Genomic DNA, 53,613 nt, shown 5'->3' with positions numbered 1-53,613 from the left:
CTGGGCGGCCAGTCCAGCTGGTTCACCGCCACCATGGCCTGGATCTACCTTGCCGCACGCATCCTCTACATTCCGGCCTATGCCCTCGGCTGGACGCCATGGCGCTCGGTCATCTGGATGGCCGGCTTCACCGCAACCGTGGCACTTCTTCTCGCCGCCCTCGTCTGACCCCCGCGCCTTTCATTCTGGCCCAAATATCCGCGGGGGGCACGGGGGGCAGACAGCCCCCCGCCGCTCCTCCTGGCGACCGGCCAGACGGCGCACCTGAACCGGAGACCACAATGGCTACATTCGACGTCATCATCATCGGCGCGGGTCCGGGCGGCTATGTCTCGGCCATCCGTTGCGCGCAGCTCGGGCTGAAGACCGCCGTGGTCGAAGGGCGCGACACGCTGGGAGGCACCTGCCTCAACGTGGGCTGCATCCCCTCGAAGGCGCTGCTTCATGCCACACACCAGTTGCACGAAGTCCACGAGAACTTCGAGAAGATGGGCCTGATGGGCGGCCATCCCACCGTGGATTGGGGGAAGATGCTGGCCTACAAGGATGACGTCGTCGGCGGCAACACCAAGGGCATCGAGTTTCTGCTGAAAAAAAACAAGGTGACCTGGCTGAAAGGCTGGGGCACGATCCCCGCGCCGGGCAAGGTTCAGGTCGGAGATGAGGTTCACGAGGCAAAGTCGATCGTGATCGCCACCGGATCGGAACCTGCAAGCCTGCCCGGCGTCGAGGTGGACGAGACGGTGATCGTCACCTCGACCGGCGCCTTGGCGATGCAGAAGATCCCCGAAAGCCTGATCGTGATCGGCGCGGGCGTGATCGGGCTTGAACTCGGCTCGGTCTATGCCCGGCTGGGCGCCAAAGTGACGGTCGTGGAATACATGTATGCGATCCTGCCCGGCATGGATGCCGAGGTGGTCAAGACCACGCAGCGCATCCTTGCGAAACAGGGGCTGACCTTCGTGCTGGGCGCCGCGGTGCAGGGCGCCAGCGTCAAGGACGGCCGCGCCACCGTGACCTGGGCCGCGAAGAAGGACGGCAAGGAAACCAGCCTGACCGCCGATGCGGTTCTGGTCGCCACCGGGCGCAAACCCTATACTGCGGGCCTGGGTCTTGAGGCGCTCGGGGTCGAGTTGTTGCCGCGCGGCATGGTAAAGATCGACGATCACTTCCGCACCAGCGTGCCGGGGATCTATGCCATCGGCGATGCCGTGCCGGGCATGATGCTGGCCCACAAGGCCGAGGACGAAGGCATGGCCGTGGCCGAGGTTCTGGCCGGCAAGCATGGCCATGTGAACTACGATGTGATCCCCGGCGTGATCTACACCACACCGGAAGTGGCCAGCGTCGGCCGCACCGAAGAGTCGCTGAAAAAGGAAGGTCGCCCCTACAAGGTCGGCAAGTTCCCTTTCATGGGCAATGCGCGGGCGAAAGCCGTGTTCCAGGCCGAGGGCTTCGTCAAGCTTCTGGCTGACAAGGAAACCGACCGCATTCTTGGCTGCCACATCATCGGTCCGGCGGCGGGCGACCTGATCCACGAGGTCTGCGTCGCGATGGAGTTCGGCGCCTCGGCGCAGGATCTGGCGCTGACCTGCCACGCCCACCCGACATGGTCGGAAGCGGTGCGCGAAGCGGCGCTGGCCTGCGGCGACGGGGCGATCCACGCCTGAGACGACACTGGCGGGGCCTGCCCGCTGCGCCCGATCCACCAAGGCCGGCCCCCGCGGGCCGGCCTTGTCCATTCCGACGCCATCCGATCTGCCAGACCTGTCCGGCCAGCCAAACAGAGACGCCCGGCCCCGGGGGGCCGGGCGTCACGCCCATTGCCTCGCCTTTCGCCCATGGGCGAAAGGCTCAGGTGGTCCCGACCACATCGGCCAAGAGAGCCGGGACACGAGGGATGCTATTGGGCGGCAAGGGCGCTGCGGTCCACCAGCCCCACGATATCCATCATGATCCGGTTCAGTTCGAAATCCTTGGGCGTATAGACGGCGGCCACGCCCATGGCGCGAAGCTGATCGGCGTCCTCGTCGGGGATGATCCCGCCGACGACCAGCGGCACGTCGACGCCGGCCTTGCGCATATGCTCCATCACCTCGGCGATCAGCGGCATGTGCGAGCCCGACAGGATCGACAGGCCGATGACATGGGCGCGGTCCTCGACCGCCTTGGCGACGATCTCGGAGGGTGTCAGGCGGATGCCGTCGTAGGTGATGTCCATGCCGCAATCGCGGGCGCGGGCGGCGATCTGTTCGGCGCCGTTGGAATGACCGTCAAGGCCCGGCTTGCCGACAAGGAACTTCAGCGGCCGGCCAAGGCGGGCCGAGACCGCCTGCACCGCCTCGCGGATCGGCTCCAGCCCTTCGGTGCGGTTCGACGGTGCCCGCGAGACGCCGGTGGGGCCGCGGAATTCGCCAAAGGCGCGGCGCAGTTCGGCGGCCCATTCGCCGGTGGTGGCGCCAGCCTTCGCCGCGGCGATCGAGGCCGGCATGACGTTTTCGCCCGAGGTTGCGGCGCGGCGCAGTTCGGCCAGTGCGGCGCTGACGGCGGCCGCGTCACGGGTGGCACGCCAGGCGTTCAGCCGTTCGATCTGGTCACGCTCAGCTTCGGGGTCGGCCACCATGATCGCGCCGTCGCCCGTGGTCAGCGGCGAGGGCGCGCCCGTGGTCCAGCGGTTCACGCCCACCACCACCGTCTCGCCCGACTCGACGCGGGCGATCCGCTCGGCATTGGCTTCGACCAGTCGGGCTTTCATGTAGTCGATGGCGTCGATCGCGCCGCCCATCGCATCGATATGGGTCAGTTCCTCGCGGGCGCCGGCTTTCAGCGCCTCGACCTTGCGATCGATGGCGGGGTTGCCGTCGAACAGGTCGTCATATTCCAGCAGGTCCGATTCATAGGCCAGGATCTGCTGCATCCGAAGCGACCATTGCTGATCCCACGGCCGCGGCAGGCCAAGCGCCTCGTTCCAGGCGGGCAGCTGGACCGCCCGGGCGCGGGCCTTTTTCGACAGCGTCACGGCCAGCATTTCGATCAGGATGCGGTAGACGTTGTTTTCCGGTTGCTGTTCGGTCAGCCCCAGCGAGTTCACCTGCACACCATAGCGGAAGCGGCGGTATTTTTCCTCGGTGATGCCATAGCGGTCACGGCAGATCTCGTCCCACAGATCGACGAAGGCGCGCATCTTGCACAGTTCGGTGACGAAACGGATGCCGGCGTTCACAAAGAACGAGATGCGGCCCACCATCGCGGGGAAATCCGCGGCGGGCACCTTGGCGCGCAGGTCGTCCAGCACCGCGATGCCGGTTGCCAGCGCGAAGGCCAGTTCCTGTTCCGGCGTCGCCCCCGCCTCTTGCAGGTGGTACGAACACACGTTCATCGGGTTCCACTTTGGCAAGTGGGTCTGCGTATAGGCCGCAACGTCGGTGATCATCCGCAGGGACGGCCGCGGCGGGCAGATATAGGTGCCGCGGCTGAGGTATTCCTTCATCAGGTCGTTCTGCACCGTGCCTTGCAACTTCGAGACATCCGCGCCCTGTTCCTCTGCCACCGCGATATACAGCGCCAGCAGCCACGGCGCCGTTGCGTTGATCGTCATCGAGGTGTTCATCTGTTCCAGCGGGATCTGGTCGAACAGCGCCCGCATGTCGCCCAGATGGCAGACCGGCACGCCGACCTTGCCCACCTCGCCGCGCGCCAGTTCGTGGTCGCTGTCATAGCCGGTCTGGGTCGGCAGGTCGAAGGCCACCGACAGGCCGGTCTGACCCTTGGCCAGGTTGGTGCGATAGAGCGCGTTTGATGCCCTGGCCGTCGAATGGCCGGCATAGGTCCGGAACAGCCAGGGGCTATCCTTCTGGGTCATGGCGAGGCTCCTTCGTTGGGTCGGGCAATTAAGTTGCGGTTGGGTGTGGATACGCGAAATATAATGTCACTGTCAATTCGCTGCGGTGCGGAATTCCGCCGACGGAATGGCGATGCTTGATCGGGGTGATGGCTTCCCCTAGCGTGACCAGCGACGCCTGTGGCCGCCAGCCATTTATTGATATCTTTGAGGCTTGAACCTTGGTTTTCGGTTTGTGACCTTTGTTTCGATCCTGATGCGTGGTCGTCTTCTGCAACGGGATCTTCCGGTTGAGACGGCGCGACTGCTCGCGACGGTTCTGCTTGTTGCGTACCATGTCATCGGCTCGACGCCCGAGGCGGGATTGCAGATCGATTACCCGCATCCTGCGCGGCTGTTCGCGGACTTTTTCCGCGATCTGCGGATGCCGCTTTTTGCCTTCATCGCCGGGCTGGTGTTCGCGCTGAAGCCGCTTGGGGCCGGCGATCTTCCGCGCTTCGCGTTGGGCAAGATCCGCCGGCTTGTGGTGCCGGGGGCGGTCGCCATCGCGTTAAGCGTTGTCGCCGCAAAGATCGTGCCGGCTGGTGTGCCTGACCTGCGGTGGTGGGAATATGCCGTGTTCCCGATCCTGCACTATTGGTTCCTTATGTCGATTCTGGTGATCTTCCTTGTCTATGCGCCTCTGGATGCGCTGTCGCGAGGGGGGGCTGCGCTGCCGGCATTCATCCTGGCCACCGCCTTTGGCCTGTGGGGGCCGAAACCATCGACTGATGTTTTCTCGGTGATCGGCGCGATCTATCTGGCACCCTATTTCCTGTTTGGGGTGGTGTTTTGCCGATACGCCCCTGCGCTGGCGCGGGTTGCCTTGCCTGCGGTGTTGCTTGCGGCGCTGGCGGTTGTCGTGGGGTCTGCGCTGTCGATCGGCCGGTATATGGATCTGGGGGCCTTTTCCGACGACCGGCAGGATCTGCAAAGCCTTGCGCTCGGGCTGGGGGGCTGTGTCGTGGCGATGCTTGCGCTGCCGCGACTGACGCTGATCGACCGTTTCGGCGCCTATTCCTTCACGATCTATCTTTACCACGTCTTCGCGACCTCGTTGACGCGCCGGGTTCTGACCCAGGTCGGCGTGGACGATCCCGCGATTCAGATCCCGCTGGGGCTGATGGCCGGTCTTGCGCTGCCGGTGCTGCTGCATGTCTTGGCCGCGCGAAGCCCGGTCAGCGCGGCGCTGGTTCTGGGGGTGCGGCGCGGGGCGGCGTCTCGCGGGCGCGCGCGAGAGTTCCGGCGCCGGGATGCCTGACGCTGCGGCGCGGCGGACATAAAATTACAAAACAGGCGTCAAACGTATTGCAATCTTGCGAATACGAACGTATCTCAACGCATCGAACCGTCGCGATTCTGCACTGCGGCACCCTGCGGACCCCAAGGAGGCGAACATGGCCCTCGACGTTCAAAGCGACATCGTCGCCTACGATGCTCCCCAGAAGGATCTTTACGAGATCGGCGAAATGCCTCCGATGGGTTATGTGCCGAAACAGATGTATGCGTGGGCGATTCGTCGCGAACGCCATGGCGAGCCTGACAAGGCGATGCAGGTCGAAGTGGTCGAAACCCCGACCATCGACAGCCACGAGGTTCTGGTGCTCGTGATGGCGGCCGGCGTGAACTACAACGGCATCTGGGCCGGGCTTGGCGTTCCGGTCTCGCCCTTCGACGGGCACAAGCAGCCCTATCACATCGCAGGGTCGGACGCGGCGGGCATCGTCTGGGCCGTCGGTGACAAGGTGAAACGCTGGAAGGTCGGCGACGAGGTGGTGATCCACTGCAATCAGGACGACGGCGACGACGAGGAATGCAACGGCGGCGACCCGATGTATTCGCCCAGCCAGCGGATCTGGGGCTATGAGACGCCCGACGGCAGCTTTGCCCAGTTCACCCGCGTGCAGGCCCAGCAGCTGATGAAGCGGCCGAAGCATCTGACCTGGGAGGAAAGCGCCTGCTACACGCTGACGCTGGCCACCGCCTATCGGATGCTGTTCGGCCACAAGCCGCATGACCTGAAGCCGGGGCAGAACGTGCTGGTCTGGGGCGCCTCGGGTGGCCTCGGTTCCTATGCGATCCAGCTGATCAACACCGCGGGCGCGAATGCGATCGGCGTGATCTCGGAAGAGGACAAGCGCGATTTCGTCATGGGCCTTGGCGCCAAGGGCGTCATCAACCGCAAGGACTTCAAGTGCTGGGGGCAGTTGCCCAAGGTCAACTCGCCGGAATACAACGAGTGGCTGAAGGAAGCGCGCAAGTTCGGCAAGGCGATCTGGGACATCACCGGCAAGGGCGTGAACGTCGACATGGTGTTCGAACATCCGGGCGAGGCGACCTTCCCGGTTTCCTCGCTGGTGGTGAAAAAGGGCGGGATGGTGGTGATCTGCGCCGGCACCACAGGCTTCAACTGCACCTTCGACGTGCGCTACATGTGGATGCACCAGAAGCGCCTGCAAGGCAGCCACTTTGCCAACCTGAAGCAGGCGTCGGGCGCCAACCAGCTGATGATCGAGCGGCGGATCGACCCCTGCATGTCCGAGGTCTTCCCTTGGGCCGACATCCCGGCCGCGCATATGAAGATGTACAGGAACCAGCACAAGCCGGGCAACATGGCCGTGCTGGTGCAGGCGCCGCGCACCGGCCTGCGCACCTTCGCCGATGTGCTTGACGCCCGCCCGAAGGGCTAAGCCCTGACATCCGAATGTGGCTCCGCACCCCGCGCGGGTGCGGAGCTTTTTTGCCCGCCCTGTGCGGAAAGCATGGTTGACACGACCGCGCCTGCCGAGTTCGCCTTACGGTAGAAAGACCTTGGTCTGAAAGGCGATTCCGGCGCCATGCCGCCATGACACATGACTGGATTCTTGACGTTCTCAGCGATCTGCGCAGCTATGCCGCGCGGAATGCCCTGTCCACGCTTGCCGCCGGGCTGGACGAGACGATCCGGCTGGCGCGGGCTGAACTGGGCGCCTGCCCGGACCATCCGCCCGAGCCCGAGGACGCCCCGCCCGCCCGCCGCAACTGATCGCCGGCGCTGGCCTTGGCCCGCCGCTGCCGCTATGGTCGCGCGATGCAAGTTCTTGCCTTCTCCGACGATCAGGCCGAGGCCTATGACCGCGTGGCCGATCAGCTGCGCGGCATGGGTGTGGATCTGGCCAGCAACACGCTGGGCACCGCGGTCGAGGGCAAGTCGTCGGTGCTGGCTGTGGTCGGCAAGGCCGGGTCGGGCAAGACGATGCTGCTGGCCTCGCTGACCAAGGCGCTGGTTGACGCGGGCGTCGAGGTCGTCTCGGGCGACTGGGAGGGCCGCAAGCGCAAGGAGCGGCGGACGCTGGCCGTTCTGGCGCCGACCAACAAGGCGGCCAGCGTGCTGCGGATGAGGGGCGTTCCGGCCACCACCATCCACCGCATCCTGTATTCCCCGGTCTATGATCCACAATATGAACGCATCGCTGAATGGCTGGCCGGCAATGGCAAGCGCCCCGAGGTCGAGGGCCTGACCGAACTGGCGCTGGACCGGGCCAAGGCGTTCTACGATCAGGTTGCCTCGATCCCCGGTGCGCTGGCGGCGGCGGGGCTGCGTGGGTCCGATTTCATCAAGGGCTGGAAGCGGCGGGACGAGCCGCTGGATGTGGGATTTGTCGATGAGGCGTCGATGCTGGACGAACGCCAGTTCGACGACCTGCGCGAGATCTTTCCGACGCTGGTGCTGTTTGGCGACCCGGCGCAGCTTGCCCCGGTGGGCCAGTCCGGCAAGATGGTGTTCGAGACGCTGGGCGAGGCGCGGACCCTGACGCTGTCCCGCATCCACCGGCAGGCCGAAGACAACCCGATCCTTGATCTGGCCCATGCGCTGGCCGATCCCGACCTTGGCTTCGAGGCGTTCGAGGCGATGGTGGAACGCGCCGCGCGCCATGATGACCGGGTGCAGGTGGCGCAACGGGTGGATGCCGATCTGATGGCGCGCTCGCCCGCGCTGGTCTGGCGCAACCAGACCCGCATCCGACTGATCACCGCCTTTCGCGCCGCTCAGGGCGCCCCCGAGACCGAGCTTTTGCCCGGCGAGCCGCTGATCTGCGACGGGATCGAACTGCCGCTGAAGCATCGCAAGAAGCGGATCGATCTTGAGGCGCGCGGTCTGATCAAGGGCGCGCAGGTGATCTATCTTGGCCCCGGCAGCCGCGACGGCTTTGCCAGGCTGCATGTGGTGGGGGCGGAAGATCCGCAGGTCTCGGCGGCCTCGATCATCAAGATCGAGAAACCGGGCGAAGAGGAACCCTTCATTCCCGCGGCGGCGCGGATGGGGGCGGCCTTTCTGCATGGCGCGGCGGTGACGATCCACAAGGCGCAAGGTTCGCAGTGGGAGGTGGTTCAGGTCTTTGCCCCCGACCTTTGGGCCGCAGCACAGGCCGGCCGGACCGAGGCCGGCGTGCCGCTGTGGAAGCGGCTGGCCTATGTTGCGATCACCCGCGCCGAAAAGCGGCTGATCTGGGTGGTGCGCAACCGTCTGGCGCTGCCGCAAAAGCCGCTGTCGGTCGAGGATCTGCCCCGCGTGGCGCCGCGGCTGAACCTTCAGCCCGACGGGTAGCGGCCCGCCGGCGAGGGCGTGACTTCGTCGGGGCAGGGGGCTAAAGTCTGGGAAAGTTTCAAGGGAGCAAGCACATGCGCTGCGTTTTCGTCCAGTTCCGCTGCGTGCCCGGCAAGACCTACGAGGTTGCCGATGCGATCTATGATCGCGAGGTGGTGTCGGAATTGTATTCCACCTCGGGCGATTTCGACCTGATGGCCAAGATTTATGTGCCGGCGGATCAGGATGTCGGCCGGTTCCTGTCGGACAAGCTGTTCGATATCCCGGGCATTCAGCGGACGCTGACAACCATGACCTTCAAGGCGTTCTGACGACGGCGCTAGGCCTCCGCGGGCCGGCGGATCTCGGCCGCGGCCTGCAACACCAGCGGGCGAAAGCCGGGTGTTCCGGCATCGATCAGCGCGAACAGTTGCCGGCGCATCCGCGGTTCCCAGAAGTCGTTGATATGGGCGGCGGTTCCGGCTGCACCTTCGGTGACGGGCTTTGATTCGAAGAAGATGGCGATCTGGTTCGCCATGTAGATCAGCTTCTCAGGCGACATCGGTGGCCTCGTCCGGCAGGATGCGGTGGGGATGGGTAAAGACCTCGCAGCGGTCGCCGCGGGCAAGAGCAATCAGGGTGATGCCGGCGGCATCCGCCATGTGAACCGCATGGGCGGTGGGCGCCGACACCGCGATCAGCACCGGCGCGCCCATCCGCGCGCATTTCTGCACCATGTCGATCGACACCCGCGATGTCAGCACAACCGCCCCTGCCGTCGCCGGCCGGCTGGCCCGAACCAGCGCCCCGGCCAGCTTGTCCAGCGCATTGTGCCGGCCCACATCTTCGCGCGCCATGACGATTCCGGCCCTTGTCCAGAAACCCGCGGCATGAACCGCCCGCGTCGCATCGTGCAGCGGCTGATGTGCCATCAGCGCCCGCACCGCGCCCGCCGCCTGCGCGACTGACAGGCGCAGTGCGCTGTGGGGCACCCGCGGCGGATCGCGCAGCGCCTCGTCCAGACTGTCAAGCCCGCACAATCCGCAACCGACCGGCCCGGCCATCCGGCGCCTGCGCGCGGCCAGACGGTCGCCGGCGGGGCGGGTCAGCCAGATCTGAAGATCGATCCCTCGCGGCGTCTCGACCGCGGTCACGCTTTCGATTTCATCCGGCCGGGCAAAGCCTTCGGTCAGGGCAAAGCCGGTGGCAAAATCCTCAAGATCCGAGGGGCTTGCCATCATCACCGCCTGCGTCGTGCCGTTGAAGGTCAGCGCGATGGCGGTTTCTTCGGGCAAGCATCGGGTGCCGGCTTCCGCCAGGCCGGGCGACAGCGCAAGACTGGGAAGCAGGCGCCGCGTCTCCATCATTCGGCCGCGGGCAGGATGCGGCGGGCAAGCGTGGCTTGCGCCGCGTAATCTTCCTGCCAATCCGAAGGACCGTTCGACAATGCGACCTGCACCGCCGTCACCTTGTATTCCGGGCAGTTGGTGGCCCAGTCCGAGAAGTCGGTGGTGATGACATTGGCCTGCGTCTGCGGATGGTGGAAGGTGGTATAGACCACCCCCGGCGAGACCCTTTCGGTCAGTGTCGCCCGAAGCGTCGTTTCCCCCGCGCGCGAGGCAAGGCGCACCCAGTCGCCCTGTTTCACGCCGCGCAGCTCGGCGTCGTGGGGGTGGATCTCCAGCACATCCTCGGGGTGCCAGACCACGTTGGCGGTGCGGCGGGTCTGCGCGCCGACGTTGTATTGGCTCAGGATGCGCCCTGTGGTCAGCAGCAGCGGAAAGCGTGGCCCGGTCTTTTCATCGGTCGCCACATATTCGGTGCGGATGAATTTTCCACGCCCGCGCATGAAGCCATCGGTGTGCATCAGCGGAGTGCCCAACGGATGCGCGTCGTTGCAGGGCCACTGGACCGAGCCTTCGCGGTCAAGCAGGTCATAGCTGACGCCGGCGAAGGATGGTGTGGTGGCGGCGATCTCGGCCATGATCTGCGATGGATGATCATAGGACCAGCCGGCGCCCATCGCATTGGCCAGCATCTGGGTGATCTGCCAGTCCGCGAAACCGTTTTTCGGCGCCATCACGCGACGGACGCGGTTGATCCGCCGCTCGGCATTGGTGAAGGTGCCGTCCTTTTCCAGAAACGACGAGCCCGGCAGGAAGACATGGGCGTAATTCGCGGTCTCGTTCAGGAACAGATCGTGGACAATGACGCAGTCCATCGCCGCAAGGCCCGCCGCCACATGTTTCGTGTCGGGGTCGGATTGCAGGATGTCCTCGCCCTGACAGTAAAGGCCCTTGAAGCTGCCTTCGACTGCGGCATCCAGCATGTTGGGGATGCGCAGGCCGGGTTCGGGGTCGATCTTCACGCCCCAGAGCGATTCGAACATCTCTCGGGCGGAGTCGTTTTTCACATGGCGATAGCCGGGCAGTTCGTGCGGGAACGATCCCATGTCGCAAGAACCCTGCACGTTGTTCTGCCCCCGCAGCGGGTTGACCCCCACGCCGGGCCGGCCGATGTTTCCCGTCAGCATCGCAAGATTGGCGATGCCGATCACCGTGGTCGAACCCTGACTGTGTTCGGTCACGCCAAGACCGTAATAGATCGCGCCATTCCCGCCCCCGGCATAAAGCCGGGCGGCGGCGCGGATCTCGGCAGCCGGCACGCCGGTCAGTGCCTCAACCGCTTCGGGGGCGTGGCGCGGGTCTGACACGAACTCGGCATAGTCCTGGAACTCGTCCCAGTCGCAGCGTTCGCGGATGAATTTTTCATTCATCAGCCCTTCGGTCACGATCACATGCGCCAGCGCAGTCACCACGGCCACATTGGTGCCCGGCCGCAGCGCAAGGTGATGCGCGGCCCGGACATGCGGGCTTTGCACCAGATCGATCCGGCGCGGGTCGATCACGATCAGCTTTGCGCCCTTGCGCAGCCGTTTCTTCAGCCGGCTGGCAAAGACGGGGTGGCCGTCGGTCGGGTTCGCGCCGATCACCACCACCACGTCCGCCTGTTCGACCGAATCGAAATCCTGCGTCCCGGCCGAGGTGCCGAAGGTCTGCCCCAGCCCATAGCCGGTGGGCGAGTGGCAGACCCGCGCGCAGGTGTCGGTGTTGTTGTTGCCAAACACCGCGCGGGTCAGTTTCTGGACCAGATAGGTTTCCTCATTCGTGCAGCGCGACGAGGTGATGACGCCGATCGACTGCCGGCCGTGCTTGTCCTGAATCGCGCGCAGACGGCGGGCGGCAAAGTCAAGTGCCTGTTCCCAAGTGGTTTCCTGCCATGGATCATGGATCGTTTCGCGCACCATCGGCTTCAGGATGCGGTCCTTGTGCGCGGCATAGCCATAGGCGAAGCGCCCCTTGACGCAGGAATGGCCGCGGTTGGCCTTGCCGCTTTTCCACGGCACCATGCGAACCACCTCATCCCCGCGCATCTCGGCCTTGAACGAGCAGCCGACGCCGCAATAGGCGCAGGTGGTGATGATCGACCGATCAGGGGTGCCGATCTCGATCACCGACTTTTCCTGAAGCGTGCCGGTGGGGCAGGCCTGCACGCAGGCGCCACAGCTGACGCAGTCCGAACTCAGGAAGGTATCGCTGGCCATGCCGGCCGATACGCGGCTGTCAAAGCCGCGGCCCTCGATGGTCAGGGCGAAGGTGCCTTGCACCTCCTCGCAGGCGCGGACGCAGCGCGAACAGACGATGCATTTCGCGGGATCATAGGTGAAATAGGGGTTCGTCTCGTCCTTCGGCATCCATTGCGGATTCAGGTCTCCGCCGGTGCGGCGAGGTTCGAAATGATTTTCCACCGAATGATAGCGCACATCGCGCAGCCCCACGGCGCCGGCCATGTCCTGCAATTCGCAATCGCCATTGGCGGCGCAGGTCAGGCAGTCCAGCGGATGGTCCGAGATGTAAAGCTCCATCACGCCGCGGCGCAGTTGTTTGAGCTTTGCGGTCTGGGTCCGGACCTTCATCCCCGGCGCCACCGGCGTGGTGCAGGAGGCCGGAGTGCCGGCGCGCCCCTCGATCTCTACCAGACACAGCCGGCACGACCCGAAGGCGTCCAGCATGTCGGTCGCGCAGAGTTTCGGAACCGAGATCCCCGCCTCGGCGGCGGCGCGCATCACAGAGGTGCCGGTCGGAACCGTGACTTCGAACCCGTCCACCTCCAGCGTGACCATGGCCGCAGCCTTGACGGCAGGGGTGCCGAAGTCGCGGTCGTCGGGAATGATAAAGTCTTTCATTCGGCGGCCTCGTGCAGGGGGACGAAATCTTCGGGGAAGTGGGTCAGCGCACTCATCACCGGGTAGGGGGTGAAACCGCCAAGCGCGCAAAGCGATCCCGATTTCATCGTGGCGCAGAGATCCCTGAGAAGCGGAATGGCAGCCGCATCGCCGCGGGCGATGCGGTCCACCGTTTCCATCCCCCGCACCGCGCCAATACGGCAGGGTGTGCATTTCCCGCAGCTTTCGATGGCGCAGAATTCCATCGCAAAGCGGGCCTGTTTCAGCATGTCCGCGCTGTCGTCGAACACCACGATGCCGGCGTGACCCACCAGCCCCTCGGCGCCGGCGAATTCCTCGTAGCAGAACGGGGTGTCGAACAGCGCACGGGGAAAATAGGCGCCCAGCGGCCCGCCGACCTGCACCGCCTTGACCGGGCGGCCGGTTGCGGTGCCGCCGGCGATGTCATCGACGATCTGGCCCAGGCTCATGCCGAAGGCGATCTCGAACAGGCCGCCGCGGCGCACGTTTCCGGCGATCTGAAGCGGGATCGTCCCGCGCGAGCGGCCCAGCCCGAAGTCGCGATAATAGGCGGCGCCCTTGTCAAAAATCACCGGGATCGACGCCAGCGAGATCACGTTGTTCACCACCGTGGGCTTTCCGAAAAACCCTTCCAGTGCCGGCAGCGGCGGCTTGGCGCGCACCACGCCACGCTTGCCTTCCAGCGAATTCAGCAGCGAGGTTTCTTCGCCGCAGACATAGGCGCCGGCGCCCACGCGGATGTCCATGTCGAAGGCGCGGCCCGACCCCATCACCGATGGCCCCAGCAACCCGGCGTCACGGGCGATCCGCACCGCCTCGGCCATCACCTGCACGGCATCGGGATATTCCGACCGCATATAGACATAGCCGCGCGTCGCCCCCGTCGCGAGACCGGCGATGGTCATGCCTTCGATCAGGGTGAAGGGGTCGCCCTCCATGATCATCCGGTCGGCAAAGGTGCCGCTGTCGCCTTCATCGGCGTTGCAGATGATGTATTTCTGGTCGGCCGGGGCATCTGAAACGGTTTTCCACTTGATCCCGGTGGGAAAGCCCGCCCCGCCCCGCCCCCGCAGGCCGGAATCGATCACCTCTTGCAGCATCGCGTCGCGGGTCATGGTCAGCGCGCGATGAAGGCCCTTCAGGCCATGATGCGCCCGGTAATCCTCAAGGCAGAGCGGATCGGTGATGCCGCAGCGCGCGAAGGTCAGCCGGGTCTGCATCATCATCCACGGCAGTTCCTCCGTCGGGCCAAGGGCCAGCGGATGCCCCTGCCAGCCGGCGTCAAACAGCCCCGCCACATCCGACGCCGCGACCGGGCCAAAGGCCATCCGGCCTTCGGGTGTTGTCACCTCGACCAGCGGTTCCAGCCACACCATCCCACGGGAACCGTTCCGGATCAGCGTCACCGCAATCCCGCGCCGGTCGGCTTCGGCAAGAATGGCGGCGGCGACCTGATCAGCGCCCACGGCCCGGGCGGCGGCATCGCGGGGGACATGGATCTTCATGCCCGCACCTCGTCCAGCAGGCTGTCCAGCCGGGCCTGATCTACCCGCCCCACCACGCGGCCATCGACCAGCGCGGCCGGCGCGCAGGCGCACAGGCCAAGGCAGAACACCGGCTCCAGCGTCACGGCGCCATCGGGGGTGGTCTGGTGCCAGTCGATCCCCAGCAGCGCCCTTGCCCGGTCGGCCACCTGATCGCCGCCCATCGACTGACAGGCCTCGGCCCGGCACAGCTTCAGCACATGGCGGCCGTGCGGCTGGCTGCGGAAATCGTGATAGAAGCTGACGACGCCATGAACCTCGGCGCGTGACAGGTTCAGCCGGTCCGCGATCACGGGCAGCGCCGCCATCGGCACATGGCCAAAGGCATCCTGCACCGCATGAAGGATCGGCAGCAGCGGCCCCTCCATGCCGCCATGCGCGTCGAGAATGTCCCCCACGCGTGCGCATACATCGGCCTCGTCAACCTGCATCCGCGTCTCCTCCCGTGGATCAGCGACATGAATACGCAGGTCGATAGATGCATCAATAGCGATGTCTCGTCGTGCGATAGGGATTCTCTATCGCGGCGGCGCCTCGGACAGGCGCCGCGCGGCGTCCAGAAGGGCCGACAGGATCGGGGTATGCGGCTCTCGGTGCGGGGCGATCAGGCCGACCAGATGTTCCACCTCGGGGGCGGTGATCGGGATGGCCGAGATCCGCCCCGTCACCGCGAACAGATCGGCCAGTTTCTTCGGCAGTACGCTGGCCCACCGCCCGGTCAGCACATGCGAAATCAACGTCAGCGGAGAGTTCGATTCGACCGACGGGCTGACCGGCCCCTCGGCGCGGTCGAGATGCTGGTTCACGATCCGCCGGTTCTGCATGTCGGCGCTGAGCAGGCACAAAGGCAGCGCCGCCACCTCGGCCCATGTCACCGCGCTGCGGCCGGCCAGTGGAAAGCCCGCGCCGCAGACCAGCCGATAGCTTTCGGCATAAAGCGGAACCTGCGAAACGCGGCCCAGCGGCTCGTTGTCGAGATAGGTGATGCCGGCGTCGAATTCGAGGCTTTCGATCCCGGCAAGGATCTCGGCCGAGGTGCGCGAGACCACCCGGACATGCACCCCGGGATGGCGTTCCAGAAACGGCGCGGTCAGGTCTGCGACCATCGGCACGGCGGTCGGGATCACCCCGATCCGCAGGTTCCCCGACAGGCCCGACCGGGCCGAGCGCATCTCGTCGCGCAGGGCGCGCATGTCGCCCACGATGCGCCGCGCCCAGTCCAGCACGCGGTCGCCTTCCGGCGTCAGCCCCTGAAACCGCGAGCCGCGGAAGACCAGTTGCACGCCCAGCTGATCCTCAAGCTGGCGGATGGCCGAGGACAGCGTGGGCTGCGTCACGCCGCAGGCTTCGGCGGCGCGGCCGAAATGGCGTTCGCGCGCAAGGGCGATGAACATTTCCAGCTTGTCGATCATCCAGCGCCCCCGGTCTGCGGCCAAGTTTTACCGCAAGCGCCGGGGTCTGTTCTTGTTCCCCGGCAAGCTCCGGCCTACATCGGGTGAATGAAACAGTATATCCCGTTCATCAGGAAAGACCCGGTGGTGCCGGTGATCCGGCTTCAGGGCGTGATCGCGACCGGGCCGCGCGGCGGCCTGTCGGACATGGCGCTGGCAGGCGTCATCGAAAAGGCGTTCGGGCGTGGCAAGCCCGCGGCGGTGGCGCTGATCATCAACTCGCCCGGCGGATCGCCGGTGCAGTCCAGCCTGATTGCCGCCCGCATCCGCCGCCTTGCCGATGAAAACGAGATCCCGGTTCATGCCTTCGTCGAGGATGTGGCGGCCTCGGGCGGCTACTGGCTGGCCTGCGCGGCCGATGACATCTGGGTGGACGACAGCTCCATCGTCGGCTCGATCGGGGTGATTTTCGCCAGCTTCGGCTTTCACGAGTTGATGGCGCGCAGCGGGATCGAACGGCGGGTGCATACCGCGGGGCGGTCGAAATCGCTGGCCGATCCGTTCCTGCCGGAAAAACCCGAGGACGTGGCCCGGCTGAAGGCGTTGCAGGAACCGATCCACCAATCCTTCATCGATCATGTGAAGCGTCGCCGCGGTGCGCGGCTGGATCAGGCGGCCGATCTGTTCAATGCCGACGTCTGGGTGGGCGGGCAGGCGGTCAAGCTGGGGCTGGCCGATGGCGTGGGCCATCTGGTGCCCAAGTTGCAGGAGCTTTACGGCGAAGACGTGCGCCTTGTGCCCTACGGACAGCGGCGGCCGCTGATCCAGCGCCTTGGCATGGGCCTTGTGCAGCAGGCGCTGTCCGAGGTCGAGGACCGCGCGCTTTGGGCGCGCTACGGGCTGTAGGATGCTGGTCAAGATCGTCACGCTGTTTCTGGTCGGCATGGCGGCGGTGGCGCTGATCGGCCGGCTGCGCTGGCCGTTGGGCGGGCGCAAGTCGCAGACAAAGGTGCCGCCGCCGACGATCTGCGGCCATTGCGGACGGTTCGTTCTGGGCAAGGACGGCTGCGACTGTCGAAGGAAGGGCTGATGCGGGCTTTGGTGACGGGCGCTGCGCGCCGACTTGGGCGCGAGATGGCGCTGTATCTGGGCCGGCGCGGCTATGACGTGGCGGTGCATTACGCAGGCTCTGCCCCCGAGGCCGAGGCGGTGGCGGCAGAAATCCGCGCCATGGGGCGGCAGGCGCAGGCACTGCGCGCCGATCTGCTGATCGAATCCCAGACCGAGGCGCTGGTTTCCCGTGCGGCGCAGGCGCTGGGCGGCCCATTGACGCTGTTGGTCAACAACGCCTCGATCTTCGAGAGGGATACGATTGCCGACGCCAGCCGCGAAAGCTGGGATCGGCACTTCGAATCGAATCTGCGGGCGCCGTTCCTGCTGACCCAGCGATTCGCGGCGCAGGTGCCCCCGCCCGCGCGTGACGATGCCGACGAGCCGCTGGCGCAGGGGCTGATTGTCAACATGATAGATCAGCGCGTGCTGCACCCCACCCCGGACTTCGCAACTTACACGATAGCCAAAGTCGGGTTGTGGACGCTGACACGCCTTGCCGCGCAGGAACTTGCCCCCCGGGTCCGGGTGAATGGCATCGGTCCGGGCCCCACGCTTCAGGGGGCGCACCAGACCCCGGAAAGCTTCGCGGCCGAGCGGGCCTCGACCGTTCTGGGGCGCGGTGCGAACCCGTCCGACATCACCGCGGCACTGGGATTTCTGGTCGATTCCGCGGCTGTGACCGGCCAGATGATCTGTGTCGACGGTGGTCAGCATCTGGGCGCAGCCCCCGCTGGCAACCCTGCGGGCCATGCGCTCCCGTGAGAGTTGTCCACTTTCGGCCCTATCCGAAAGGTTACGGCCGAAAAGGCGATAGCTTTCATGCGTTTGCGATGCAGAGATAAAAATTCTCGCATCTTTACAGCATGTTGCGGAATTGCCTAAAAAACAGGCAAACCCGTGAACCCGTCATGTAACAAGGAAAAATCGGCACTGCCCTAAGTTTTTACCCATAGTTATCCACAGAAATGGTGGACAGGTTTCCTCTTGCTGCCGCCCGCCAGACGGTGCAGCGAGGGGCGGGAATCGAGCCTGTTGCAGGAAAGCGGAAAAAGCCTTGCAGGGTGACGCAGCGGAACAGAAGCCGGCCCCCAGCGGCCATGCGGTGATCCACGCCTATCTCAGGACGCTGGACAGCTCGCCCGGCGTCTATCGGATGCTGGATGCGCAAAGCCAGGTTCTCTATGTGGGCAAGGCCCGCAACCTTCGGGCGAGGGTGTCGAACTACGCCCGTCCTTCCGGCCATTCGGCGCGGATCGCACGGATGATTCGCGAAACTGCCTCGATGATGTTTCTGACCACGCGCACCGAGACCGAGGCGCTGCTGCTGGAACAGAACCTCATCAAGCAGTTGAAGCCGCGCTACAACGTGCTGCTGCGCGACGACAAAAGCTTTCCCAACATCCTGATCGCCAAGGATCACCCGTTTCCGATGCTGAAAAAGCACCGCGGGAAAAAGTCGGAAAAGGGCAGCTATTTCGGCCCCTTCGCCAGTGCCGGCGCGGTGAACCGCACGCTGAACCAGTTGCAGCGCGTGTTCCTGCTGCGCACCTGTTCGGATGCGATGTTCGAAAGCCGCACGCGGCCCTGCCTGCTTTACCAGATCAAGCGGTGCGCGGCGCCCTGCGTCGGCCGCATCGCGCCCGAGGATTACGCCGCGCTGATCGGGGATGCCGAACGCTTTCTTCAGGGCCGCACCACCAAGGTGCAGGCCAATCTGGCGCAGCAGATGCAGGCGGCATCCGACGCGATGGAATTCGAGCGCGCCGCCGCGCTGCGCGACCGGATCAAGGCGCTGACACAGGTGCAGTCGCAGCAGGGCATCAACCCCAAGGGCGTGGCCGAGGCCGATGTGATCGCGGTGCATCTGGAAGGCGGGCAGGCGTGCGTGCAGGTGTTCTTCATCCGCGCCAACCAGTCCTGGGGCAACCGCGATTTTTACCCCAGGACCGGGGCAGGCGCGGAAGAGCCGGAGATCCTCGAAGCCTTCCTGACCCAGTTCTATGACGACAAGGAGCCGCCTCGGCTGATCCTGCTGTCGCATCCGGTGGACAACCCCGATCTGGTGGGCGCGATCCTGTCCGACCGCGCCGGCCGCAAGGTCGCGCTGGGCGTGCCGCAGCGGGGCGAAAAGGCCGAACTGGTGGAAAACGCCGCCCGCAACGCCCGCGAAAGCCTGGCGCGGCGCATGGCCGAAAGCGCGACGCAGAACCGGCTGCTTGCCGGTCTGGCCGAAGCCTTCGATCTGGACGCCCCCCCGCGCCGGATCGAGGTCTATGACAACTCGCATATTCAGGGCACCAACGCGGTGGGCGGCATGATCGTCGCGGGCCCCGACGGCTTTCTGAAAAGCCAGTATCGCAAGTTCAACATCCGCGGCGCGGCCGGGGCGCAGGGCGACGACTTCGGCATGATGAAAGAGGTGCTGACCCGCCGGTTCGAACGCCTGCTGAAAGAAGACCCCGAGCGCAAGTCGGACGCCTGGCCGGATCTTCTGCTGATCGACGGCGGTGCGGGCCAGATCTCGGCCGTGCAAGAGATCCTGCAAGAGTTGGGGGTGGATGACATCCCCTTCGTAGGCGTCGCCAAGGGCATCGACCGCGACGCGGGCAAAGAGGAATTCCACCGCCCCGGCGAGCCGCCCTTTGCGCTGCGCATGAATGACCCGGTGCTGTATTTCGTCCAGCGCCTGCGCGACGAGGCACACCGCTGGGCTATCGGCGCCCATCGGGCGAAGCGCGCCAAGGCGGTCAGCGCCACGCCGCTGGATGAAATTCCCGGGGTGGGTGCGGCGCGCAAGCGGGCTCTGCTGGCGCATTTCGGCTCGGCCAAGGCGGTGTCGCGGGCGGGGGTGGCCGATCTTTGCGCGGTCGAGGGCATCTCGGAAACGCTGGCGCAGACCATTCACGACCATTTTCATGGCACCTGAGGCCGCGCGCCGCTGCGGCACCCCCTTCCCCCCGGCGCGTTGAATGGGCTAGACCATCGCCATGACCTGGTCGTTACCGAATATCCTTACCGTTCTGCGCCTGCTGGCTGCGCCCGGCGTGGCGGTGATGTTCCTGTATTTCCATCGGCCCTGGGCCGACTGGTTCGCACTGGCGCTGTTCATTATGGCGGCGGTGACGGATTACTTCGACGGCTATCTTGCGCGGCTGTGGAAGCAGGAATCGAAATTCGGCGCCATGCTGGACCCGATCGCCGACAAGGCGATGGTGGTGATCGCGCTGGTCATCATCACCGGCTATTCCGGCATGAACCCCTGGCTGATCCTGCCGGTGACGGTGATCCTGTTCCGCGAGGTCTTCGTGTCCGGCCTGCGCGAGTTCCTGGGCGCCAAGGCCGGGTTGCTGAAGGTGACCAAACTGGCCAAGTGGAAGACCACGGCGCAGATGGTCGCCATCGCCATCCTGTTCCTTGGCACCGGGCTGGAGCATCTGGAAGGCATCGCCCGCCAGGGCATGACATGGGAGCAGTATGCCCAGGCCGTCAGCGCCGGCGAGGCCGATCCGATCCGCAGTTGCGGCATGCGCGGATGTTCGTCCTATGCGACATGGGTCGGGCTTGCGATGATCTGGGTCGCCGCGGCCCTTACTTTCATCACCGGATGGGACTATTTCAGGAAGGCGATGCCTTTCCTGAAGGACGAGAAATGATCGATCTGCTCTATTTCGCCTGGGTCCGCGAACGGATCGGGCTGCCGCGCGAGGGGGTGGAGACCGATGCCGCGACCGTGGCCGATCTGGTGGCAGAGCTGCGGGCGCGCGAAGAACGTTACGCGCTGGCCTTTGCAGATCTCTCGGCGTTGCGCGTGGCGCTGGATCAGGAACTGTCCGAGTTCGATGCACCTCTGGCCGGTGTGCGCGAGGTGGCGTTCTTTCCGCCGATGACCGGGGGCTGACATGCGGATCGCGGTTCAGCCTGCCGCGTTCGATCCGTCCGCCGAGGCGGGCCTGTTCGCCGCCGGTGTGTCGGGCGCGGGCGCGCTGGTGACCTTCACCGGGCTTGTCCGCGACCTGTCGGGGCGGCTGTCCGCTATGGAGATCGAGCATTACCCCGGCATGACCGAGCGTGCGATCCGCGCCATTGCCGAAGAGGCCGCGGCGCGCTGGCAGTTGATCGACGTTCTGGTGATCCATCGCCACGGTCGGCTGGCCCCGGGCGAGCCGATCATGATGGTGGCCACCGCCGCCGCGCATCGCGCCGAGGCTTTTGCCGCCGCCGAGTTCCTGATGGATTATCTGAAGTCCCGTGCGCCGTTCTGGAAGAAGGAAGTCACGGCCGACGGTGCTGAATGGGTAGCGGCGAAGGACGAGGACGAAGCGGCGCTGTGGCGCTGGTAGCCTGCGTCGCACGGGGGGCTGTCTGCCCCCCGCACCCCCCGAGGATATTTGAGCCAGAATGAACCAGGTGGCGGGGGTCAGACCACCAGTTCGCGCGGCACGATGAAATCGGCGGGTTCGGCCATGCCATAGCCGACGTCGGCCCAGGCGATCTCGCCAAGATCGGCGACGAGGGTCGCGCCGGTCGGGTATTTCTGGAACTCGGCGCTGAGCGGGGGGTGTTTCACCAGCCGGTGGGCAAATTCGGCGATGCCGGGGTTGTGGCCGAGGATGCAGACCGTGTCGGCGGTGGCGTGGCGCAGCACCGCAAGCATCACATCTGCGCCGGCGTGGTAAAGGGCCGGTTTCAGCGTGGGTTCGGGTGCATCGGGCAGGAAAGGTGCGATGCCGTCCCATGTCGCCCGGGTGCGCAATGCGTTCGAGCAGAGGATTTCTTGCGGGACATAGCCGCGCGAGGCCAGCCATTGGCCGAGGTCGCGGGCGGCGCCCTCGCCGCGGGCATTCAGCGGGCGGTCGTGGTCTGGGGTCAGCGGGTCGTCCCAGGCCGACTTCGCATGGCGAATCAGGATCAGGCGCTTGGTCATCGGTGGAACTGCCTCATATGGTAGGCGGAATGGGTCTCTATCCTTGCATGGCCCTGCGAGCGGGGGCAAGCGCGTCGAACCGCGCAGCCCCGCGACAGGCAGTCGGTGCCTGCTGAGGTGTCCAGAAAAGCGTGGCAGGCGGGGACGTCATAGCCGTTTGCGGTCAGGGCACCTGCGGGGCAGGCGGTGCGGCAGGGCTGCGTGCCGCAGTTGGCGCAGGGTGAGGGGGTGGGCGGCGGCAGATCGATCACCATCGGCAGGGCAAGCGCGCCGCGGCACGAGAAGAACAGGCCCGACTCGTCATGGACAAGCAGTCGCACCGGCGAGGCAAAGGCGCGGCCCGTCCGTTCAGCCCAGCGATAGAACGGCCACCACGGCGGGCCGCCGAAGGGAAACAGCGCCTGCGTGCCGGTTTCGGCTGCAAGCGCCCCGATCACGCGTGCCGACCAGCGGTCCATTGGATCGGGGGCCCCGTCCTGCCATTCGGGTTGGGTGGTGAAATGGGCCCAGAAGCCCGGCTCTTTCGGGCCGAGGAGCAGTAGGGCCTGTGTCCCTTCGGGCAGACCGTCAGACGGTATGGCCTGGGTCCCGCCCATGATCGTCAGCGCGTGCCGGGCGGCCCGCGCCTCGATGTCGGCAAGCATCAGGGTCGTCCGCGCGGTTTCACCCGCGGTTCGGTCGAGCGGATCAGCGTGCCGGCGCCTTCGTCGGTGAACAGCTCGATCAGGCAGGCGTTCGGGATGCGGCCATCAAGGATCACCACTGCGCGCACCCCGGCCTCCAGTGCTGCCAGCGCGGTTTCGGTCTTGGGGATCATCCCGCCCGAGATCGTGCCAGACTCTGTCATTGCACGCACGTCGTCCGGGGTGATCTGGCTGAGCACCTGCCCCGATCCGTCCTTCACCCCCGAGACGTCCGTCAGCAAAAGTAGCCGGTCGGCCTGAAGGGCGCCGGCGATGGCGCCTGCGGCCGTGTCGCCATTGACGTTGAAGGTCTCGTTTTCGGCCATGCCGGTCGCCACGGGGGCCACCACCGGGATGATCCCGGCGCCGTAAAGGTCGCGCAGCACCTGCACGTTCATCTCGACCGGCTTGCCCACGAAACCGAGTTCCGGATCGTCAGCCACGCAGACCATCAGATCGTCGTCCTTGCCCGAGATCCCCACTGCCCGGCCGCCCTGATCGTTGATCGCCTGCACGATGCGCTTGTTCACGAGGCCCGACAGCACCATCTCGACCACTTCGACCGTGGCCTTGTCGGTCACGCGCTTGCCGCGCACGAATTCGGACTTGATGCCCAGCTTGCCCAGCAGATCGTTGATCATCGGCCCGCCGCCATGCACCACGACGGGGTTCACCCCCACCTGCCGCATCAGCACGATGTCGCGGGCGAACTCGGCCATCGCGGCCTCGTTGCCCATGGCGTTGCCGCCGAATTTCACCACCACGACCGCACCGGCGTAGCGCTGAAGATAGGGCAGGGCCTCGGACAGGGTCCGGGCGGTGGCGATCGGGTCTCGCGTCATGTGGATGCCTCATCGTCAGGCGGTTGGCGGGGATCGGTTCCTCTGGTAGCGCCTTTGCTGCGGGCTGCCAAGGCGCGGTGCCTTGCAAATCGGTGGCGGAGACATAGCTTCGCCGCAGGGACAAAAGGGGCGAATGATGCGCGAACAGAAGACGATGGTGCTGACCGGGGCCAGCCGGGGGATCGGGCACGCCACGGTCAAACGGTTCTCGCGCGAGGGGTGGCGGGTGCTGACCTGTTCGCGGCAGGCGTTCGATGCGCGCTGCCCCTGGCCGCGGGGCGAAGAGGACCATATCCAGCTGGATCTGGCTGACCCGGCCATGACCATCGCCGCCATCGAGACGATCAAGGAAAGGATCGACGGCAAGCTGCATGCGCTGGTGAACAATGCCGGCATCTCGCCCAAGGGGCCGAACGGTGAGCGGCTGAATACCATCGACACCGATCTGCGGACCTGGGGGCAGGTGTTCCATGTGAATTTCTTTGCCCCCGTGGTGTTGGCGCGCGGGCTTCAGGCGGAACTGCGGGCGGGCAAGGGATCGATCGTCAATGTCACCTCGATCGCGGGCAGCCGGGTGCATCCCTTTGCCGGCGCGGCCTACGCCACGTCCAAGGCGGCTCTTGCGGCGCTGACGCGAGAGATGGCGCATGATTTCGGCCCGCTTGGGGTGCGGGTGAACGCCATCGCGCCCGGCGAGGTCGAGACCTCGATCCTGTCGCCGGGCACGGACAAGATCGTCGAGCAGTTGCCGCTGCGCCGTCTGGGTCAGCCGAAAGAGGTGGCGGATGCGATCTGGTTCCTGTGTTCGGACCAGTCGAGCTATATTTCGGGCACCGAGATCGAGATCAACGGTGCCCAGCACGTCTGACGCGGCTCAGGTCAGCGTCGCCACGATGCTGCGCAGGGTTTCGATCCCGTCACCCTTTTCCGAGCTGGTCATCACCAGTTCGGGATAGGCGGCGGGGTGGCGGGCCAGCACGCCGCGGACCTGCGCCGCCGCGGCCTCGCGCTCGGCCAGGCTGACCTTGTCGGCCTTGGTCATCACCACCTGAAAGGTCACGGCGGAACGGTCGAGAAGGGTCATGATCTCTTCATCGACCGGCTTGGCGCCGTGGCGGGTATCGATCAGCACAAAGGCCCGGCGCAGGGTCTGGCGCCCGGCCAGATAGCTTTTCAACAGCCGCTGCCAGCGTTCGACCACCGGCTTTGGCGCCTCGGCAAAGCCATAGCCCGGCAGGTCGACCAGATAGCGGGTGTCGCCCAGGGCGAAATAGTTGATCTCTTGCGTCCGGCCGGGGGTGTTCGAGGCCCGCGCCAGCGCCTTTCGCCCGGTCAGCGCATTGATCAGGCTTGATTTTCCAACATTCGAGCGGCCGGCGAAACAGACCTCGACCCGGTCGGCAGGGGGCAGCGCCTGCATCGTGGTCACGCCCTTCACGAAGGTGACGGGGCCGCAGAACAGCAGCCGCCCCGCTTCGCGGGCGAGCGGTTCGGGTTCCGGCGCGAGGGGGAAGGGAAGCTGGCTCACAGATGCACCTCGTCTTGCAAAGAGACCGTGCCGCCATGGGTCACGGTGGCGTAAAGGCCGAAGTCACGGTGCCCGAAGGCGGTTTCCAACGCGCCCAGCGTGTCGGCGTCGATCACGCCGGTCGCCGGATCGGCCATGGTGGCGCAGCAGCGGGTGATCCGTTCCTCGATCCGCAGACGGGCGCGGCCGATGCTGATTTCGCGGCCGATCAGGTCGAATTCGGACCACGGCTGCCAGCCATCGATCCACAGATTGCCGCGCCAGCGATGGATGGACAGCGGGCGCCCCATCCGTTCCGACAGGTCGCGCAGGCTGGACAGCGACAGGATTGCGACCGAGGGAAAGGCGCTGTCGGTCATTCCACGCCCCGCGCTGACGATCCGCGCCGGCTGGGCACGCTCGGCCGGAACCAGCGGCCGCAGCCAATCAAGGAACGGTTGCAGGTCTTCCGGCGCATCCGGGCGAAAGGTAATCGGCTCACGGTCGGGGTGGTGCAGCGTCACCACGCCTGTGGCTTCATCCAGCCGGGCGGTGATCGCCATCAGCGCCGGCGCCTTCGCGCCGCGCACGAAATTGGGGCAGGGCGACCAGCCGTCGCCCAGCTTTGCCGCGTCATGCGCCACTGCCCAGTGTCGGTCCCACGGCAGACAGGCCCCCGCCGAAAGCAGAACGGACGCGAGTTCCTCGCGTCCGTGGGCCTTGATCGGGTGCCGGCAGATCTGGCCGAGCCATGCTGTCATGGTTTGCGCTTCTTCTCAGGCGGCCGGCTATCGTTCGCGGCCTTGGTCTTCGCATCGGCCGGCTTGCGCTTGAAGCTGGCGCGAATGTTCCCGAACAGGTCAGGATGGTGGCCGTGACTGCGCATGATCACATATTGCTGGCTGAAGGTGATCAGGTTGTTCACGATCCAGTACAGCACCAGACCCGAGGCGAAGCTGCCCAGCATGAACATGAACACCCAGGGCAGCCAGGCGAAGATCATTGCCTGCGCCGGATCGGTGGGTGCCGGGTTCAGCTTTTGCTGAAGCCACATCGAAATACCCAGCAGGATCGGCAGAACCCCGATGAAGATCAGCGCCAGCGTCGAGCCCGGCATCGGCGCAGCCCAGGGGGCAAGGCCGAAGAAGTTGTAAAGCGACGACGGATCGGGGGCCGAAAGGTCGGTCAGCCAGCCGAAGAAGGGCGCGTGACGCAGCTCGATCGTGACGAAGATGACCTTGTAGAGCGAGAAGAAGATCGGGATCTGCAACAGGATCGGCAGGCAGCCCGCAGCCGGGTTGACCTTCTTTTCCTTGTAGAGGCGCATCATTTCGCGCTGCATCATCATCTTGTCGTCGCCGGCGCGCTCGCGCAGCGCCTCAAGCTCGGGCTGCAACTCTTTCATGCGCGCCATCGAGACATAGGACTTGTACGACAGCGGCAGAACCAGCGCCTTGAGCACGACGGTCAGCGCGATGATCGCAAGACCCATGTTGCCGATCACATGGTTGAGCCAGTGCAGAACGGCGAAGATCGGCTTCGTCAGGAAGAAGAACCAGCCCCAGTCGATCGAGTCGATAAAGCCCGGAATCGGTTGCCGCGTAGCGTCCTGCTCGATCCCGAACAGAAGGCCCGTCAGGAACGAGGGTTCGTTCTGGTAGCGGGTGATCGTCTCCCATTCCTTGGCGCCGGCAAAAAGACGCGAGGTGACCTCGGCCGTGGTGCCGGGTTCGACGGTCACCACCGGGTTGCGGGTCTCGGTCTGGAAGATGTCGGCGCCGGGGACGTATTTCGTGACGCTGGTGAAGGGCTTGCCCTGCTCCGGGATCAGCGTCGTCATCCAGTATTTGTCGGTGAATCCAATCCAGCCGTCCTGGGTGGCCTCGACCACCTCGGCTTGCGCGCCCTCGCGCGCGACCTGGGGCAGTTCGGCGACATCGTCATAGTCGGTTTCGGTCAGGGTGCCATTGGCGCGGCCGACGACCCCTTCGTGAAGGACAAAGAAATTCTGTAGGTTCAGCGGCTTGCCGTGCCTGGCGACGATCCCGTAGGGCGCCAGCCGGACCGGAGCGCCGGTGCGGTTCTCGACCGTCTGATCGATGGTGAAAAGGTAGTGGTCATCAACCGAGATGCGCCGCTTGAACACAAGCCCGCGGCCATTGTCCCACTGAAGCACCACCGGCTGCCCGACACCCAGCGTGCTGCCCTCGATGGGGGTCCATTGCGTATTGGCGCCGGGGACATCTGCGTAATCCAGATCGCCGGCCGGTGCCCAGCCGTAAAGGGCGTAATAGGCGTTGGGTTTGCCCACCGGCGACAGCAGGCGCACGATCTCCGAGTCGGCGGCGATCGTCTCGCGATAGGACTTCAGCGACAGGTCGTCGATCCGCCCGCCCAGCATCGAGATCGAGCCCTGAAGCCGGGGGGTGTCGATAAGGACGCGCGGCGTCTCGGGCAGTTCCGCGTCCGGCGGCTCCGCGGCCATGGCGGCGTCGGGCGTTGCCGAGGGCGCGACCGCGGCCTCTTGCATCGCCACCGCCGGCGTCGTGCCATCCGTCACCTCTTCGGGCGGCGGAAACAGCAGGAACCAGACCACGATCACGAGAAAGCTGAGTCCGGTCGCCAGGATGAGATTCTTGTTCTGATCGTCCATGAAAGACACGCGGTTCCTGTTCAGAGGTGCGGCCGTTCAACAGAAGGGGGCTGCAAAGGTCAAGCGGTTTTCCCCCCGCCGACGGTGGATGGGGCGCTTTGCCCGCCCGCCCGCGCCAGGATCGCAGGCGGTTTTTCCGCCACCTGCATCTTCGCCCGCGTCGGGCCGGAACCGCAGCGGCCCTGCCCGATCAGCCATTCGCCGGTTGCCGCGAATGGCATCGGATGCGCGATAGCATAGCCTTGCAGGTGTCCACAGCCAAGCCGGCCGAGCATTTCCTGTTCTGCCGCGGTTTCGACGCCCTCTGCAAGGGTCTCAAGCCCCAGTTGCCCGGCCATGGAAATGATGGCGGCAAGCATGGTCTGCTGGTCGCGGTCGGTGTCGACATGGGTCACGAAGCTGCGGTCGATCTTCAATCGGCGCAACGCGAAACGCCGGATTGTGGTAATCGAGGCGTGGCCGGTGCCGAAATCGTCAAGGTCGATCCGGCAGCCGAGCGCGGCCAGACCTGCGATGTTGTGAACGACGACATCGCTTGCCCCGCCGGCGACTACGGTTTCGAGGATCTCGACCGACAACCGGTCCGGCGCCAGTTCGAATCGGTCGAGTTCCCATTTCATCCGATCCACGAGGCGGGGGTTGCGCAACTCGGAAACCGAAAAGTTCACGGCGACACTCGGCACATGGAACCCGGCCCGGTCCCAGTTTCGAAGGGCGGTCAGGGCCTGATACAGCATCACTTCGCCCAGTCGCTCGGCCAGCCCCGCCTCTTCGATGGCGGGAAGGAAATCGGCGGGTGGCGTAAGCCCGTGCGCGGGGTGCTGCCAGCGGGCCAGCGCCTCGAACCCGCTGACCTGGCCGGTGTCCAGGCGGATCTGCGGCTGGAACCAGGCTTCGATCTGGCCGCTGTCCAGGGCCGTCTCAAGCTGTTCGCGATAGGCGTCTCGGTCGGCCCGTTTCCGCGCCATGTCCGGCGAAAAGGCGCGGATTGCGCCGGGGCCGTTGCGGGCGGCCTCGTCCGCGGCCACCTGCGCCGCGTCGAGCAGTGCCCGCCCATTCGGTGCGGGCGCCCGCGCGGCAAGGCAGAACCCGACCGAGCAGCTGACATAAAGCCTTAGCCCGTCGAGGCTGATGGGCGTGGCCACGGCGGCCTGAAGCCGGGCGGCAAGTTGCACCATCGCCTCAAGATCCAGGCGCCGCACCGGGTAGAGGGCGATGGCAAAGCCGCCGCCTTCCAGCCGTGCCACGATGTCGCCTTCACGCAGGACGGCGCAGATCCGCTCGGCGCTGCGGCTTAGCACCTCGGTCTGGGCGGCGCGGCCGTGGCGATCCAGCAGTTTGTCCATCTCGTCGAACTGAAGCACAAGGCACCCTGTTGTCCGGCTGGCGGTCGGGTCGGCGAAAATCGCGTCCAGCGCCGAAATCGCCTGTATCCGCAGGGCGAGTCCGTCGCGCGGGCCGATCAGCGGTGGCGTGCGATCCCCAAACGCGCCGGCCGCGGCATAGGCCAGCGGAAGGCCCAGGGCGACCAGCAGAAGCTGCATTTCGCCGCCCAGCCAATAGGCCAGCAGCGTCAGCGCGGGCAGGAAGGCCAGAACCTCGGGGCGGCGCAGATGGCCGCGCAGCCGGGCCATGCCCGTCAACGAACCGCTTCGATCCCGCATCGCCACATCCTTCTGCCGCCTGTGGGGCTTGCCCCGGTCGGACATTAGGCGGCGATTCTCAGTGCGCGGTTAATCCGCAGCCAAAAATCGCAGAGGATTTTCACGGCTTTCGCCCGTTCGCAGGCCGGCGAAATCGAACAGACCGGTGTCCAGAAGATGCGATGGCCGCGTGTTCATCAGCGCGCGGAACATCACCTGCCGGCGGCCGGGGCTGCGCGCTTCCCATCCGTCTAGGATCTGCTTGACCTGCTGGCGTTGAAGCCCCTCTTGCGAGCCGCAGAGATCGCAGGGGATGATCGGATAATTCATTGCTCGCGCGAACTTTTCGCAGTCTGCTTCGGCCACGAAGGCCAGCGGGCGGCAAACGAACAGGTCGCCGTCCTCATTCACCAGCCGGGGCGGCATGGTCGCCAGCCGGCCGCCGTGAAACAGGTTCATGAAGAAGGTTTCCAGAATGTCGTCGCGGTGATGGCCCAGCACCACGGCCGAGCAGCCCTCCTCGCGCGCGATGCGGTAAAGATTGCCCCGCCGCAGCCGCGAGCAGAGCGAGCAGTAGGTGCGCCCCTGCGGGATCTTGTCCATCACGACCGAATAGGTGTCCTGATACTCGATCCGGTGCGGCACACCCATCCGGTTGAGAAATTCCGGCAGCACGGTGGCGGGGAAACCCGGCTGGCCCTGATCGAGGTTGCAGGCCAGCAGATCCACCGGCAGAAGCCCGCGCCACTTCAATTCATGCAGCACGGCCAGCAGGGTGTAGCTGTCCTTGCCGCCCGAAAGGCAAACGAGCCAGCGCGCCCCGCGCTCGACCATGCCATAGGTCTCGATCGCCTCGCGCACTTCGCGGACGATGCGCTTTCTAAGTTTGCGAAATTCCGTCGTCTGCGGCGCGCCGGAAAGCAGGGGGTGGATCTCGGTCTCGTCGTCCAGCATCGGCTTACCTTCCGCAGTGTCTGTCATGCTCGGGGTCGGCACCCGGAACGGGATCATAGCCCGATCCGCCCCACGGGTTGCAGCAAAGCACCCGGCGCGCGGCCAGCCAACTGCCCTTCAGCGCGCCGTGACGGTCCAGCGCCTCCAGCGCATAGGCCGAGCATGTCGGTTGATAGCGGCACCCATGGCCCACCCACGGGCTGAGCAGCAGCCGGTAAGCGCGGACCGGCAGCGCGACCAGCCGGGCAAGCGGGGTCATGGCCGATCGCCGTGGATCTGTGCCAACGCGCGGCGCAGGTCGGCCAGCATCGTGGCAAAGGGCCGCTCGGCCGTGGCACCGGGGCGGCCGACCAGCACATAATCCCAGCCGGGGCGTCCCTCGAAGGCCAGAACTTCGCGCGCCAAAGCCCGCAGCCGGCGCTTTGCCCGGTTGCGAAGCACCGCATTGCCGACCTTCTTCGAGCAGGTGAAGCCGACGCGGATCACGCCCTCGGCCTCGCGCTGGCGGGCCTGAAGCAGAAATCCGCCGGTGCCCTGCCGCCGCGCTTGCGACGCGCGCAGAAAGTCCGCGCGCTTTTGCAGTGTCACAAGCGAAGAAACCGCCGGAAGCACGGCGGTTGTGGCATTTCTGCCCTTCCCCCCGGCCTCCGGCGGCGTCATGTCACTGAAGCCTTGCGCGACGCTTATGCCGACAGCTTCTTGCGGCCCTTGGCGCGACGGGCGTTCAGCACGAGGCGGCCGCCCTTGGTGGCCATACGCGCGCGGAAGCCGTGGCGACGTGCGCGGACCAGGTTCGACGGTTGAAAAGTGCGCTTCATCGCGGATCTCCTAGGTATGCAGCCGGAACCCCCGCGGATTCGCAGGCCACGTTCCTTTGAAGCCCGGCTGTTACTGTCATCCGGCAGCCAAGTCAATTCGTCCGCCTGAAGAAATTCGCCGCTGCGGCCAAGGGGTGGCGCGCGGGATCTGGCGGGGGGCGGCGCTTGTCGTCATGCTGCGCGCCCGACCTGAAAGGAGCCTTTGCGTGACCCAGCCCGCCCCTTCGGCTTTTGGCCGACTTCCGATCCTTATCCTTCTTGGCGCGGCCGTTCTGGGGGCCATCCTGCTGCGGGACTGGCTGAGCTTCGAGGCGCTGGCCGAGAATCGGGCCGCGCTGCTGGCGTTTCGCGATGCCAATTACGGCGCGGCGGTGGCGGTGTTTGTGGCGGCCTATGCCGCCATCGTTGCCTTCAGCCTGCCGGGGGCGCTGCTTTGCACGCTGACGGGGGGCTTTCTGTTCGGGCTGTTTCCGGGGGCGCTTTACAATGTCGCGGCCGCCTCGACCGGGGCGGTGGTGCTGTTTCTGGCGGCGCGGGCGGGGTTCGGCGCCCGCTTTGCCGCGCGGATGGAATCGCAGGGCGGCGCGGTGGCGCGGCTTCAGGCCGGGCTGCGTGACAACGAATGGTCGGTGCTGTTCCTGATGCGGCTGGTGCCGGTGGTGCCGTTCTTCGTGGCGAATCTGATCCCGGCGTTCCTGAACGTGCCGCTGCATCGCTTTGCGGTTTCGACCGCGCTGGGCATCCTGCCGGGGGCGCTGGTCTATACCTCGGTCGGGACCGGGCTGGGCGAGATTCTGGCCCGCGGCGAGGCGCCCGATGTGGGGGTGATCTTCACCGCGCCGGTTCTTCTTCCGCTGCTGGGGCTTGCCGCGCTGTCGGCGCTGCCTATCGTCCTGAAATTCTGGCGCAGGGGGCGGTGATGGAGCGGATCAGGGCGGACATCTGTGTGATCGGGGCGGGCTCTGGCGGGCTGTCGGTCGCGGCGGGGGCGGCGCAGATGGGCGCGCGGGTCGTGCTGGTCGAGGGCGCAGAGATGGGCGGCGATTGTCTGAACGCCGGCTGCGTGCCGTCAAAGGCGCTGCTGGCAGCGGCGAAGGCGGCGCAGGCGATGCGCGGCGGCGCGGCCTTCGGTATCCGGCCGGCCGAACCCGAGATCGACTTCGCCGCGGTCAAGGATCACGTCGCCCGCACCATCGCCGCCATTGCCCCCCATGACAGTCAGGAACGCTTCGAATCGCTGGGCGTGCGGGTGCTGCGCGACTGGGGGCGTTTCGTCTCGGCCGGTGAGCTTCAGGCCGGGGACCGGCTGATCCGGGCGCGGCGCTTCGTGATTGCCACCGGCTCGCGGCCTGCGTTGCCGGACATTCCTGGGTTGGCCTCGGCCAACCCCCTGACGAACGAGACGATTTTCGCGCTTCGTGAAAAGCCGTCGCATCTGGTGGTGATCGGGGCAGGCCCGGTCGGGATCGAAATGGCGCAGGCGCATCGACGGCTTGGCTGCCGGGTGACGGTGATCGCGGGCGCCCGCGCGCTGCCGAAGGACGATCCCGAACTGGTCGCGATCCTGCTGGCCCGCCTGCGCGGCGAAGGTGTCGAGATCGTCGAAGGCGCGCGCGCCGAATCGGTCGAGACCCGGCCCGGCGGGGTTGCGGTTCTGGCCGGCGGGCGGTGGATTGAAGGGTCGCATCTGCTGGTGGCGGCCGGGCGGGTGCCGGCGCTGGATCGGCTGGACCCTGACCGCGCCGGGATCGCGGTGACGGCGCGTGGCGTGACGGTCGGCCCGGATCTGCGCAGCACCAACCGGCGCGTCTATGCGGTGGGCGATGCGGCGGGGGGGATGCAGTTCACCCATCTGGCCGGGCATCACGCCTCGGTGGTGATCCGCGCGATGCTGTTCGGTCTGCCCTCGCGCGTGTCCGACATCATTCCGCGCGTCACCTATACCGACCCGGAACTGGCCCATGTCGGCCTGACCGAGGCCGAGGCCCGCGCCCGGCACGGCGACCGGCTGACGGTGATCCGACAGCCCTTCGCCGGCAACGACCGCGCCATGGCCGAGGCGCGGACCGAGGGGCTCTTGAAGCTGATGGTGGCCGGCGGGCGCCCGGTCGGCGTGTCGATCGTGGGCGACCGCGCGGGCGAGTTGATCGGGCTTTGGGCGCTGGCGCTGGCGGGCCGGGTGAAGCTGTCCACCGTGGCGGGGCTGGTTCTGCCCTATCCCACGCTGTCCGAGACCGCAAAACGCGCCGCCGGAGCCTGTTTTTCCCCGCGGCTCTTTGGTAATCCCTTGGTGAAGGGTGTGGTGCGGCTGGTGCAGCGCGCGCTTCCCTGACGGCCGGTGACAGGCAGAAAGGCAAGACGGTGCGGCGGTTCCTGAACACGCTGTCGGGGCGGTTCCTGCTGGTGACGCTGGCCTTCGTTCTGCTGGCCGAGGCGCTGATCCTTGCCCCCTCGATCGCCCGCTACCGCGAGACCTATCTGAACCTGCGGCTGGAAAAGGCGCAGATCGCCTCGCTGGCGCTGTTGGCGTCGGATGACGAGATCACCGCAGATCTGGAAGCCGAACTGCTGGCCAATGCCGGCGTGTTCAACGTGGTGCTGCGACGGGACGAGGTGCGCCAACTGGTGCTGTCCTCGCCGATCCCGCTGCCGGTGGAACAGACCTACGACCTACGCTTCAGCGGCCCGCTGGGCAGCGTCCACGATGCGATGATGGATCTGCTTCAGCCGCAAAGCCGGGTGATCCGCGTGATCGGAGAGCCGGTTCAGGCCGGCGGTTCGCTGATCGAGGTGACGCTGGAAACCGGCCCCATGCGGCGCGAGATGCTGGAATATGGCGCGCGGGTGCTGCTGGTCTCGGCGGCGTTTTCGGCGCTGACGGCGCTTTTGCTGTTCTTTGCGGTCTGGCGGCTGCTGTTGCGGCCTATCCGGCGGGTGGTGGCGCATATGACCGCCTATGCCGAAGCCCCCGAGGATGCGCGCCGGGTGATCGCGCCCACCGCCAGCGTGCGCGAACTGCGCGAGGCCGAAGATGCGCTTCAGATGATGCAGACGCAACTGATCGGCGCGCTGCGGCAGAAGGAACGGCTGGCACAGTTGGGCGGCGCGGTGGCCAAGATCAGCCACGACCTGCGCAACATCCTGACCACGGCGCAGCTTTTCGCCGACCGGCTGGGCGGATCGGCCGATCCGGCGGTGGCGCGGGCGGCGCCGAAGCTGGTCGGCTCGATCCGGCGGGCGATCTCGCTTTGCGAATCGACGCTGACCTTTGGCCGCGCCGAGGAGCCGCCGCCGCAACTGGCCCGCCTGCCGCTGCGCCCGCTGATCGAGGAAGTGGCCGAGGCCGAATCGCTCGGCGGCGCCGGCCCCGTCGCCTGCCTGATCGACGTGGCGCCGGGCATGGTGATTCGCGCCGATGGCGAGCAGCTTTACCGCGTGCTGGGAAATCTTGTGCGCAACGCGCGGCAGGCGATCGAGGCGACCGGCCAGCCCGGCACGATCGAACTCTCTGCCGGCGAGGGCGAAGAGGAATGGTGGATCAAGGTCGGCGACACCGGCCCGGGCCTGCCGCCCAAGGCGCGCGAGCATCTGTTCACCGCCTTTCAGGGCGGCACGCGCAAGGGCGGGTCCGGTCTCGGGCTGGCGATCTCGGCTGAGCTGGTGCGCGGCCATGGTGGTCGGCTTGACCTGCTGCGCACGGATGCCGAGGGCACCGAGTTCATCATCCGTCTGCCCAAGGGCGGGGGCCTGTTGGAGGCGATGTGAAGAAAATGCCCGAATGGCCCTTGCATTGCCCCGCGCCCCCCGTTACATCGCCCCTCACAGCGCACCCGTAGCTCAGCTGGATAGAGCATCAGACTACGAATCTGAGGGTCGGGCGTTCGAATCGCTCCGGGTGCGCCAGTTTCCTTTCAGATCTCCCGCCAGTCGCGGGCCGCCTCTTTCAGGTGGCCAAGGAAGCTTTGCACCTTCAGCGTGCGGTGCAGATCGACATGGGTCACCAGCCAGATCGGGGCCTCCCATTCCTCGCGCGGGGGCATGATCTCGATCAGGTCGGCGCCGGCCGATATCACCGGCAGGAAGCCCAGCCCCGCGCCGGCGCGCACCGCGTCTTCCAGTGCGGCGGCTTCGGTCGCGCGAAAGCAGATCCTTTCGGCGGGCACATGATCACGCAGCCAGCGGTGGTGCGGCGCCCGGGGCACGTCGGCGCTGATGAAGCGGTGGGCGGCGAAGTCTTCGGGGCCGCGCGGCAGGCCGTGGGCCGCGGCATAGCCGGGTGATGCGTAAAGCGCGTGCCGCATCCGGACCAGCGGCTGCACCACATTGTCGGGTTCTTCGGGCATTGCGCCGGCACGGATCGCGACATGGGCCTCGCCGTAATCCAGCCGGAACACCCGCATGTCGGTCAGGAAACGCACCAGAAGGCCCGGGTGTTTCGCCTGAAACGACGCCAGAACCGGCGTCAGAAGCGCCGAAAACCCCGCCAGCGAGGTCACGACCAGTTCGCCCGCGACCGTCTCGCCCTGACCCTTGATGCGGCTGGCAAGCTGGCTGAACTGCTCGTCGGTGGTCTGGGCGACCAAGAGAAGATCGCGCCCGGCCTCGGTGGGGGTGTAGCCGCGGGCATGGCGCTGGAACAGTCGCACCCCCAGCCGCTTTTCCAGCGCGTCGATATGGCGGATCACGGTGGCGTGGTGCACGCCCAGCATCTCGGCCGCGCCCGAGACGGTGCCAAGTCGGGCAACCTGAAACGCGGTGCGGATCTCGTCCCAGTTCTCGAAACTCATGGCGGCTCCCTGTCGATATCGCCAGCCTAGCGGCAAATCCCGGCGCGGCAACCGGCTGCAAGACTTGACTCGGAAGGGGCAAGGGCGTATCGCCGCCCAGATTCCGGAGATCCGTTGGAGCCTCCGGTCCCGGCCGCGAGCAGGGATCGCCACCCATCAGCGCAGTGCGCCCATGGGTGACGTTGTGATTTGCGTCGTCCCGTCCTAGGTCGGGGCAGAGTTCAACAGGTCGGGGGAAGACCGCGATGTTCGAAAGTCTGTCCGAACGCCTTGGTGGCGTGTTCGAGCGCCTCACCAAGCAGGGCGCGCTGACCGAGGATGACGTGGCGACCGCGCTGCGCGAAGTGCGCGTGGCGCTGCTCGAGGCGGACGTCTCGCTGCCCGTGGCGCGCGATTTCGTCAAAAGGGTGCAGGAAAAGGCCACCGGGCAGGGCGTCACTAAATCGGTGACGCCGGGCCAGCAGGTGGTGAAGATCGTCCACGACGAGCTGGTGGCCGTGCTGCGTGGCGATGGCCCGGCGGATGCGCTGAAGATCGACAACCCGCCGGCGACGATCCTGATGGTCGGCCTTCAGGGTTCGGGCAAGACCACTACGACGGCGAAACTGGCCAGGCGGCTGGCGGAAAAGCAGGGCAAGCGGGTGCTGATGGCCTCGCTCGACACCAACCGCCCGGCCGCGATGGAGCAGTTGCAGATCCTTGGTGTGCAGATCGGCGTGGATACGCTGCCGATCGTCAAGGGCGAAAGCGCGGTGCAGATCGCCAAGCGCGCCAAGACCCAGGCCGCGATGGGCGGCTATGATGTCGTGATGCTGGACACCGCCGGCCGTCTGCATATCGACGAAGTGCTGATGGACGAGGTTCAGGCCGTCCGCGACATCGCCCAGCCGCGCGAGACGCTGCTGGTGGTCGATGGTCTGACCGGGCAGGACGCGGTGAATGTCGCGGCCGAGTTCGACGGCAAGGTGGGCATCACCGGCGTCGTTCTGACCCGGATGGACGGCGACGGCCGTGGCGGTGCGGCGCTTTCCATGCGCGCGGTCACCGGCAAGCCGATCCGATTCGTCGGTCTGGGCGAGAAGATGGACGCCATCGAGACGTTCGAGCCCGAGCGGATCGCCGGCCGTATCCTTGGCATGGGCGACATCGTGGCCCTTGTCGAGAAGGCGCAAGAGACCTTCGAGGCCGAGCAGGCCGCGCGCATGATGAAGCGGTTCCAGAAGGGCCTCTTCAACATGAACGATCTGAAGATGCAGCTTGAGCAGATGATGAAGCTGGGCGGCGTGCAGGGCATGATGGGCATGATGCCCGGCATGGGCAAGATGCAGAAGGCGGCCGAGGAAGCGGGCTTCGACGACAAGTTCATCCGTCGTCAGGTCGCGCTGATCAACTCGATGACCAAAAAGGAACGGGCCAACCCGGATCTGCTTCAGGCCAGCCGCAAGAAGCGCATTGCCGCCGGCGCCGGGCTTGAGGTGCAAGAGCTGAACCGCCTGCTGAAGCAGCACCGCCAGATGGCGGACATGATGAAGAAGATGGGCAAGGGCGGCATGATGAAACAGGCCCTGAAGCAGATGATGGGCAAGGGCGGTGCGCCCGACATGTCCAACATCAGCCCGGAAGAAATGCAAGCCGCCGCCTCGGCGATGAAGGGGCGGCTGCCTGCCGGCATGGGTGGGCTTCCGGGGATGCCGGGCGGAATGCGGCTGCCGCCGGGCCTTGCCGGTCTTGGGAAGAAGAAATGACCGCTTGCGCCCCTTATCGGTTCGCGCCTCCTGCGATTTCGCGGGCGGTTGCGGCTGCGCGGGGGATGTGATGGCGCTGCCCTTTGCTGTCCCGGTGCTGACGACGGAACGCCTTGTGCTGCGAGAGCCGCGCGAAAGCGACCTGCCGGCGATGATCGCCTTTGGTGACAGCGACCGCACCCGCTTTATCGGTGGTCGGCAGGACCGGGTCGGGACATGGCGGATCTTTCTGGCCGGCATCGGCCACTGGGCGCTGCGCGGCTATGGCATGTGGTCGGTTGAAACCCGCGAGGGCGCGCTGGTTGGCCGCGTTGGCGTCATCAACCACATCGGCTGGCCGGAACCGGAACTGGGCTGGCATCTCTATGCCGGCTTCGAGGGCAAGGGCTACGCCTATGAGGCCGCGCTTGCCGCGCGCGATCATGCGCAGACGGTGCTGGGCATGGGGCCGCTGATCACCATGATCGACGCCGACAACCAGCGCAGCCTGTCTCTGGCCAGGCGGCTGGGCGCCACGCTGGAACGGGTGCTGCAAGAGGGCGGTCGCCTGATCCACATCTATCGCCACCCGTCCGAGGATGACGGCGGGATCGAGGCCTACGCATGACCCGGCCGTGGTCCCATCCGATGACACGGGGCTGCGCGATGCAGGCTTCGGGCGTGGCGGGCGCCGTGCCCGAGATCACGACCGTGCGGCTGCGGTTGCGGGCGCCGCGGCTGGACGATTTCGACGCTTATGCCGAAATCGCGGGGGCGTGTTTTGGCGGGCCTGTGGATCGCGACGCGGCGTGGGACGACTTTTGCCGCATGACCGCGATCTGGATGCTGCGCGGCCACGGCCTCTGGTCGGTCGAGCGTCAGGCCGAGGTGCTTGGCTTTGTGCAGATCGGGATGGCGCCGGGCGTCCCCGGCCCCGACCTTGGCTGCATCTTCACCGCCGAGGCCGAAGGGCAGGGCTTCGCACAAGAGGCCGCCGAGGCCGCCCGCGCCCATGCCTTTGCCGTGCTGGGCCTGCCGTGCCTTGTGTCCTGCATCGCGCCCGACGATTTCCGCGCCCGCCGGCTGGCTGAACGGCTTGGCGCGCGGCCCGAAACCGGCACGCCGGGCGGCGTGCTTGTCTACCGCCACCCCGTGCCGGAGGTATCCGTATGAGTTCCCGTCCGTCCCCCGAGCAGCCGGGCGACGCCACCGCCCGCGCGCAGGCCGTTCTGCGCGAACATCGTGACAGCATCGACCGGCTGGATGCCATTCTGGTCTACACGCTGGCCGAGCGGTTCAAGCAGACCCAGGCGGTGGGTCGGCTGAAGGCCGAACACGATCTTCCGGCATCCGATCCGGTGCGCGAGGCCCGCCAGATCGAACGGCTGGAATGGCTGTCGAAAGAGGCCGACCTTGACCCCGAATTTGCCAAGAAATTCCTGACCTTCATCATCTCGGAAGTCATCAGGCACCACGAAAAGCTTCAGAAATGACAGCTTTGGAAATCACCGGGCGCTGCCCGGCCCACGCCATAACAGGAGAACACCCATGGCTATGAAAATCCGTCTCGCCCGTGGCGGCTCGAAAAAGCGCCCGCACTACTCGATCGTCGCCTCCGACAGCCGGATGCCGCGCGACGGCCGCTTCCTTGAAAAGCTGGGCACCTACAACCCGCTGCTGGCCAAGGACAGCGAAGACCGCATCAAGATGAACGTCGAGCGCGTGCAATACTGGCTTGCTCAGGGCGCCCAGCCGACCGACCGCGTGGCGCGGTTCCTGGAAGCCGCCGGGCTGAAGGAAAAGACCGTGCGCAATAACCCCAAGGCCGCCGTGCCGGGCAAGCGCATGGCCGAACTGGCCAAGAAAAAGGCCGAGCGCGCCGCCGCTGCCGAATGATCCCTTTGGGCGGCCCCCTTGCGGGCCGCCCTTTTTCCCAAAGGCGGCGATCATGCCCACGTCCGACAGAATCTGCGTAGGCGCCATCGCCGGGTCGTTCGGCGTCAAGGGCGAGGTGCGCCTGAAATCCTTCTGTGCCGAACCCTCCGACATCGCGTCTTATGGCACGCTGGTCTCGGAAGACGGCAGCCGCAGCTTTCGCGTCACCCTGACCCGTCCGGTCGCGGGTGGCCTTGGGGCGCGCCTGTCCGGCGTTGCCACCAAGGAAGAGGCCGATGCCCTGCGCGGCGTGGGGCTTTATGCCGACCGCGCACGTCTGCCCTCTTTGGGCGATGACGAATATTATCATGCCGACCTGATCGGGCTTGAGGTGCGCGATACCGGCGGCGCCTTGCTGGGGCGGGTTCATGCCGTGCACAACCACGGCGCGGGCGACATTCTGGAAATCACCGGCCCCGCGCTGCGCGAGGCGCTTTTGCTGCCCTTCACCCGCGCCATCGTGCCGACGGTCGATCTGTCCGCGGGCCGTATTGTGGCCGATCTTCCGCAAGAGCTCGACTGACGTCCACGAAAGGTGCCGGTTGCGCCGCGGACCTGCCACGTCTTCACCATTTTTGCACGAATAGCCTGTAGCCAGGTTCGCAGAAGGTGACACATGACACACGCATCCAGATCCCGACTGTCGACGGCCTTGACGGCACTGCTTTATCTCGGTCCGCTCCTGTCCGGGGGGGCTTGGTCATCCTGCGGCCGTGGTGCCGCTGTTCGCCGCGATCTTCATCCTGTGGGCCGTGGCGATGCAGCCGGCACCCTGGCCCCGGGGGCGGGCGGGCTGGCTTCATGCCGATCGGCTGGGTGGTCTGGCTGGAACGGTGTTCGCGCAGGCGTTTCTGGTCGTGGGCTGCTTTGCTGTCGGGTGTGGAATCGGTGCCTTCCTGCCGGCGACGCCCGATCTGCCGGTGACAGGGCCGCTGGTGCTGTCGCTGGCTGCGCTGGTGCTGGCGCGGCTGGCGGTGGACCCGCACGGGCTGGCCATGATCGTCGATCACCGCCCCGCGTCACCCACGCAGGCTGCGGGCACCTTCGATCATCGTCGCGCCGACCGGCTGGTGGCGCCGTTCTTCGATCTGCCGGACTCCACCTGCGATCTGGCGCTGCTGGAGCGGCTGACCGATCTTGCCCCGCACCTGACCTGCGCCGCGCTTCTGGACGCGCTGGCCCGCCGGATCGAGGCCGAGGTTCGTCCCTGCCATGCCGCGCGCCGGGCGCTGATCCTTCAGGCCACCGCGCCCGCGACGGCCGACACCTGCATCGGCCGGCGCGAACCTGTCCGCGCGCTGCGAATCGCGGGGCAGGACCGGGCGCTGCTGCGCCTTCTGGCTCTGCGCCTGGGCCGCTTGCAGACCGAGCGGCCGCTGCTGCGCACCGACTGCCCCAGCGTCGACGATCTGCGCGCCGCCTTTCCCGGCCGGGCCATTCCGCAGATGATGCGGCGGGCGGCCTGACATGCTGCGGCCACATGCGGGATGCATCGGCAACGCTGGCAACGTGGGAATGATGACGCGCGCCGCCTGATGCGCTGCGGCCCTTGCCGCCGGGGCGGGTTTCGCCCATACCCCGGCGCATGAGCGACAGTTCCGACGCCCCCAAATCCCACGGTCGGCTTTCGATCCGGCCCTCTCTTCAGCCACGAGAGTTGATGGGCCCGCCCGTGCTGCGTGGCGCGTGGCGTGCCAAGGTCATCACTCTGTTCCCCGAGGCATTCCCCGGCACGCTGGGCCTGTCGCTGACCGGCCGTGCGCTGGACATGGGGCTTTGGGCGCTTGAGACGATCGATCTGCGCCCCTTCGGTGAGGGCAAACACCGCAACGTGGACGACAATCCGGCGGGCGGCGGTGCGGGCATGGTGCTGCGTGCCGACATTGTGGCCAAGGCGCTGGATGCGGCGGCGGTCGATACTCCGATCGAACGGGCGCGCTGGCCGGTGGTTTACCTGTCGCCACGGGGCAGGCCCTTCAGTCAGGCCATGGCGCGCGACTGGGCTGGCGCCGAGGGGCTGACCCTGCTTTGCGGCCGGTTCGAGGGCGTGGACCAGCGGGTGCTGGACGAATATGCCGTCGATGAGGTCAGTTTGGGCGATTTCGTTCTGACCGGCGGAGAGATCGCGGCGCAGGCCTTGATCGATGCGACGGTGCGGCTTATACCCCGCGTGCTCGGGAATCATGCGTCCACCGAAGAGGAATCCTTTTCGGAGGGGCTTCTTGAATTTCCGCAGTATACACGGCCGACCGTCTGGCAGGGCCGCGCGATTCCCGATGTTCTTCTGTCGGGCCATCACGCGAACATTTCCCGCTGGCGGAAGTCCGAGGCCGAAAGGCTGACGAAGGAACGCAGGCCTGATCTCTGGCGGGCATATCGTGCGGCGCACGGTCTGGACCCGGAAGAAGACCAAGAGCTCTAGGGCGGCATCACTTCGCGGGCAAACCGCGAGCAAAGGAAAGGACTTGCGATGAACCTGATCGCGCAACTCGAGGCGGAACAGATTGCCGCCCTCGGCAAGACCATCCCGGATTTCAAGGCCGGCGACACCGTTCGCGTCGGCTACAAGGTGACCGAAGGCACCCGTTCGCGCGTGCAGAACTATGAAGGCGTCGTGATCGGCCGCAAGGGCGGCGCCACGATCTCGGCCTCGTTCACCGTGCGCAAGATCTCGTTCGGCGAAGGCGTCGAGCGCGTGTTCCCGCTGTATTCGACCAACATCGACTCGATCGAGGTTGTTCGCCGTGGCCGCGTCCGCCGCGCGAAGCTTTACTACCTCCGTGCGCGCCGCGGCAAATCGGCCCGGATCGCGGAAGACACGACCTACAAAGCGAAATCCGAGTAAGGAACGGCGCCGATGAAAAAGGGCATTCACCCCGACTACCACATGATCGACGTCAAGATGACCGACGGCTCGGTGTTCCAGATCCGCTCCACCTGGGGCAAGGAAGGCGAGCAGATGGCGCTGGAAATCGATCCGCTCGCCCATCCCGCCTGGACTGGCGGCACCGCCAAGCTGATGGACACCGGCGGCCGCGTGTCGAAGTTCAAGAACAAATACGCCGGCCTCGGCTTCTGATAGCTTGGCATTCGGACAGAAAGGGCGCGCCATCGGGCGCGCCCTTTTCGTTGCTCTTGTCTAGATCAACGAGCAAGCAGCGCGCCAAATCGGTTGAGAGCATAAACGGTTCCGCCAGGCCGAACTGTCTGATCGGCGCCACCACCATCAAATCCTTGATTGCTAAGCAGCCCCGCTGAAAACAGCGATTCAGAGGCTTCTACATCTTCCTGTACGCCGTCCTTGAAATCTCGCAGTCGTTCAAGGTCTGCACTGAAAACCCTGTTGACGGACGAACATAGTTTGAAACAATCCCGCTGACTCATATTCCCTCTCACATGTTCGGCCACGATCCTTGCAAGAAGCGCCGGCTTGCCCACTTCATCGGCACGTTCCAGCAACAGCAGCACCGCCTCGGCGAATTTTTCTGCTTCACCTTTCGCATAGAGGCGATCGGTAAAGGCTTCCCTTTTCTGTTGAGAAAGCGTCTTGAGCCCCTGAAGAAACCTGCCGACTTTCCTGATATAGAGATCAATTTCTACAGACTGCTTTGCTCGGTGCAGCCCAATCAATGTGCCCACCACTGGTAAGCCGTCGAATGCGCCGCCTTGAACGGCAGCATCTATTCCTATGTCGGCAATGGTGGACAAAGCGTCCACCACAGCATCACGTTTCATGGCATCAAGCAGTATTGCGGGTGGCAGGATTGGCATCTTCCCTCCGTCAGGTGCAGCCAAGTCAACTGGACGTCACATATTTTCAAAAATCATCGTGTGCGTGGTGAGGCGTATGGCTCATCGTGCCCTGTCACCGGGGCATCCGGAAGCGCATGGATGGCATACGTCAAGGGAGGTGCTGAAAGGACCGGATCCCTTCCAAGGGCTGTCGAATTTCCCGAGTCATATCCTGCGGCATCACGAGGCCTGCCCGATGTCATACACAGCCTTGCGCCACGCCCCTGCAACCGCTAACCGCGAGTCCGGGAGCATGAGGAGTGGCGGCGATGGCCCATATCATCGTGGTCGGCAACGAGAAGGGCGGCTCGGGCAAGTCCACCACCTGCATGCATGTCGCGACCGCGCTGGTGCGGCTGGGCTTCCGCGTCGGCGCGCTGGATCTGGATCTGCGACAGCGCAGCTTTGGCCGGTATATCGAGAACCGCACCGCCTTTGCCGCCAGCGCCGGCGTCGATCTGCCGATGCCCGACTATCGCCTGCTGCCCGAGATCGATCCCGCCACCGTGCCCGAGGGCGAAAATCCGCTGGATGCCCGCCTTGCCGCCGCGATGGCAGATCTTGGGCCGGTGTCGGATTTCATCCTGATCGACTGCCCCGGATCGCACACCCGTCTCAGTCAGGTGGCGCATTCGCTGGCCGATACGCTGGTGACGCCGCTGAACGACAGTTTTGTCGATTTCGACCTGCTGGCGCGGATCGATCCCGAAACGGGGAAGGTCAAGGGCCCCTCGATCTATGCCGAAATGGTCTGGAGCGCGCGTCAGTTCCGGGCGCAGGCCGGGCTGAAGCCGATCGACTGGCTGGTGCTGCGCAACCGCCTTGGCACGCAACAGATGCACAACAAGAAGAAGGTCGGCGCCGCGCTGGAGGAACTGTCTCGTCGGATCGGCTTCCGCGTCGCGCCCGGCTTTTCCGAGCGGGTGATCTTCCGCGAGTTGTTCCCGCGCGGGCTGACGCTGCTGGATCTGCGCGATACCGGGGTGGAGCAGCTCAGCCTGTCGAATGTCGCGGCCCGACAGGAAGTTCGGGATCTTCTGATCGAGTTGAACCTGCCCGGGGTGAAGCCGAACTTTTAAGGGGGGGCCATGGCCAACGTTCTGTTCGACGCACTTTTCGCGCCGTTGGCGGGGCAGGAGGGCGACTGCCTGATCCTGTCCGACGGCACCCGGATCGGCGGCGATGCCTTCCTGCGGATGGTGGCGCGGCAGGCCCATGCGTTGCGGGCGGCCGGTCTGGTGCCGGGCGACCGGATTGCGGTTCAGGTCGGCAAAAGCCCCGAGGCGCTGGCCGCCTATGGCGCGGCGCTGGCGCTGGGGGCGGTGTTCCTGCCGCTGAACACCGCTTACACGTCTGATGAGATTGACTATTTCCTTGGCAACGCCACGCCGCGCATCTTTCTGTGCGACGGCGCCAAGGTGGATGCGGTGCGCCCTGCCGCCCTGCGCCACGGCGCGCGGATTGTGACCTTGAACGCGGACGGCTCGGGCGAATTGCGCGATCTGGCCGCGGGCCAGCCCGACACCATCGCGCCGGTTCCGCGTGGCCCCGAAGATCTGGCGGCGCTGCTTTACACCTCGGGCACCACGGGGCGGTCGAAGGGGGCGATGCTGTCACACCGCAACCTGCTGTCGAATGCGCAGGTTCTGGCCGATCTGTGGCGCTTTACCGACCGCGACGTGCTGATCCATGCCCTGCCTATCTTCCATTCGCATGGGCTGTTTGTCGCCTCGAACGTGGCGCTGTTGTCGGGGGCGCAGATGATTGTCCTGCCCGGCTACGATCAGGATGCGATCCTGCGGGTTCTGCCTCGGGCCACCGCGATGATGGGGGTGCCGACGTTCTACACCCGGCTTCTGGGCGATCCGCGGCTGACGCGCGATCTGGTGGCGGGGATGCGGGTGTTCATCTCGGGCTCGGCCCCCCTGCTGGCCGAAACCCATATCGAATGGGAGCGCCGCACCGGCCACCGTATCCTTGAACGCTACGGCATGACCGAAACCAACATGAACACCTCGAACCCTTATGATGGCGAGCGTCGGGCCGGCACCGTGGGCTTTCCCCTGCCGGGGGTCGAGTTGCGGATCCTGTCCGACGGACAGGAGGTCGGCCCCGGCGAGGTCGGCGGGATCGAGGTGCGCGGCCCGAACGTGTTTCAGGGCTACTGGCAGATGCCGGAAAAGACTGCCGAGGAACTGCGCCCCGACGGCTGGTTCATCACCGGCGATCTGGGGATGCGCGATGCCGAGGGCTATGTTCACATCGTCGGGCGGGCCAAGGATCTGATCATTTCGGGCGGCTTCAACGTCTATCCGAAAGAGGTCGAGATGGTGCTGGACGAGGTGCCGGGCGTGCTGGAAAGCGCGGTGATCGGCCTGCCGCATCCTGATTTCGGCGAGGCGGTCTTTGCCGTTCTGGTTCCGCGTCCGGGGGTCAGCCTTGATCCGCAGGCGGTGCTGGCTGCCATCGCGCCGCGGCTGGCGCGCTTCAAGCAGCCCAAAGGGGCCGTGGTGCTGGACGAGCTTCCGCGCAACACCATGGGCAAGGTGCAGAAGGCCCTGTTGCGCGCGACCTATTCCGGCCGGTTTTCCTGACACTCGGGCAGTTCGGCGGCAAGGAAGCGTTCGAAGGCGTCAAGGTTCACCGGCTCGAACTGGCCAAAGCCCTGCATCCAGACCGAGGCCGCGCGCAGCGCGTCGGGTTCCAGCTTGCACCACTTTACCCGGCCGCGCCGCTCTTGCGAGATCAGCCCGGCCTCTGCCAGCACCTGAAGGTGCTTGGAGATGGCGGCCAGCGACATCTGGAACGGCTCGGCCACGTCGGTCACGGCCATGTCGTCTTCCAGCAGCATCGACAGGATGGCCCGTCGCGTCGGGTCGGCCAGCGCAGAAAAGATCGTGTCAAGCCGGTCTGTCATGGGGCGATGCTAAAGCCCCCTGCGGCATCGTCAACCGCAAGGTTGAATGAGCCCCGCGCCATCTGCGGGGCGGATATGGCGGGCCGCTGTGTGCGGTTCCCTTGAAAATCACATCAAAAACAGATGGTTGTGGGTTGGTGTCGGATTGAAAACCCGCCTTGACTCAGTGCGGTGTGCTGCGTAGGTATCCTGCGACTGCCGAAGGGACATTCCCCGATGACGGACGAGCCGGACCCCGAGAGACTGCGCGCACTTGAGGCGCGGATCGCAAAGGCGAAGGGCCAGACCCCAGAGGGGCGGTCGACGACGGGCAAGGCATTGTCTCAGGGTGAGGCGGCCTGGCGGATGGTGATCGAACTGGTGACAGGGGTCCTGATCGGCCTCGCCATCGGTTACGGGTTGGACGAGTTGTTCGGAACCCGCCCCATCATGCTGGTGATCTTCGCCCTGTTTGGCTTCGCCGCCGGGGTGCGGACCATGATCGGGACCGCGCGGAAGATGGGCGAGGCCGCTGCGGCACAGATGAGTGCGGGGAAACCCGACGACGAGACCAGAGGAAGTTGACATGGCGGCGGAAGCAGAGAGCGGCATTCAGATCCACCCGATGGACCAGTTCATCGTCCGTCCGTTCTTCGGCGGCACGGAAGTCCACTGGTACACCATCACCAACGTGACCGTCTGGATGGCGCTGGCCATCTGCTGCGTGGTCGCGCTGATGGTTCTGGGCACGCGGCGCCGGGCGATCGTGCCCTCGCGCACGCAGTCGGTGGCCGAGCTTGCCTATGGCTTTGTCTACAAGATGGTCGAGGACGTGACCGGCCATGATGGGGTGAAATACTTTCCCTACATCATGACGCTGTTCATGTTCATCCTGTTCTCGAACTTTCTGGGCCTGATCCCCAAGTCGTTCACCACAACCTCGCATATGGCGGTGACGGTGGTTCTGGCGATGGCGGTGTTCATCACCGTGACGGCCATCGGCTTCATGAAGCACGGCAAGCATTTCCTGGAACTGTTCTGGGTGTCGTCCGCGCCGCTGGCGCTGCGCCCTGTGCTGGCCGTGATCGAGGTCATCTCGTATCTGGTGCGCCCGGTCAGCCATTCCATTCGTCTTGTCGGCAACGTCATGGCGGGCCACGCGGTGATCAAGGTGTTCGCGGGCTTTGCCGCCGTGGCGCTGATCTCGCCGCTGTCGGTGGTCGCCATCACCGCGATGTATGCCATGGAGGTGCTTGTCGCCTTCATTCAGGCCTATGTCTTCACCATCCTGACCTGCGTCTATCTGCGTGATGCGCTGCATCCGCACCACTGACCGGTCCCCGAACCAACACCAATACAGCCAATTCCAAATCAAGGAGTGACGGACATGGAAGGCGATATCGTTCAAATGGGTGCCTACATCGGTGCTGGCCTGGCTTGCGCCGGCATGGGTGGCGCCGCGATCGGCGTGGGCAACGTGGCCGGCAACTTCCTCTCGGGCGCGCTGCGCAACCCGTCGGCCGCCCCCGGCCAGACCGCGTTCCTCTTCATCGGCATCGCCTTCGCCGAAGCCTTCGGGATCTTCTCGTTCCTGGTCGCGCTTCTGCTGATGTTCGCCCTCTGATCCTTTCAGGACCGACACTTGCGGCCGGAGGGGATCACCCCGTCCGGCCTGGTTCTTGAGGGACACGAGGATACGACATGGCGACTGAAGCAGCGCACGATGCGGCGGCCGGTGCGGCCGGCCATGCGGCGGCTCCGGCCACCGGCATGCCGCAGCTTGACTTCTCGACCTGGGGCAACCAGATCTTCTGGCTTCTCGTCACCCTGGGCGTGATCTATTTCGTGCTGTCGCGCGTGGCGCTGCCCCGGATCGGGGCGGTTCTGGCCGAGCGCAGCGGCACCATCACCAACGACCTGGCGGCGGCGGAAGAGCTGAAGCTGAAGGCCGTGGCGGCCGAAAAGGCCTATAACGAGGCGCTGGCCAAGGCCCGGTCCGAAGCTCAGGCGATCATCGCCGAGACCCGGGCCGCGATCAACGCCCAGCTTGCCGAGGCGACGGCGAAGGCCGATGCCGAAATCTCGGCCAAGGCTGCCGAATCCGAGGCTCGGATCGCCGAGATCCGTGCCGGCGCGCTGCAAAGCGTGGCGGAAATGGCCCGCGACACGACCGATGCGCTGGTTTCGGCGCTGGGTGGGCGTGCCGATGGCGCCGGCGTCGAGGCGGCCGTTGCCGCCCGGATGAAAGGGTAAGCGCGATGAAGAAGCTTTCGATTCTCGCCACCCTTTCCGCCACGCCGGCCATGGCGGCGTCGGGCCCGTTCTTCTCGCTGGGCAACACCGACTTCATCGTCACGATCTCGTTCCTGATCTTCCTTGGCATCCTGGTCTACTTCAAGCTGCCCGGGCTGATCATGGGTCTGCTGGACAAGCGCGCCGCGCAGATCCGCACCGACCTGGAAGAGGCCCGCGCGCTGCGCGAGGAAGCAAGGACGATCCTTGCCTCTTACGACCGCAAGCAAAAGGAAGTGCAAGAGCAGGCGGCCCGCATCATCGCTTCGGCGCGGGAAGAAGCTCAGGCGGCGGCTGAACAGGCCAAGATCGATCTGAAAGCCTCGATCGCCCGGCGTCTTGCCGCGGCGGACGAACAGATCGCTTCGGCCGAAGCCGGCGCGGTGCGTGCGATCCGTGAACAGGCGATCTCGGTCGCGGTGGCGGCGGCGGCGGACCTGCTTCAGCGCCAGATGACGCCGGCCTCGGCCTCGGCGTCCATCGACGAGTCGATCAAGCAGGTGGAAGCCCGCTTCCACTGATCCGATCCCGGTCAGATCTGAAAAGCCCGGCCATGACGGCCGGGCTTTTTGCGTTTCTCAGCGGTTGCGTTCATGCTCCAGCCGCTGACGTGCCACGGCTTCGTTCTTTTCCGACCTTAGCCCGTCGCTTACCGCCTTTTCGACATAGCCCAGATGCGCCTCGATCGCGGCCCGTGCGGCCTTGGGGTCGCGGGCCTGAAGCGCCGCATTGATCTGGCGATGCTGGTCCAGCAGCGATTCGCGCGTGGTGCGCTGGCGGAACATCATCTGACGATTGTAGAACACGCCGTTGCGCAGCAGTTCGAACATCGACCGCATCATGTGCAGCATGACGACATTGTGGCTGGCCTCGATGATCGCCATGTGGAACTGCGCATCCAGCGCCGCCTCGTCCGAGGGATCGCGCTTCAGATGGGCGGCTTCCATCTTGCGGAAGATCGTGTCGATCACCTGAAGGTCGGTGTCAGACGCCCGCGTGGCGGCGCGTTCCGCCGACAGCCCTTCCAGATCGCGGCGAAAGTCGATGTAGTCGAACACCGCTTCTTCATGCGCCGCGAACAGATCGACCAGCGCCGAGGAAAACGCCGAGCCCAGCACCTCGGCCACGAAGATGCCCGATCCGGCCCGGCTGACCAGAAGGCCGCGGTCCTGCAAATCGGCGATGGCGTCGCGCAGGCTGGGGCGCGACACGCCCAGACGGTCGGACAGGTCGCGCTCGGACGGCAGCCGTTCACCGGGGCGCAGAATGCCGCGCAGAATCAGAAGCTCGATCTGGCGCACGACGCTTTGCGACAGTTTCTCGGACTGGATCTTCTGGAATGGCATGATGTTCCCCCTGACTGGTCAAAATCTATGACCGCGGCGGGGGAAGCTCAACGGGAAAGGGCGGGCCCTGCGGCCCGCCCGCCACTGCCTTATCGGGTCGGCCGGATGATGATATCGACGCGACGGTTTTGCGCCCGGCCTTCCGGGGTCAGGTTCGAGGCGACGGGCTGATCCTCGCCGCGGCCGATGGCCGAGACGCGCCATGCCGGCACCCCATTGCCGATCAGCACGCTGGTAACCGACTGGGCGCGACGCTCGGACAGTTGCTGGTTGTAAGCCGCGGTGCCGTTGCTGTCGGTATGGCCGATCACCGAGATGTTCGAGTTCGGATAGCGGATCAGGTTCTGCGCCACCGCCGACAGGTCGCGTTGCAGATCGGGGCGCAGATTGGCGCTGTCGGTGGCGAACAGGATGTCTTGCGGCATGGTCACCACCAGTTCCGATCCGGTGTTGGTCACGCTGACCTGATCGTTGCCGATCGACTGGCGCAGGTCGGCCGCCTGCCGGTCCAGCGTGGCACCGATCGCGCCGCCAAGGATGCCGCCCACCACGGCGCCGGCGACGCCTTTTTCAAGCTTGTCTTCGCTGGCCGAGGCGCCGATCAGCCCGCCGATCAGCGCGCCGGTCGCGATGCCCGCGCTGGCGCGCGGATTTTCCTGGGTATAGCTGCCCGGCCCGCCGGCATAGGGGTTGCCGCCGGTCGCGTAGGGGTCGCATCCGGCCAGCGCCATCGCGCCAAGGGTCATCAGCAGAAGGGGGGATTTCACGATCGTCATTGCCGCCTCACACATGTCATTGGCGCCGAAACTGCGCGCGCCCTTGCATATCGCATAACGGCGGGCGCAGGCAGAGGGGGGCCGCGCCACCTCTGGCAGAAAGCTGCCTAGTCTCACGCGGTTGTGTCGGCGCGGGCGGCCTCCCATGCCAGCATGGCGCGCTTGACTGGCAGGCCCCAGTGATAGCCGCCCAAGGCGCCCGACTTGCGCAGTGCCCGGTGGCAGGGGATCAGAAAGCCGATCGGGTTGCGCCCCACCGCCGTTCCCACCGCCCGGACCGCTGCCGGATGGCCGATGGCTGCGGCGATGCTGGAATAGGTGGTGACATGGCCCGACGGGATGCGCAGCAGGGCTTCCCAGACCTTGATCTGGAACGGGGCGCCGATCAGATGCAGCCGTGCCTCGCCGCCCGTGAAGGCGGCGGCGGCAAGGGGGGAAAGGGCCGCATCGTCTTTGATGTAGTGGGCGCGGGGCCAGCGGGCGCGCAGATCGTCCATGGCGGCCTCGTGGCCGATGTCGTCGCAGAAGGCCAGACCGCAGATGCCGCGGTCGGTGGCCATCACCAGCGCCTCTCCGAAGGGCGAGGGGAAGACCGCCCAGCGGATCGTCAGCCCCTCGCCGCCGCGGGCATGTTCGCCCGGGGTCATGGCTTCCCAGCGCAGGAACAGGTCATGCAGCCGCCCGGTTCCCGACAGCCCGGCGGCCTCGGCGGTCTCCAGCAGGGTCAGCCGTTCGGCCAGCAGGTGCCGCGCGTGGTCCAGCGTCAGATACTGCTGATAGCGTTTCGGCGAGACGCCCACCCACTGCGAGAAGATCCGTTGAAAATGCGCGGGGCTCATGTCCATCCGCGCGGCCAGCTCGGCCAGTGACATCCCCGGCCCGCCGGCGTCGATCTCGGCCAGCGCCCGGGCGATGATGCGGTAGTGATAGGCATGTTCGGTGGCGGTCGTCGGCATGGCGTGGTCCTTTCGCCCTGACCCTAGCTGCCGCGACCGGGCGCCGCGACCCGATTCCTGCGGCTTCGCTTGCCCTGCGGCGGTCGGTCGGGCATAGCTTCCGGCGATGGCGCGGCAACTCGATTATCCAACGATCCACCAGATCTTCACCCGGTTCCACGCGCTGGAGGCCGAGCCGAAGGGCGAGTTGGAACATGTCAACGCCTATACCCTTCTGGTCGCGGTGGCGCTGTCGGCGCAGGCGACCGATGTCGGCGTGAACCGTGCCACGCGGGCGCTGTTCCAGCGCGTGACAACGCCGCAGCAGATGCTGGATCTGGGCGAGGAAGGGCTGGCCGAGCATATCCGCACCATTGGCCTCTTTCGCAACAAGGCGAAGAATGTCATCGCGCTTAGCCGCCTGCTGGTGGACCGCTTCGGTGGCGAGGTGCCCTCGTCGCGTGCGGCGCTGCAATCCTTGCCGGGGGTGGGGCGCAAGACCGCGAATGTGGTTCTGAACATGTGGTTCCGCCAGCCGGCGATGGCGGTGGATACCCATGTCTTCCGCGTGGCCAACCGCACCGGAATCGGGCCGGGGCGCGATGTCGAGGCCGTCGAACGCGCGTTGGAAGATCACATCCCCGCGCCCTTCGCGCTTCATGCGCATCACTGGCTGATCCTGCACGGCCGCTACATCTGCGTCGCGCGCAAACCGAAATGCGGCATCTGCCCGATCCGCGATCTCTGCCCCTTTGAGGAAAAGACAGCATGAAGAACTATCAGGTCGTCGGCATCGGCAATGCGCTGCTGGATGTGCTGGCCCATTGCGACGAGTCGTTTCTGGACGAAAACGGCATCGGCAAGGGGATCATGCAACTGATCGACATGGGCCGCGCGGTCGAGCTTTACGGCCGGATCGGGCCGGCGCAGGAAATCTCGGGCGGGTCGGCCGCGAACACCATCGCGGCGATCGCGCATCTGGGTGGGCGGACGGCCTACGTCGGCAAGGTCTGCGACGATCAGCTGGGCGCGATCTTTGCCCATGATCTGCGGGCGCAGGGCGCGGTCTATGAAACGCCCTTTGCGCCCAAGGCGTCAGCGCAGGAAACCGGACGCTGCATCGTGCTGGTGACGCCGGATGGCGAGCGGTCGATGAACACCTATCTCGGCTGGTCGGAATTCCTGACGCCTGATGATATCGACGCGGCGCAGATGGCCTCGGCCGAGTGGATCTATCTGGAAGGCTATCGCTTTGACGGCCCCGACAGCCACCGCGCCTTTGCCAAGGCGATCGCGGCCTGCAAGGGCGCCGGCGGGCGGGTGTCGCTGACCCTGTCGGACCCGTTCTGCGTCGAACGTCACCGTGATGCTTTCCGCAAGATGATCCGCGACGATGTGGATCTGCTGTTTGCGAACCGGGCCGAGCTGCTGTCGATGTATCAGACCGACGATTTTGCCGCAGCCCTGAAAGCGGCCGCGGCCGAGGTCGCCATCGTCGCCTGCACCGAAAGCGAAAAGGGTGCTCATGTGCTGGCCGATGGGCAGCACTGGCATGTCCCGGCGATCCCCACGCAGATCGTCGACGCAACCGGCGCGGGCGATCTGTTCGCGGGGGCGTTCCTGTGGGGCATCACCAACGGCCATGGCTATGAGGCGGCCGGGCGGATGGGCTGCATCGCGGCGTCCGAGGTCATCAGCCATATCGGCGCCCGCCCCGAGGCCGATCTGCTGCCGCTGTTCCGCCAGCACGGCGCGATCTGAACCGGGGGAGGCGCGCGGCTCAGGCCCCCGCCGGGGGCCATCGCCGCGCGCCGCTGCCGCGGACGGTGGCTGACGGTGGGGCGCCAAAAGCCCAGTCCTGTGGCGCCGGGCGCTATTGCAAGTGTGTCAAGCTTGGGTCCGGCCGCCTCCGGGCGGCAGGCGTTACGGCCCAAGCGGGGCTTTCGCCCATGTGCGGATACAGCGGATCTGGACGCCTCCCGCAAAGAGATGAACGAGGTGTTTCCCCACGCGCGCGGAAACATCGGCTGATTGTTCTGCGCGGAAGATGTGACCCGTGGTGTTTCCCCCACATGCGGAAACAGCCGCCACGCCAGCCATCCCACCGTATAAAGGCGGCACGACCCGGGCGGTGCTTCCCCGAACAGGCGGGGGATTTGCGGTCTGTGCTGTCGCACCGCCCCACACCGCGGTGGGCCGGGTATCACGAGAATATCCCCCAAACCCGCAGTGTGGGCCGCTGACACGGCAGTGCCCCGGGTTGTTCTCTAATCGCCTTGGTCAATCGCTGATCTCTCTGCCGTTGATCCTGGGTGCCTGGCTCTGAGGTTCTCTCCGTGGTCAC

Annotated in this window: 61 protein-coding genes and 1 tRNA gene (1 of these 62 only partly in view); 38 read left to right on the top strand and 24 right to left on the bottom strand. The window is 66.0% G+C overall.

Features of this window, described 5'->3' with window-relative positions; translation table 11 throughout:
- Positions 1-168, top strand: partial view of an MAPEG family protein gene (locus tag CRO07_RS06510; protein ID WP_097029883.1) — the 3' end only. Its footprint begins 228 nt before the window's first position; the window shows 168 of its 396 coding nt (coding positions 229-396); its start codon lies off the left edge, out of view; it ends in the stop codon at positions 166-168.
- Positions 169-281: 113 nt separating this feature from the next.
- A complete protein-coding gene (lpdA, locus tag CRO07_RS06505) occupies positions 282-1,670 on the top strand; it encodes a dihydrolipoyl dehydrogenase (protein WP_097029882.1) in 1,389 nt (462 codons plus the stop codon).
- 233 nt (positions 1,671-1,903) lie between these two features.
- On the opposite strand, the gene CRO07_RS06500 is transcribed toward lpdA, so the two are convergent.
- The gene (locus tag CRO07_RS06500; RefSeq protein WP_097029881.1) at positions 1,904-3,862 is read right to left on the bottom strand and encodes a protein meaA; all 1,959 of its coding nucleotides are present in this window, start codon (positions 3,860-3,862) and stop codon (positions 1,904-1,906) included.
- A 235-nt stretch (positions 3,863-4,097) separates the two neighbouring features.
- On the opposite strand from CRO07_RS06500, the gene CRO07_RS06495 reads away from it, so the two are divergent.
- The 5 genes from CRO07_RS06495 to CRO07_RS06475 all read left to right on the top strand — a co-directional run bounded on the left by CRO07_RS06495 (position 4,098) and on the right by CRO07_RS06475 (position 8,779).
- Positions 4,098-5,141: an acyltransferase family protein gene (locus CRO07_RS06495; protein ID WP_141400043.1), complete on the top strand. Its 1,044-nt coding sequence runs from the start codon at positions 4,098-4,100 to the stop codon at positions 5,139-5,141.
- A gap of 136 nt (positions 5,142-5,277) precedes the next feature.
- Entirely contained in the window at positions 5,278-6,570 is a 1,293-nt protein-coding gene (gene ccrA, locus CRO07_RS06490; RefSeq protein WP_097029879.1) for a crotonyl-CoA carboxylase/reductase, read from the top strand.
- Positions 6,571-6,725: 155 nt separating this feature from the next.
- Positions 6,726-6,905: a hypothetical protein gene (locus CRO07_RS06485; RefSeq protein WP_097029878.1), complete on the top strand. Its 180-nt coding sequence runs from the start codon at positions 6,726-6,728 to the stop codon at positions 6,903-6,905.
- 45 nt (positions 6,906-6,950) lie between these two features.
- Complete coding sequence (locus CRO07_RS06480; RefSeq protein ID WP_097030083.1) at positions 6,951-8,468, top strand: ATP-dependent DNA helicase; 1,518 nt, start codon at positions 6,951-6,953, stop codon at positions 8,466-8,468.
- Between the two features lie 74 nt (positions 8,469-8,542).
- Positions 8,543-8,779, top strand: coding sequence for an Lrp/AsnC ligand binding domain-containing protein (locus tag CRO07_RS06475; protein WP_097029877.1), 237 nt, complete (start codon positions 8,543-8,545; stop codon positions 8,777-8,779).
- 8 nt (positions 8,780-8,787) lie between these two features.
- Here CRO07_RS06475 and CRO07_RS06470 read toward each other — a convergent pair whose 3' ends face one another.
- The 6 genes from CRO07_RS06470 to CRO07_RS06445 form a co-directional block, all read right to left on the bottom strand.
- Positions 8,788-9,009 carry a formate dehydrogenase subunit delta gene (locus CRO07_RS06470; RefSeq protein WP_097029876.1) on the bottom strand — a complete coding sequence of 74 codons (222 nt, stop codon included), beginning with the start codon at positions 9,007-9,009 and terminating at the stop codon, positions 8,788-8,790.
- Positions 8,999-9,814 carry a formate dehydrogenase accessory sulfurtransferase FdhD gene (gene fdhD, locus CRO07_RS06465; RefSeq protein ID WP_097029875.1) on the bottom strand — a complete coding sequence of 272 codons (816 nt, stop codon included), beginning with the start codon at positions 9,812-9,814 and terminating at the stop codon, positions 8,999-9,001. The genes CRO07_RS06470 and fdhD overlap by 11 nt, the downstream gene beginning before the upstream one ends.
- Positions 9,811-12,693: a formate dehydrogenase subunit alpha gene (gene fdhF / locus CRO07_RS06460; protein WP_097029874.1), complete on the bottom strand. Its 2,883-nt coding sequence runs from the start codon at positions 12,691-12,693 to the stop codon at positions 9,811-9,813. The genes fdhD and fdhF overlap by 4 nt, the downstream gene beginning before the upstream one ends.
- Complete coding sequence (locus tag CRO07_RS06455) at positions 12,690-14,219, bottom strand: formate dehydrogenase beta subunit (RefSeq protein ID WP_097029873.1); 1,530 nt, start codon at positions 14,217-14,219, stop codon at positions 12,690-12,692. The genes fdhF and CRO07_RS06455 overlap by 4 nt, the downstream gene beginning before the upstream one ends.
- On the bottom strand, positions 14,216-14,689 hold the full coding sequence (locus tag CRO07_RS06450; RefSeq protein ID WP_097029872.1) for a formate dehydrogenase subunit gamma: 474 nt from the start codon (positions 14,687-14,689) through the stop codon (positions 14,216-14,218). Before CRO07_RS06450 ends, CRO07_RS06455 begins: the two co-directional genes overlap by 4 nt.
- Positions 14,690-14,776: 87 nt before the next feature.
- A complete protein-coding gene (locus CRO07_RS06445) occupies positions 14,777-15,670 on the bottom strand; it encodes a LysR family transcriptional regulator (protein WP_097030082.1) in 894 nt (297 codons plus the stop codon).
- A gap of 87 nt (positions 15,671-15,757) precedes the next feature.
- On the opposite strand from CRO07_RS06445, the gene CRO07_RS06440 reads away from it, so the two are divergent.
- From CRO07_RS06440 to CRO07_RS06410, 7 genes are all read left to right on the top strand, one after another.
- Complete coding sequence (locus CRO07_RS06440; protein ID WP_097029871.1) at positions 15,758-16,555, top strand: S49 family peptidase; 798 nt, start codon at positions 15,758-15,760, stop codon at positions 16,553-16,555.
- Between the two features lies 1 nt (position 16,556).
- Complete coding sequence (locus tag CRO07_RS06435) at positions 16,557-16,739, top strand: hypothetical protein (protein ID WP_097029870.1); 183 nt, start codon at positions 16,557-16,559, stop codon at positions 16,737-16,739.
- Complete coding sequence (locus tag CRO07_RS06430; RefSeq protein WP_097029869.1) at positions 16,739-17,524, top strand: SDR family oxidoreductase; 786 nt, start codon at positions 16,739-16,741, stop codon at positions 17,522-17,524. The genes CRO07_RS06435 and CRO07_RS06430 overlap by 1 nt, the downstream gene beginning before the upstream one ends.
- A 292-nt stretch (positions 17,525-17,816) precedes the next feature.
- The gene (gene uvrC, locus CRO07_RS06425) at positions 17,817-19,688 is read left to right on the top strand and encodes an excinuclease ABC subunit UvrC (RefSeq protein ID WP_097029868.1); all 1,872 of its coding nucleotides are present in this window, start codon (positions 17,817-17,819) and stop codon (positions 19,686-19,688) included.
- A gap of 61 nt (positions 19,689-19,749) precedes the next feature.
- The gene (gene pgsA / locus CRO07_RS06420) at positions 19,750-20,415 is read left to right on the top strand and encodes a CDP-diacylglycerol--glycerol-3-phosphate 3-phosphatidyltransferase (RefSeq protein WP_097029867.1); all 666 of its coding nucleotides are present in this window, start codon (positions 19,750-19,752) and stop codon (positions 20,413-20,415) included.
- Positions 20,412-20,660 carry a molybdopterin converting factor subunit 1 gene (gene moaD, locus CRO07_RS06415; protein ID WP_097029866.1) on the top strand — a complete coding sequence of 83 codons (249 nt, stop codon included), beginning with the start codon at positions 20,412-20,414 and terminating at the stop codon, positions 20,658-20,660. Before pgsA ends, moaD begins: the two co-directional genes overlap by 4 nt.
- Before the next feature lies 1 nt (position 20,661).
- Positions 20,662-21,102, top strand: a complete 441-nt coding sequence (locus tag CRO07_RS06410) for a molybdenum cofactor biosynthesis protein MoaE (RefSeq protein WP_097029865.1) — start codon at positions 20,662-20,664, stop codon at positions 21,100-21,102.
- 77 nt (positions 21,103-21,179) lie between these two features.
- On the opposite strand, the gene CRO07_RS06405 is transcribed toward CRO07_RS06410, so the two are convergent.
- Genes CRO07_RS06405 through argB form a run of 3 tightly spaced genes read right to left on the bottom strand, consistent with a single transcriptional unit; the run spans position 21,180 to position 23,211 of the window.
- Positions 21,180-21,686, bottom strand: a complete 507-nt coding sequence (locus tag CRO07_RS06405) for a SixA phosphatase family protein (RefSeq protein WP_097029864.1) — start codon at positions 21,684-21,686, stop codon at positions 21,180-21,182.
- Positions 21,683-22,330, bottom strand: a complete 648-nt coding sequence (locus CRO07_RS06400) for a ferredoxin (protein ID WP_097029863.1) — start codon at positions 22,328-22,330, stop codon at positions 21,683-21,685. Before CRO07_RS06400 ends, CRO07_RS06405 begins: the two co-directional genes overlap by 4 nt.
- Positions 22,330-23,211 (bottom strand): acetylglutamate kinase, encoded by an 882-nt coding sequence (gene argB, locus CRO07_RS06395; RefSeq protein WP_097029862.1) that lies wholly within the window; start codon positions 23,209-23,211, stop codon positions 22,330-22,332. Before argB ends, CRO07_RS06400 begins: the two co-directional genes overlap by 1 nt.
- Positions 23,212-23,347: 136 nt before the next feature.
- Between argB and CRO07_RS06390 the strand changes: the two genes are divergently transcribed.
- Positions 23,348-24,079, top strand: coding sequence for an SDR family NAD(P)-dependent oxidoreductase (locus CRO07_RS06390; protein ID WP_097029861.1), 732 nt, complete (start codon positions 23,348-23,350; stop codon positions 24,077-24,079).
- A 6-nt stretch (positions 24,080-24,085) separates the two neighbouring features.
- On the opposite strand, the gene yihA is transcribed toward CRO07_RS06390, so the two are convergent.
- From yihA to rpmH, 8 genes are all read right to left on the bottom strand, one after another.
- Complete coding sequence (yihA, locus tag CRO07_RS06385) at positions 24,086-24,739, bottom strand: ribosome biogenesis GTP-binding protein YihA/YsxC (RefSeq protein WP_097029860.1); 654 nt, start codon at positions 24,737-24,739, stop codon at positions 24,086-24,088.
- Entirely contained in the window at positions 24,736-25,479 is a 744-nt protein-coding gene (locus CRO07_RS06380; protein ID WP_097029859.1) for an MOSC domain-containing protein, read from the bottom strand. Before CRO07_RS06380 ends, yihA begins: the two co-directional genes overlap by 4 nt.
- On the bottom strand, positions 25,476-27,371 hold the full coding sequence (gene yidC / locus CRO07_RS06375) for a membrane protein insertase YidC (RefSeq protein WP_097029858.1): 1,896 nt from the start codon (positions 27,369-27,371) through the stop codon (positions 25,476-25,478). Before yidC ends, CRO07_RS06380 begins: the two co-directional genes overlap by 4 nt.
- Before the next feature lie 59 nt (positions 27,372-27,430).
- Positions 27,431-29,035, bottom strand: a complete 1,605-nt coding sequence (locus CRO07_RS06370) for a putative bifunctional diguanylate cyclase/phosphodiesterase (protein WP_097029857.1) — start codon at positions 29,033-29,035, stop codon at positions 27,431-27,433.
- Positions 29,036-29,104: 69 nt separating this feature from the next.
- Positions 29,105-29,968, bottom strand: a complete 864-nt coding sequence (gene ttcA / locus CRO07_RS06365; protein ID WP_097029856.1) for a tRNA 2-thiocytidine(32) synthetase TtcA — start codon at positions 29,966-29,968, stop codon at positions 29,105-29,107.
- A gap of 4 nt (positions 29,969-29,972) precedes the next feature.
- Positions 29,973-30,227, bottom strand: a complete 255-nt coding sequence (gene yidD / locus CRO07_RS06360; RefSeq protein ID WP_097029855.1) for a membrane protein insertion efficiency factor YidD — start codon at positions 30,225-30,227, stop codon at positions 29,973-29,975.
- Entirely contained in the window at positions 30,224-30,628 is a 405-nt protein-coding gene (rnpA, locus tag CRO07_RS06355; protein WP_097029854.1) for a ribonuclease P protein component, read from the bottom strand. Before rnpA ends, yidD begins: the two co-directional genes overlap by 4 nt.
- 23 nt (positions 30,629-30,651) lie before the next feature.
- On the bottom strand, positions 30,652-30,786 hold the full coding sequence (rpmH, locus tag CRO07_RS06350) for a 50S ribosomal protein L34 (RefSeq protein ID WP_002721419.1): 135 nt from the start codon (positions 30,784-30,786) through the stop codon (positions 30,652-30,654).
- A 173-nt stretch (positions 30,787-30,959) separates the two neighbouring features.
- Between rpmH and CRO07_RS06345 the strand changes: the two genes are divergently transcribed.
- The 4 genes from CRO07_RS06345 to CRO07_RS06330 all read left to right on the top strand — a co-directional run bounded on the left by CRO07_RS06345 (position 30,960) and on the right by CRO07_RS06330 (position 34,689).
- Positions 30,960-31,706 (top strand): TVP38/TMEM64 family protein, encoded by a 747-nt coding sequence (locus CRO07_RS06345; RefSeq protein WP_097030081.1) that lies wholly within the window; start codon positions 30,960-30,962, stop codon positions 31,704-31,706.
- Positions 31,706-33,118, top strand: coding sequence for a dihydrolipoyl dehydrogenase family protein (locus tag CRO07_RS06340; protein ID WP_097029853.1), 1,413 nt, complete (start codon positions 31,706-31,708; stop codon positions 33,116-33,118). Before CRO07_RS06345 ends, CRO07_RS06340 begins: the two co-directional genes overlap by 1 nt.
- Before the next feature lie 29 nt (positions 33,119-33,147).
- Positions 33,148-34,551 (top strand): sensor histidine kinase, encoded by a 1,404-nt coding sequence (locus CRO07_RS06335; protein ID WP_097029852.1) that lies wholly within the window; start codon positions 33,148-33,150, stop codon positions 34,549-34,551.
- A gap of 61 nt (positions 34,552-34,612) precedes the next feature.
- Positions 34,613-34,689 (top strand) — tRNA-Arg (locus CRO07_RS06330).
- An 8-nt stretch (positions 34,690-34,697) separates the two neighbouring features.
- On the opposite strand, the gene CRO07_RS06325 is transcribed toward CRO07_RS06330, so the two are convergent.
- The gene (locus tag CRO07_RS06325) at positions 34,698-35,573 is read right to left on the bottom strand and encodes a LysR family transcriptional regulator (protein ID WP_097029851.1); all 876 of its coding nucleotides are present in this window, start codon (positions 35,571-35,573) and stop codon (positions 34,698-34,700) included.
- A gap of 245 nt (positions 35,574-35,818) precedes the next feature.
- Here CRO07_RS06325 and ffh point away from each other — a divergent pair, with 245 nt between their 5' ends.
- The 10 genes from ffh to rpmE all read left to right on the top strand — a co-directional run bounded on the left by ffh (position 35,819) and on the right by rpmE (position 42,311).
- The gene (gene ffh / locus CRO07_RS06320) at positions 35,819-37,318 is read left to right on the top strand and encodes a signal recognition particle protein (RefSeq protein WP_097029850.1); all 1,500 of its coding nucleotides are present in this window, start codon (positions 35,819-35,821) and stop codon (positions 37,316-37,318) included.
- A gap of 70 nt (positions 37,319-37,388) precedes the next feature.
- Positions 37,389-37,925, top strand: coding sequence for a GNAT family N-acetyltransferase (locus tag CRO07_RS06315; RefSeq protein ID WP_097029849.1), 537 nt, complete (start codon positions 37,389-37,391; stop codon positions 37,923-37,925).
- Between the two features lie 20 nt (positions 37,926-37,945).
- The gene (locus CRO07_RS06310; protein ID WP_235840946.1) at positions 37,946-38,470 is read left to right on the top strand and encodes a GNAT family N-acetyltransferase; all 525 of its coding nucleotides are present in this window, start codon (positions 37,946-37,948) and stop codon (positions 38,468-38,470) included.
- Positions 38,467-38,790 carry a chorismate mutase gene (locus CRO07_RS06305; protein ID WP_097029847.1) on the top strand — a complete coding sequence of 108 codons (324 nt, stop codon included), beginning with the start codon at positions 38,467-38,469 and terminating at the stop codon, positions 38,788-38,790. The genes CRO07_RS06310 and CRO07_RS06305 overlap by 4 nt, the downstream gene beginning before the upstream one ends.
- Positions 38,791-38,845: 55 nt before the next feature.
- Positions 38,846-39,193, top strand: coding sequence for a 30S ribosomal protein S16 (gene rpsP, locus CRO07_RS06300; RefSeq protein WP_097029846.1), 348 nt, complete (start codon positions 38,846-38,848; stop codon positions 39,191-39,193).
- Positions 39,194-39,245: 52 nt separating this feature from the next.
- Entirely contained in the window at positions 39,246-39,755 is a 510-nt protein-coding gene (gene rimM / locus CRO07_RS06295) for a ribosome maturation factor RimM (protein WP_097029845.1), read from the top strand.
- Between the two features lie 190 nt (positions 39,756-39,945).
- Positions 39,946-40,698, top strand: coding sequence for a hypothetical protein (locus CRO07_RS06290; protein WP_235840945.1), 753 nt, complete (start codon positions 39,946-39,948; stop codon positions 40,696-40,698).
- Positions 40,699-40,817: 119 nt separating this feature from the next.
- Positions 40,818-41,654: a tRNA (guanosine(37)-N1)-methyltransferase TrmD gene (trmD, locus tag CRO07_RS06285; RefSeq protein WP_097029844.1), complete on the top strand. Its 837-nt coding sequence runs from the start codon at positions 40,818-40,820 to the stop codon at positions 41,652-41,654.
- A 48-nt stretch (positions 41,655-41,702) separates the two neighbouring features.
- Positions 41,703-42,077 carry a 50S ribosomal protein L19 gene (gene rplS, locus CRO07_RS06280; protein WP_097029843.1) on the top strand — a complete coding sequence of 125 codons (375 nt, stop codon included), beginning with the start codon at positions 41,703-41,705 and terminating at the stop codon, positions 42,075-42,077.
- 12 nt (positions 42,078-42,089) lie between these two features.
- Positions 42,090-42,311, top strand: a complete 222-nt coding sequence (gene rpmE / locus CRO07_RS06275) for a 50S ribosomal protein L31 (protein ID WP_097029842.1) — start codon at positions 42,090-42,092, stop codon at positions 42,309-42,311.
- A 65-nt stretch (positions 42,312-42,376) separates the two neighbouring features.
- On the opposite strand, the gene CRO07_RS18380 is transcribed toward rpmE, so the two are convergent.
- Positions 42,377-43,003 carry a hypothetical protein gene (locus CRO07_RS18380; RefSeq protein ID WP_141400042.1) on the bottom strand — a complete coding sequence of 209 codons (627 nt, stop codon included), beginning with the start codon at positions 43,001-43,003 and terminating at the stop codon, positions 42,377-42,379.
- 290 nt (positions 43,004-43,293) lie between these two features.
- Here CRO07_RS18380 and CRO07_RS06265 point away from each other — a divergent pair, with 290 nt between their 5' ends.
- Positions 43,294-44,103: a division plane positioning ATPase MipZ gene (locus CRO07_RS06265; RefSeq protein WP_097029840.1), complete on the top strand. Its 810-nt coding sequence runs from the start codon at positions 43,294-43,296 to the stop codon at positions 44,101-44,103.
- A 9-nt stretch (positions 44,104-44,112) separates the two neighbouring features.
- Complete coding sequence (locus CRO07_RS06260; RefSeq protein WP_097029839.1) at positions 44,113-45,618, top strand: malonate--CoA ligase; 1,506 nt, start codon at positions 44,113-44,115, stop codon at positions 45,616-45,618.
- On the opposite strand, the gene CRO07_RS06255 is transcribed toward CRO07_RS06260, so the two are convergent.
- Positions 45,597-45,941 carry an ArsR/SmtB family transcription factor gene (locus tag CRO07_RS06255; protein WP_097029838.1) on the bottom strand — a complete coding sequence of 115 codons (345 nt, stop codon included), beginning with the start codon at positions 45,939-45,941 and terminating at the stop codon, positions 45,597-45,599. The two genes, CRO07_RS06260 and CRO07_RS06255, sit on opposite strands and share 22 nt — an antisense overlap.
- Positions 45,942-46,157: 216 nt before the next feature.
- Between CRO07_RS06255 and CRO07_RS06250 the strand changes: the two genes are divergently transcribed.
- The 5 genes from CRO07_RS06250 (at position 46,158) to CRO07_RS06230 (ending at position 48,733) form a co-directional block, all read left to right on the top strand.
- Positions 46,158-46,505, top strand: a complete 348-nt coding sequence (locus CRO07_RS06250) for an AtpZ/AtpI family protein (RefSeq protein ID WP_097029837.1) — start codon at positions 46,158-46,160, stop codon at positions 46,503-46,505.
- A 1-nt stretch (position 46,506) separates the two neighbouring features.
- The gene (locus CRO07_RS06245) at positions 46,507-47,253 is read left to right on the top strand and encodes a F0F1 ATP synthase subunit A (RefSeq protein WP_097029836.1); all 747 of its coding nucleotides are present in this window, start codon (positions 46,507-46,509) and stop codon (positions 47,251-47,253) included.
- 54 nt (positions 47,254-47,307) lie between these two features.
- Positions 47,308-47,544: a F0F1 ATP synthase subunit C gene (locus CRO07_RS06240; protein WP_096784502.1), complete on the top strand. Its 237-nt coding sequence runs from the start codon at positions 47,308-47,310 to the stop codon at positions 47,542-47,544.
- 77 nt (positions 47,545-47,621) lie between these two features.
- A complete protein-coding gene (locus tag CRO07_RS06235; RefSeq protein ID WP_097029835.1) occupies positions 47,622-48,173 on the top strand; it encodes a F0F1 ATP synthase subunit B' in 552 nt (183 codons plus the stop codon).
- A gap of 5 nt (positions 48,174-48,178) precedes the next feature.
- Positions 48,179-48,733 carry a F0F1 ATP synthase subunit B gene (locus CRO07_RS06230; RefSeq protein ID WP_097029834.1) on the top strand — a complete coding sequence of 185 codons (555 nt, stop codon included), beginning with the start codon at positions 48,179-48,181 and terminating at the stop codon, positions 48,731-48,733.
- Positions 48,734-48,790: 57 nt separating this feature from the next.
- Here CRO07_RS06230 and CRO07_RS06225 read toward each other — a convergent pair whose 3' ends face one another.
- The 3 genes from CRO07_RS06225 to CRO07_RS06215 form a co-directional block, all read right to left on the bottom strand.
- Positions 48,791-49,558, bottom strand: coding sequence for a FadR/GntR family transcriptional regulator (locus tag CRO07_RS06225; protein WP_097029833.1), 768 nt, complete (start codon positions 49,556-49,558; stop codon positions 48,791-48,793).
- Between the two features lie 89 nt (positions 49,559-49,647).
- Positions 49,648-50,334, bottom strand: coding sequence for an OmpA family protein (locus tag CRO07_RS06220; RefSeq protein ID WP_097029832.1), 687 nt, complete (start codon positions 50,332-50,334; stop codon positions 49,648-49,650).
- A 113-nt stretch (positions 50,335-50,447) separates the two neighbouring features.
- Complete coding sequence (locus CRO07_RS06215; RefSeq protein ID WP_097029831.1) at positions 50,448-51,290, bottom strand: methylated-DNA--[protein]-cysteine S-methyltransferase; 843 nt, start codon at positions 51,288-51,290, stop codon at positions 50,448-50,450.
- A 106-nt stretch (positions 51,291-51,396) separates the two neighbouring features.
- Between CRO07_RS06215 and nth the strand changes: the two genes are divergently transcribed.
- A complete protein-coding gene (nth, locus tag CRO07_RS06210) occupies positions 51,397-52,041 on the top strand; it encodes an endonuclease III (RefSeq protein ID WP_097029830.1) in 645 nt (214 codons plus the stop codon).
- Positions 52,038-53,030: an adenosine kinase gene (locus CRO07_RS06205; RefSeq protein WP_097029829.1), complete on the top strand. Its 993-nt coding sequence runs from the start codon at positions 52,038-52,040 to the stop codon at positions 53,028-53,030. The genes nth and CRO07_RS06205 overlap by 4 nt, the downstream gene beginning before the upstream one ends.
- Positions 53,031-53,613 lie beyond the last annotated feature (583 nt).

Origin of the sequence: Cereibacter ovatus (assembly GCF_900207575.1) — a bacterium.
Lineage (GTDB): Bacteria > Pseudomonadota > Alphaproteobacteria > Rhodobacterales > Rhodobacteraceae > Cereibacter_A > Cereibacter_A ovatus.
The sequence above is the reverse complement of the archived record's forward strand: the minus strand, read 5'-3'. Positions and strand labels throughout refer to the sequence as shown.

Bases quoted from the DNA above. Each gene is read 5' to 3' on its own strand.
- CRO07_RS06370 (WP_097029857.1), bottom strand. From the start codon at position 29,035: ATGCGGGATCGAAGCGGTTCGTTGACGGGCATGGCCCGGCTGCGCGGC.
- yidC (WP_097029858.1), bottom strand. From the start codon at position 27,371: ATGGACGATCAGAACAAGAATCTCATCCTGGCGACCGGACTCAGCTTT.
- ffh (WP_097029850.1), top strand. From the start codon at position 35,819: ATGTTCGAAAGTCTGTCCGAACGCCTTGGTGGCGTGTTCGAGCGCCTC.
- CRO07_RS06430 (WP_097029869.1), top strand. From the start codon at position 16,739: ATGCGGGCTTTGGTGACGGGCGCTGCGCGCCGACTTGGGCGCGAGATG.
- CRO07_RS06405 (WP_097029864.1), bottom strand. From the start codon at position 21,686: ATGACCAAGCGCCTGATCCTGATTCGCCATGCGAAGTCGGCCTGGGAC.
- CRO07_RS18380 (WP_141400042.1), bottom strand. From the start codon at position 43,003: ATGCCAATCCTGCCACCCGCAATACTGCTTGATGCCATGAAACGTGAT.
- CRO07_RS06390 (WP_097029861.1), top strand. From the start codon at position 23,348: ATGCGCGAACAGAAGACGATGGTGCTGACCGGGGCCAGCCGGGGGATC.
- CRO07_RS06255 (WP_097029838.1), bottom strand. From the start codon at position 45,941: ATGACAGACCGGCTTGACACGATCTTTTCTGCGCTGGCCGACCCGACG.
- rpmH (WP_002721419.1), bottom strand. From the start codon at position 30,786: ATGAAGCGCACTTTTCAACCGTCGAACCTGGTCCGCGCACGTCGCCAC.
- CRO07_RS06240 (WP_096784502.1), top strand. From the start codon at position 47,308: ATGGAAGGCGATATCGTTCAAATGGGTGCCTACATCGGTGCTGGCCTG.
- CRO07_RS06225 (WP_097029833.1), bottom strand. From the start codon at position 49,558: ATGCCATTCCAGAAGATCCAGTCCGAGAAACTGTCGCAAAGCGTCGTG.
- CRO07_RS06310 (WP_235840946.1), top strand. From the start codon at position 37,946: ATGACACGGGGCTGCGCGATGCAGGCTTCGGGCGTGGCGGGCGCCGTG.
- CRO07_RS06500 (WP_097029881.1), bottom strand. From the start codon at position 3,862: ATGACCCAGAAGGATAGCCCCTGGCTGTTCCGGACCTATGCCGGCCAT.
- CRO07_RS06325 (WP_097029851.1), bottom strand. From the start codon at position 35,573: ATGAGTTTCGAGAACTGGGACGAGATCCGCACCGCGTTTCAGGTTGCC.
- rpsP (WP_097029846.1), top strand. From the start codon at position 38,846: ATGGCTATGAAAATCCGTCTCGCCCGTGGCGGCTCGAAAAAGCGCCCG.
- CRO07_RS06445 (WP_097030082.1), bottom strand. From the start codon at position 15,670: ATGATCGACAAGCTGGAAATGTTCATCGCCCTTGCGCGCGAACGCCAT.
- CRO07_RS06345 (WP_097030081.1), top strand. From the start codon at position 30,960: ATGCTGCGCGCCCGACCTGAAAGGAGCCTTTGCGTGACCCAGCCCGCC.
- CRO07_RS06250 (WP_097029837.1), top strand. From the start codon at position 46,158: ATGACGGACGAGCCGGACCCCGAGAGACTGCGCGCACTTGAGGCGCGG.
- ttcA (WP_097029856.1), bottom strand. From the start codon at position 29,968: ATGCTGGACGACGAGACCGAGATCCACCCCCTGCTTTCCGGCGCGCCG.
- CRO07_RS06400 (WP_097029863.1), bottom strand. From the start codon at position 22,330: ATGCTTGCCGACATCGAGGCGCGGGCCGCCCGGCACGCGCTGACGATC.
- CRO07_RS06230 (WP_097029834.1), top strand. From the start codon at position 48,179: ATGAAGAAGCTTTCGATTCTCGCCACCCTTTCCGCCACGCCGGCCATG.
- argB (WP_097029862.1), bottom strand. From the start codon at position 23,211: ATGACGCGAGACCCGATCGCCACCGCCCGGACCCTGTCCGAGGCCCTG.
- CRO07_RS06260 (WP_097029839.1), top strand. From the start codon at position 44,113: ATGGCCAACGTTCTGTTCGACGCACTTTTCGCGCCGTTGGCGGGGCAG.
- CRO07_RS06340 (WP_097029853.1), top strand. From the start codon at position 31,706: ATGGAGCGGATCAGGGCGGACATCTGTGTGATCGGGGCGGGCTCTGGC.
- moaD (WP_097029866.1), top strand. From the start codon at position 20,412: ATGATCGATCTGCTCTATTTCGCCTGGGTCCGCGAACGGATCGGGCTG.
- CRO07_RS06305 (WP_097029847.1), top strand. From the start codon at position 38,467: ATGAGTTCCCGTCCGTCCCCCGAGCAGCCGGGCGACGCCACCGCCCGC.
- CRO07_RS06475 (WP_097029877.1), top strand. From the start codon at position 8,543: ATGCGCTGCGTTTTCGTCCAGTTCCGCTGCGTGCCCGGCAAGACCTAC.
- CRO07_RS06215 (WP_097029831.1), bottom strand. From the start codon at position 51,290: ATGCCGACGACCGCCACCGAACATGCCTATCACTACCGCATCATCGCC.
- CRO07_RS06315 (WP_097029849.1), top strand. From the start codon at position 37,389: ATGGCGCTGCCCTTTGCTGTCCCGGTGCTGACGACGGAACGCCTTGTG.
- CRO07_RS06480 (WP_097030083.1), top strand. From the start codon at position 6,951: ATGCAAGTTCTTGCCTTCTCCGACGATCAGGCCGAGGCCTATGACCGC.
- CRO07_RS06495 (WP_141400043.1), top strand. From the start codon at position 4,098: ATGCGTGGTCGTCTTCTGCAACGGGATCTTCCGGTTGAGACGGCGCGA.
- fdhD (WP_097029875.1), bottom strand. From the start codon at position 9,814: ATGATGGAGACGCGGCGCCTGCTTCCCAGTCTTGCGCTGTCGCCCGGC.
- CRO07_RS06450 (WP_097029872.1), bottom strand. From the start codon at position 14,689: ATGCAGGTTGACGAGGCCGATGTATGCGCACGCGTGGGGGACATTCTC.
- trmD (WP_097029844.1), top strand. From the start codon at position 40,818: ATGAGCGACAGTTCCGACGCCCCCAAATCCCACGGTCGGCTTTCGATC.
- nth (WP_097029830.1), top strand. From the start codon at position 51,397: ATGGCGCGGCAACTCGATTATCCAACGATCCACCAGATCTTCACCCGG.
- rimM (WP_097029845.1), top strand. From the start codon at position 39,246: ATGCCCACGTCCGACAGAATCTGCGTAGGCGCCATCGCCGGGTCGTTC.
- lpdA (WP_097029882.1), top strand. From the start codon at position 282: ATGGCTACATTCGACGTCATCATCATCGGCGCGGGTCCGGGCGGCTAT.
- fdhF (WP_097029874.1), bottom strand. From the start codon at position 12,693: ATGAAAGACTTTATCATTCCCGACGACCGCGACTTCGGCACCCCTGCC.
- CRO07_RS06380 (WP_097029859.1), bottom strand. From the start codon at position 25,479: ATGACAGCATGGCTCGGCCAGATCTGCCGGCACCCGATCAAGGCCCAC.
- rnpA (WP_097029854.1), bottom strand. From the start codon at position 30,628: ATGACGCCGCCGGAGGCCGGGGGGAAGGGCAGAAATGCCACAACCGCC.
- CRO07_RS06235 (WP_097029835.1), top strand. From the start codon at position 47,622: ATGGCGACTGAAGCAGCGCACGATGCGGCGGCCGGTGCGGCCGGCCAT.
- CRO07_RS06470 (WP_097029876.1), bottom strand. From the start codon at position 9,009: ATGTCGCCTGAGAAGCTGATCTACATGGCGAACCAGATCGCCATCTTC.
- CRO07_RS06245 (WP_097029836.1), top strand. From the start codon at position 46,507: ATGGCGGCGGAAGCAGAGAGCGGCATTCAGATCCACCCGATGGACCAG.
- pgsA (WP_097029867.1), top strand. From the start codon at position 19,750: ATGACCTGGTCGTTACCGAATATCCTTACCGTTCTGCGCCTGCTGGCT.
- yidD (WP_097029855.1), bottom strand. From the start codon at position 30,227: ATGACCCCGCTTGCCCGGCTGGTCGCGCTGCCGGTCCGCGCTTACCGG.
- ccrA (WP_097029879.1), top strand. From the start codon at position 5,278: ATGGCCCTCGACGTTCAAAGCGACATCGTCGCCTACGATGCTCCCCAG.
- CRO07_RS06410 (WP_097029865.1), top strand. From the start codon at position 20,662: ATGCGGATCGCGGTTCAGCCTGCCGCGTTCGATCCGTCCGCCGAGGCG.
- CRO07_RS06265 (WP_097029840.1), top strand. From the start codon at position 43,294: ATGGCCCATATCATCGTGGTCGGCAACGAGAAGGGCGGCTCGGGCAAG.
- CRO07_RS06205 (WP_097029829.1), top strand. From the start codon at position 52,038: ATGAAGAACTATCAGGTCGTCGGCATCGGCAATGCGCTGCTGGATGTG.
- CRO07_RS06440 (WP_097029871.1), top strand. From the start codon at position 15,758: ATGAAACAGTATATCCCGTTCATCAGGAAAGACCCGGTGGTGCCGGTG.
- CRO07_RS06485 (WP_097029878.1), top strand. From the start codon at position 6,726: ATGACACATGACTGGATTCTTGACGTTCTCAGCGATCTGCGCAGCTAT.
- rplS (WP_097029843.1), top strand. From the start codon at position 41,703: ATGAACCTGATCGCGCAACTCGAGGCGGAACAGATTGCCGCCCTCGGC.
- CRO07_RS06435 (WP_097029870.1), top strand. From the start codon at position 16,557: ATGCTGGTCAAGATCGTCACGCTGTTTCTGGTCGGCATGGCGGCGGTG.
- rpmE (WP_097029842.1), top strand. From the start codon at position 42,090: ATGAAAAAGGGCATTCACCCCGACTACCACATGATCGACGTCAAGATG.
- CRO07_RS06455 (WP_097029873.1), bottom strand. From the start codon at position 14,219: ATGAAGATCCATGTCCCCCGCGATGCCGCCGCCCGGGCCGTGGGCGCT.
- CRO07_RS06220 (WP_097029832.1), bottom strand. From the start codon at position 50,334: ATGACGATCGTGAAATCCCCCCTTCTGCTGATGACCCTTGGCGCGATG.